The following is a 57,414-nucleotide window of genomic DNA, read 5'->3' as shown; positions in this document are numbered from 1 at the left end:
ACGCCGTCTTTGAGGCCGAGGGCAGCGAGATGGTGATCGTCAAGGACATCGAGTTCTACTCCATGTGCGAGCACCACATGCTCCCCTTCTACGGCCGGGCGCACGTGGCCTACATCCCGGACGGGAAGATCCTGGGTCTGAGCAAATTCGCGCGGATCGTGGACCTGTACTCACGGCGGCTGCAGGTCCAGGAGCGGATCACGACGCAGATCGCGGACGCTGTGGAGGAGCTGCTCTCTCCCCGGGGGGTGGCGGTTCTGATGGAGGGCGTGCACCTGTGCATGGCGATGCGGGGGGTACAGAAGCAGAACTCAAGCACGACGACGAGTGCCATGCGCGGGCTTTTCAAGGAGGACGCCCGTACCCGCGCCGAGTTCATGAGTGCCGTTCAGAACACGCTGCGCAGCCGCTGAGCCGGAGAGAAGCTCCAGGGAGGAGATCACAGAACAGTTGGCCTGCCCCTCGCCCGCGCTGCGGCTAGGGGGCGGGCAGGTCTGCTTCCTGGCATTCTGGGCATAGACCCTGCAAATCCACCCGCGTCTGGGCCACCAACCACCCCTGTGCCTGACCGCGGGGCCGCAGGTCCGGCAACTCCAGGGTGATGTCCGCGAGGCGGCCGCAGCGCAGGCAGACCAGATGCGCGTGAGGCTCGAGGTTGGTATCGTAGCGCACCTCCCCGTTTTGCCCGATCATCTCTCCGATCAGCCCGTGCTCGCTGAAGGTCTTGAGGTTCTGGTACAGCGTGGCGATGCTGATGGGATGACCGGAGGCGCGCAGGCGGTCCCAGATCTCCTCAGGGGTGAAGTGACCGCTGCTGCGCGCAAAAAACTCCAGCAGCCGCAACCTCGGCTGCGTGACCCGCAGCCCGGCGTGTTCCAGGAGGTGCTGAAGTTGCTGTGTGGCGCTTGACATTCCTGATCCTGCGCTTCCCCCTCACGGGCGGCTCGGCCGCGGCCGAGCCTTGCTTTCTCTCTTTCTATTGTTGGGGCTGAAGAGCCGGCAGACAAGCCTACAGAATCAAAAAAGTCCGGCCCGGGGGGAGCCGGACTGCGGACCGAAGGGGCTCAGTAGGGCTGGGCCTCGCGGCTGCGCGCTTCGGCCTGCTGCACAGCCTGCTCCTTTTTCTGGGCGTCACTCTGGCGGGCCTGTTCGATGCCTTCGCGCACGCGGCGGCCGTAGTCGGGATCGGCTTGGGTGAAGTACTCCAGCATCCGCTCGCGGATGGGCTCCGACACGTCTTTGAGGGCCAGGGAGAGATTCTTGATCAGCTCCTCGCGTTCCCAGTCCTCAAAGGCGCGGTACTGCTCGCCCGCCTGCTTGAAGTTGTTGGTGCGGTCGATGCTCTGGCGCACGAGGTGACCCTGGATAAAGGGCGTGTGGTCGGGGTGGCTGCGCGGGGCTTCTACCAGACCGTTCAGCAGCGAGGGCTCGTAGTTCACGTGCGGGTTCTGGCCGGGCGCGGTGTCCACCCGGTACGTCATCTGGCCGTCGCGCTGGTTGGTCGCCACGTGCTTTTTGGGCGCGTTGATGGGCAGTTGCAGGTAGTTGGGGCCCACGCGGTAGCGCTGGGTGTCCGAGTAGGCGAAGGTGCGGCCGACCAGCATCTTGTCGTCACTAAAGTCCAGCCCGTCCACCAGCACGCCCGTGCCGAAGGCAGCCTGCTCGACCTCTGCGAAGTAGTTCTCGGGGTTGCGGTTGAGGGTCATGCGGCCCACCGGCAGCCAGGGGAACTGCTCTTTCGGCCAGATCTTGGTGTCGTCGAGGGGGTCAAAGTCCAGTTCGGGGTGTTCGCCGTCGGGCATGAGCTGCACGAAGAGCTCCCACTGGGGATAGTCGCCGCGCTCAATCGCCTCGTACAGGTCTTGGGTGGCGTGGTTAAAGTTCTTGGCCTGGATTTTTTCCGCTTCCTCCTGGGTGAGGTTGCGAATGCCCTGGAGGGGCTCCCAGTGGTACTTGACGAGGACTGCCTCGCCCCGGTCATTCACCCACTTGTAGGTATTCACCCCCGAGCCCTGCATCTGGCGGTAGTTGGCCGGAATACCCCAGGGCGAATACAGCAGGGTGATCATGTGGGTGGCTTCCGGAGTGCCCGCGAAGAAGTCGAAGATGCGCTCCTGGCTCTGGATGTTGGTGACTGGATCGGGCTTTTGCGAGTGAATCAGGTCGGGAAACTTGATCGCGTCACGGATGAAAAACACCTTGAGGTTGTTGCCCACCAGGTCCCAGTTGCCGTCTTCGGTGTAGAACTTCACCGCGAAGCCGCGCGGGTCCCGCAGCGTCTCCGGCGAGTGCCCCCCGTGCCCCACCGTCGAGAAGCGCACAAAGACTGGGGTCCGCTTGCCGGGTTCCTGGAAGAGCTTGGCGCGGGTGTACCGGCTGATGGGCTCGTCACCCACCTTGCCATACGCCTCGAAGTACCCGTGCGCCCCGGCGCCGCGCGCGTGCACCACCCGCTCCGGAATGCGCTCGCGGTTGAAATGCGAGAGCTTTTCCAGGAAGTGGTAGTTCTCCATGGTCGCTGGGCCGCGGTTGCCCACCGTCCGCATGTTCTGGTTGTTGGTGACCGGGTGGCCCTGCCGTGTGGTCAGGGTCCGCGGGGTCTCCTCGGCGGTCATGCGGGCGTCCTGGGTGCCGCCCACACCCTGGGCCGCCGTGTTGTGTTCCGGGAGCTTGTCGTGATCGCTCATACCTTCTCCTTTGTGGCTGCCGGGAGCGCCTCATGCAAAAAAACAGCTGGCCCCGTCCGCGACACCGGGCGCCTGGGCGACCCGCCCGACGCGCAGTCGCTCCTAGAAATCATAATCATTATGACTTTGTTCGTCCAGATGAGAGCGCCGCCTCGCGGCTTGAGCGGGCCTTGAGCGTGGCGCACCGGAGTGGGTTCAGCGGTCGAGACGAAAAAGCCGCAGATCCGGCGCGGGCCGCCCCAGGAGGTGATCCGTCAGCAGGCGCGCCGCCTGAACGCTGTAGGTGATCCCGTTGCCCCCGTAGCCCAGGGCAAACAGCAGGCAGGGATTCCCCGGCTGCGGTCCAATAAAGGCCAGGCCGTCCGGCGTCTCGCCAAAGGTTCCGGCCCAGGCAAAGGCAACCTCTGTCTTGAGCCCCGGGAGCAGCTTTTCGAGCCGCCGTTCCAGCCGGCGCTGTTTGGCAGGAAGCCTGCGGTCACGCCGCGCCGGGCTGTGGTGGTCGTCGTCCTCTCCTCCAATGAGAATGCGGCCTTCGGCGGTTGTGCGGGCATACAGGTAGGGCCGGGCCGTCTCCCAGATCAGGCAGCTGGTCGGCCAGGGCTTCTGCGCTTCCGGCAGGGGTTCGGTCACCAGGGCGTAGGTGTTCTTGAGCCGCGCCAGGCGCTGGCCGGCAAAGCGCTCGGCCTCGTAGCCGGCGGCCACCACCACACGCCGCGCCTGCACGCGGGCTGCGCGGGCGGTGTGCGCCACGTACCCGTTCTGGGTGGCCTCCAGCTCAGTGACCTCGGTGCGGTCGTAGACCCGTGCGCCCCGCGCCTGCACCCGCTGCAGCAGGTGCTGGGTGAGGCGGTAGGGGTCAAGCTGCGCGCCGGCGGGGCTGAAGAGGGCGGCTGGTGCTCGCAGGCCGAAGCGCTCCTGTACCTCCGGCCCGCTCAGGAATTCGACCTGGAGTCCGGCGCGGGTGCGGGCGGCGTACTCGGCCTGCAGCAGACGGCTGTCACGCGAACGGGAGGCGTAGTACAGGCTGCCCGGCCGCTGAAACCCGCAGTTGTCCGGAAGCGTTCGGGTAAGCGCCTCCAGCCGGTCGATGGCGTCGCGGCACAGCAGGTAGGCCCGCTCGGCATCCCGCTGGCCGATCATCCGGGTCAGGTCCACCAGGTTCGTGTCGATCTCGTACTGGAGGAGAGCTGTGCTGGCACTCGTGCTGCCGAATCCGGCGTCCCGGCGGTCAAGCACCACCACGTCCAGTCCCGCCTCGGTCAGAGCGTCGGCCACCAGCGCACCCGTGATCCCCGCTCCAATCACCAGCACGTCGGCCCGCTCGTTTTGCCCTAAGGGCGGATAGGTGTAAAGGAGACCGTTCTTAAGGGGCCAAAACGCCGTGCCGCTACGCAACTCCATACGGCCCGACTCTAGAGGCGGGTGGCGGGGAGAACTGTACGGTTCAGGCAACTTTCGGGCGGCGGATCCCAGCAGCGTGCCACCCCGGCGGCAAGAACCGGGGCGGCTTGGGGAAAGAGCCTTCAGAACCAGCGGCTTCGGCGCTTGCCCAGCCGACGTTCGGCCTGCCCCAGCAGAAAATCAAGGGCGCGGTCCCGCTTGCGAAGCCGGGCATACTTGCCGCGCTTGGCCTGCTGGTTGCGGCGAAGCAGGCGGAGCACTTCCAGGGCGATGGGCGCGTAGACCAGCCACTTGTTGGCCTTGCTGCGGGTCTTTTTCATAACTTCCTCTACGGCCCTGCAGGCAGAAAGGTTGCAGGGCAGCTAGCTGGGTTCATCCTCACCGCTCCTCGGCTGAGGCACACTCCGGGCGGCGTGCAGGAGGGCCAGGGCATTCAGCTTGCTCTGCACGCCCAGCAGGTGCCCGTGTGCGGCGAGCAGGTGGGCGGCGTAGCGGGGCACTTCTCCCTGCTGCACGTGCCGCGCGGCGGTGCGGAGGTGGGCGGCGGCCACCTCCAGTTCCTGGGCGGCGTGAAGGGCGTCGGCGGCGACTTGCGAGCGAGCGTCCGGCATGCCTCAGTGTGACGGAGACCGGGACCGAGCTGGTCACGCAGCTGCGGTCCTGCGGCCCTACACTGGGGGCATGACCCAAATGGTGGAGAGGGGAACGCTCCGTGACCAGCTTGTCGCGTGGCGGCGGCACCTGCATATGAACCCGGAAGTCGGCTTCGAGGAGCACGAGACGGCGGCGTACATCGAGGGCGAGCTGCGCAAGATGCCGGGCCTCACGGTGACCCGCCCCACGGCGACCAGCGTGCTGGCGGTCCTGAAGGGTGGGAAGCCGGGCCGCACGGTGCTGCTGCGCGCCGATATCGACGCCCTCCCCATCGAGGAGGAGAACACCTTCGAGTTCCGCTCGCGGAAGCCGGGGGTGATGCACGCCTGTGGCCACGACGGGCACACGGCGATCCTGCTGGGCGTGGCCAGCCTTCTCGCCGAGAGCGCCCAGGAGGTGCCGGGCGAAATCCGCATGATCTTCCAGCACGCCGAGGAGATCGGGCCGGGCGGCGCGGAGGAACTCGTCATGGAGACGAACCTGATGGACGGCGTGGACGTGGTGACGGGGCTGCACCTCAATTCTCAGCTTCCGGTCGGGGTGGTGGCGGTGAAGCCGGGCGCGTTTATGGCCGCACCCGATAGCCTGCACCTCACCATCCGCGGTCGGGGCGGGCACGGCGCGCACCCCGAGCAGACGGTAGACCCCATCGCGGTGGGTGCGCAGGTCGTCACGAACCTTCAGCACGTGGTCAGCCGAAATGTGGCGGCGCTCGACGCGCTTGTCGTCTCCATCACGTCCTTTCACGCGGGGACCACCCACAACGTCATTCCCGATACGGCGGTGTTGCAGGGCACGGTGCGGTCCTTTGATCCCGAGCTGCGGCAGCGCGCACCGAGGCTGATCGAGCGGGTGATCCGGGGCGTGTGTGAGGCACACGGCGCGACGTACGAGCTGAAGTACGAGTTCGGTTACCGTCCCGTCATCAACACCGACTGGGTGGCCGCGCAGCTCAAGGAGATCGCGCTGGCGACGGTGGGAAGCGAACACTACCAGGACGCGCAGCCCACGATGGGCGGCGAGGACTTCAGTGCCTACCTGCAAAAGGCTCCCGGCGCGTACTTCAATGTGGGTGCGGGCAGCGACGCGGCCGACAGCCGCTGGCCGCACCACCATCCCCGCTTTACCATCGACGAGGACAGCCTCGTGACGGGGGTACAGATGCTGCAGGCTGCCGCGCTGCGCCTCGCCCAGCCGGAGTAGGCCGTGCTTCCCGAAGCCCTCGCCCGCCAGATCATCAGTGACCACGGCGAGCACCCGCGCGGCAGGGGAGAACTCGCGGGTGCTCGCCACGCCGCGCGCGACAACCCCGGCTGCGGTGATCAGGTGACCGTCTGGGTGCGTGTGGAGGAAGAACGGCTGGCCGAGCTGCGCTTTACCGGGCGTGGCTGCGTCATCAGCCAGGCGAGCGCCAGCCTGATGACGCAGGTGCTTGCCGGGCGGTCCCTCGCGGAGGTCCGTGACCTCGCGGCCCGGTACCGTGCGATGGTGATGGGCGAGGCTCCGCCCGATCCGGCGTTAGGCGACCTGGTGGCCTTTGCTGGTGTAAGCCGCCTGCACGCGCGGCGCCGCTGCGCGCTTCTCGCCTGGAACGCGCTGGAGGCGGCGCTGGCGGGAGGCTAGGTGCTCCGGAGCAGGCGGGCCAAGCCGTAGAGGTCAGCGACGTCCCCTGCGGGAAGAAAGGCATGCAGGTGAGGAAGAGCCGCCTGCACCGCCCGCTGCACCGGCTGATAGCCCGGGGTGGCGGCAAGCGGCGAGAGCCAGATCAGGCGGCCCGCGCGGGCTCGCAGGTCACGCAGGGCGCGGGCGAGCACGTCGGGGTCGCCGGTGTCGAGGCCGTCACTCAGGATGAGGACCACCGTATTTCGGTGGACGCGGTCCCGTTCCTCGCGGGCGAGGCGCAGCAGGTTCTCGCCGATGCGAGTGCCACCTCCCCACGCCTCGCCGAGGTCGGGCAGGGTGAGGGGCTGAGCGGGGGAAAGGCAACGCAGCTGCGGCGTGAGGCGAGTCAGGCCTGTGCTAAAGGCGTAGACCTCCACCCGGCGGGCGCGCAGCTGGAGGGCAAAGGCAAAGCGCAGCAGCTGCGCTGCCGAGCGGCCCATACTGCGGCTGCCGTCCAGCACGAGCAGAAAACGCGGGGCGTGGCGGGGCCGCCCCAGCCAGCGGGGCACGGCGGCGTCTCCGGCGGTGCGGGCGGCCTCGCGCAGGGTGCGGCGGGCATCGAGCTTCGGGCCCTGGGGCTGGCGTCTGAGCCGGCGTTCGCGGCCAAGCTCCGCAGCACGGGCGACGGCGCTGGCGGCCCGCAGCAGCTCGGGCAGGTCCGCCGCTCCAGCCTGAACCGGGGTGCCGGCACCGGCCTGGGGGCTCAGGCGCACGCGGAGCGGCGGGGAAGGGGCAGCGGGCCCCTCGCTCCCAGCAGGCTGCGGCTCCAGTGCCTTTCCGCTCGGCAGCTCCGGAGCCGGGCCGTCTTCCTCGCCCGGGTCCGCTGAAGGCGTCAGGAGCTGACCTGTCTCCCTTCCCGTTGCCCGTGGAGGCGGGCGCGGTGTTCCTGCGGCGGGTCGCGCGGGTGGCGGAGCAAGGGCCGGCGGCCGCCCTACTGGCGAGCGGAAAAAGGCGTCGAACGCCGCGTCGAACATCCGTGCCTGCTCCGGCGTGCTCGTGAGGACAGCCCGCAGCGCGTCACGCACCTCGGTCACGTGCAGCACGTTCACGGCCGCCACCGCCCGCAGGGCGTCGGCCACCTCGCCCGGCCCGATGAGGAAGCCGTGCTCGTCCCGCAGCCGCCCGGCGAAAGCGCTCACCTGCGCGCTGAGGCGAGCGGGGAGGGAACCGGTCATGGACCGGCGTTCCGCGCCGCAAGACGGTCGAGCGTGGGCCGGGCCAGCCGCTGGTCCTCATGCAGTTTGAGCACTGTTCCCAGCGTGAGCGTGAGGGCCTCGGCATCGAGGTGGTCACGGTGAAGGGTGAGGAGTGCGGCGGCCCAGTCGAGGGTCTCCGCGACACCCGGCGGTTTGCCCAGCGGCAGCGCGCGCAGGGCGTGCACAGCGTCCGTGACCTGCCGGGCGAGCGCCTCATCTATTCCCGGCAGGCGGGCGCGCAGGATAGCGAGTTCCTGTTCCTGGGAGGGGTACTCCACCCACTGGTACAGGCAGCGGCGGCGGAGCGCGTCACTCAGCTCGCGGGAGCGGTTACTCGTCAGGATGACGTGTGGACGGGAGACAGCCGTCAGTGTGCCCAGCTCGGGGACGGTCACCTGCCACTCGGCCAGCAGCTCCAGCAAAAACGCCTCAAAGGCCTCGTCTGCGCGGTCCACCTCATCGATCAGGAGAACGGGGGGCGCCGCCTGGCGAATCGCCTCCAGCAGCGGCCGCTGCATCAGGAATTCCGGGCCGTACAGGTCGGCGTCGCTCACGGGCCGCCCGCTCACCTCCGCCGCGCGCAGGTGCAGGAGCTGCCGGGCGTAGTTCCACTCGTAGAGGGCGGCCGGCGCGTCCAGCCCCTCGTAGCACTGAAGGCGGATCAGCCGAGTGCTCAGCACGGTGGCCAGCGTTTTGGCCGCCTCGGTTTTGCCCACGCCCGCCGGGCCTTCCAGAAGCAGGGGCTTCCCCAAGGCCACCACGAGCCGCAGGGCCGTAGCGAGGGCGTCCCCAGCCACGTAGCCCCGCTCGCGAAAGGCCGCCTGGAGGTCGGTGAGGGCCGGTGCTTCGGTCACGGCCTCACGCCAGCGTTCCGGCGCTGGCCCCCACCTGCGTGCTCAGGTTCTGGAAGGTCTGCCGGATCAGCTTTTGGGCCTGTGCGTCCAGCACCCGCCCGCCCACGGTTGCCACCGGCCCCCGCATGGTCGCGTCTCCCGTCCAGTTCAGCGTGGTCGTGCCGTCCCCGTTGTCGACGATGTCTGCCCCTGCCGTGAGGTCCACCACGCTCCCGAGGCCGCCCCCCTGCACCTTCACGTTCACGCGGTTCGCCGCCGGGTCAGGCTGCACCTCGATGTTGAACTTGAACTTGCCCCGCACCATCCCCACGCCCACCTGCACGGTCGCGTCCAGGCGGTTCTCACCGTGAACCACCACCTCCTGCACGTCCGGCAGGCAGCGGGCCACCCGCTCCGGGTCCTGCACAAAGGCCCACACCGCCGCCGGGGGAGCCTTGACCTGTTCCTGACCGCTGTAACTGAGTTTCATGGGGCACCTCCGAAAGAAGCCGGGTGGTCTGACTTCCCCCATTCTGCCCCAGCCCGTGAGCGGTGTGCCCGGCAGAAGTAGACTGCAACCATGCCCCACCCTTCTGGACCGCCTTCCTTGGCGGCGGTGGCGGGTGTGCTGCTCGCCGCCGGGCGCAGCACCCGCCTCGGCCACCCCAAGCAGCTGGCGGCTCTGTGGGGAGAACCTCTCGTGCGGCATGCGGCGCGGGCTTTGGCGGCGGGTGGACTCTCCCACCTGTTGGCGGTCGTCCCCCCGGGCGAGGTAGGGGAGAGGGTGCGGGCGGCCCTGGCCGACCTGCCCTTTGCCTTTGCCGTCAACCCCGAGCCGGAGCGGGGAATGGCGGGCTCCTTTCGCGCCGCCGTGGCTGCCCTGCCCGCTGGGGTGGCCGGGGCGCACTTCGCGCTTGCCGACATGCCCCGGCTGACCGGCGAGGCGCATGCTCGCCTGCTCGCCGCCTTCCGGGAGACGGGCGCTCCGCTGGTGCTGGCCGAATACGGTGAGCCGGGGGGAGACGCGGTGCTCGCGCCGCCGCACCTCTTTCGCGCGGACCTGCTGGCGGCCCTGCGGGAGCTTCCCGACGCTGACCACGGGCCGCGTCTGCTGCTGCGGCAGTGGGCGGGGCAGGCGGTCCGGGTGCGTCTTCCCGCCCCACTGCTGGCGGATGTGGATACCCCAGGCGATCTGGCGCGACTGGAGGAGGAAGGCCCGGCTGGGGAACGAGCTTAGCGGGGGTTGTGGGGCAGCAGGGCGCGCCGGGCCCTTCGCCCGCCCTACGGGTGCAGCGGCTCAGCGTGTCCCGTGTGGAGGCCTTCCGGCTCCACCTGCACGGTGGTATGCCTGATGCCGTAGCGCTCTGCGACCACCCGCACCTGTGGGAGCAGGGCAGCTGGAGCCCGGTCGCTCACGAGGTGCGCGCTGAGGTTGTGTTCGCCGCTCGTGACGCTCCAGACGTGCAGGTCGTGGACCTCCTGTACGCCGGGAAGGGCCTGGAGGTCGGCGCGCAGGGCATCGAGGTTCAGGCCCTCGGGCACCCCTTCAAGCAGCACGTTCACGCTGGCTCGCAGGAGGGTCCAGGTGCGGGGGAGGACCCACAGGCCGATCAGGGCGGCGAGAACGGGGTCCACCCAGGCGAGGCCGCTGAACCGGATGACCAGTGCCCCCACGATCACCGCGGCCGAACCCAGCAGGTCACCCAGAACTTCGAGGTAGGCGGAGCGGACATTCAGGCTGTGTTCGCTGCCCCCGGCGAGGACGCGCGCGCTGATGAGATTCACCAACAGGCCCAGCACGGCCACCAGCAGCATCGGCGTGGTCTGAACGGGGACGGGCTCGCGCAGACGCTCGTACGCCTCCAGCAGGAGGAAGAGGCCGAGGGCGAAGAGGACTGCGGCATTCAGGGCCGCCGCCAGAACCTCCGCCCGGCGGTACCCAAAGGTGCGCCAGCGATCAGCGGGCCGCGTGCCGAGGCGCAGGGCGAACAGGGAGAGGGCGAGCGCCGCCACGTCCGTGAGCATGTGCCCGGCGTCCGACAGCAGCGCGAGGCTGCCGAAGAGGAAGCCGGAGACGACCTCGACGATCAGGAACGTGCCGGTGAGGGCCAGCGCAAGGCCGAGCCGACGGGCGTTGGCGGCCTGGCCGTGGCCGTGAGCGTGTTCGGCCATAGCGGCTACGGCACCTGGTCTTGTTCCGGTGCTTGCGGCCGCAATTGCCGGGCCAGCTCCGGGAACAGCTCGCGCACGCGCTCCCGCGCCGCATGCCGCGCCGTCTCCTCGCGGGCGATCAGTCGAGCACGCTCGAAGCGCAGGAGGTCGGGATCACGGTGCAGGATCGCGAGCACCACCTCAGCGTCCTGCAACCGGCCCAGGGCTTCGAGCATGTCGGTGACGGCCGGGGGCACCTCTCCCAGCAGGGCCAGCGTGTAGCGGTGGCGTTTGAGGCGTTTGCGCCAGGCATGCCACTGTTCGGGGTCCGAGGAGGCCAGCGCGGCTTGACCCTCACGCACAAGCTTCGCCCTGTCCTTTTCGAGCAGCCGCCGCGCCCGGCCCTTCCAGCCGCTCGCAAGCGCAAAGGAGGTCGGGCGCTCCGGCCAGGTGGTTTGTGCGAGCAGGGCGGCCCGCCGCTCGGCCCAGGTCTGGTCGAAGTAGGCGAGGGTGGAGGTGGGCACGTCCAGCTCAAGCAGGGCGCTGCGCAGGTGCTCGCCCGCTACGTCGTGGTCACGCAGGGGAGCCGCGGCACGGCGCAGCTCGCGCCAGGCCCGTTCTGCCTTCTTGCCGGCGTTCGCGACGCGCAGTTCCGCCTGTGCCCGCCGGCTGAGCTTGCGGGCCTCGTGGACGGCCCTGGGGTCGCCCGCCCGCAGGTCGTCCCATAGGGGCTTGAGTTTCTCGGCGGCAGCACTCCGTTTGCTCTTGCTCATGCGGGTCTCCTCGTCAGGGTCACGGTCCGCGTGGGCAGCGGCTCACCAAAGGTCGGGTACCGGCGTGCCGCTCCCGGATGGCCCGGACCCTCCAGCACCGTGACGGCGGGGCGCCCGGAGACCGTCACGGGGAGCAGCGCGAGGCGGCCCGTCTCATAGGCGCCCAGATCGAGGTAGACGTGTCGTCCCAGCCGTACGGGTTCACGAACGGGTGTATGTCCGTGCACGCTGTAGGTGACACCTTCCGGCAGAGCAAAGGGCCCGTCATAGGGCCGCAGCCACAGCGCCGCCGACTCCGGGCTGGGGTACTGCGGGTGCCGCACAGGGGGACTCGCGTGGGCCACCAGGACGCTTGCTTCTGCCGGTGGCGAGGCGTGAATCTCCCCGTCTGCCGTCACGTAGACCACCCGTCGGAGTGCGTCAAGGTACGCGGCAAGCCCGGGCGGAAACCCCTCCAGCGTCAGGCCACCCGCCTCGCGGCGCACGCTTTCGCCGCCATTCTCCATCCACCAGCGCAGGCCTTCCAGGGCCCGGCGGTAGTCGGCGGGGTTTTGCGAGGCCAGGTACTGCCGGAAGTGTCGCAGGCCCTCTTGCGCCATGCGCTCGTGGTTGCCCATCAGCAGGGTCGCGCGGCCCTGGCGCTGCAGGTCGAGCAGCACTTCGGCACACTGGAGGCTCTGTGGCCCCCGGTCGATGGCGTCTCCCAGGCTAAGCAGGTGCGCGTCCGGGCCATAGGTGGCCGCGATATAGGCGGCGGCCTCGGCGAGCAGGTCCGCCCGTCCGTGCAGGTCTGGAAGGAGAACGACCTGACGCGCCACGTCAGCGCTCCTCGTGCTCGTCCACGAAGTCGAGGAGGGTCTGTTTGCTGCGCTCGCGCAGCAGCCGCGCGCCGGCGGGGTCCGGGGTGAAGGTGACGCCCTCCCCGGTCGGAATAATCCGGTAGGCCGCTCCCTCCCGCACACCGGGCAGCCACTCCACGGGGAGCTGGTAGGTGCGGCCCCGCGTGTCCTCTACGTCCGCGAGGCCCGCGTCCTCGTCCAGCACGTCCACCACCAGCAGATCACCGGCCCACGTCATGGGGGCAGTGTAGCCCGCCCGGCTCCGCCCCTGAGCAGAAGGCCAAGAAACAGCGAACGGGTGCGTCTTTCGGCGGATGGACCCTTCATCCCCACGCGCTACCCTGCCCCCATGCCGGACTCCGCCTCGCCTCGCCTGACCCGCCGCCGCATGCTGCGCGCCCTGCTGGGGGGCGGCTTGGCGGCCGGGGTTCTGGGCGGAACGGGCGTGGCTCAGGCGTACCGCTTCGGCGTGACGCGCGCGCAGACCACCCTGCCTGGCCTGCGCGCGCCCCTGCGTGCCGCTTTCCTGACGGACCTGCACTACGGCCTGTATGTCTTTGCGGGAAGCGTCCGCGCCTGGGTGGAGGCCGCGAACGCTGAGCGCCCCGACGTGGTGTTGCTGGGGGGCGACCTGCTGGACACGCGCAAGGACGCTGATCCCGCGCCCCTGCTCCGCGAACTCGCTCGGTTGCGTGCGCCGCTGGGCGTCTACGGCGTGTGGGGCAATCACGATTACGGCAGCTTTGGGCGGTATGACCGCTCGGGGCTGGGCCAAGCGGCAGCCGGCTGGGAGGCGCGGCGAGAAGAGCTGCGGGCGGCGTTTGCCCAGGTGGGGGTAACCCTCCTGCGCGATGAGGACCGCGCCCTGCGAGAAGACCTGTACCTGGGCGGCGTGGACGACTTCTGGTACGGTCAGCCCGATCCCCGCGCCGCCCTCGCGGGCGCCAGAACCGAGCAGGCTACGCTGCTTCTCAGCCACAATCCAGATCTGTTGCCGGAGCTGCCGAGCCGGGTAGGCCTCGTTCTGTGCGGCCATACCCACGGCGGGCAGATCCGAGTCCCCCTCCTTGGGGCGCCGGTCGTGCCCAGCCGTTACGGCGAGCGGTACGCGATGGGCTGGGTGACGGGCGCCCATGAGACACCCGCCTACGTCAGCCGCGGCCTGGGCACCAGTGGCTTTCCCCTGCGGATGCTGTGCCCGCCGGAAATAACGCTGCTCACGCTGCGGCCCGCCTAGGGCCTTTCCCGTCCAGACAGGGCCCCCGAGCGCAGGCCCCTTTCCCGGCATGCTGAACAGGCCCACCTGTTCTGGCTGGGGCCGGTCTTCTGCATGCTTATGCAAAGCGCTGCTCGTCCCCTTTTGCCCCCGCGTCACGCTGCTTGGCGCTGGGGGACAACAGGCGTTTAAACAACCGCCGCGCGCCCCTTGCATTTAAATGTACCTTTAATGCAGCGGCTTGCACACGGGGCAAGCCGGATTTCGCCCCAGGGGAGCGTCAACATGGACCAGTCAGAACGCCGGATGCCTCCGGCTGAATACCCTATCCCGTCCGGTTCGGACCTCGCCCGGGCGGGCACACACGGCCTGTACTCTGCGCGCGAGCATGACGCCTGTGGCGTGGGCTTTGTGGCGCACCTGCGCGGCCAGAAGTCGCACGCGATCATCGAGCAGGGCCTCAGGATTCTGGAAAACCTCGACCACCGCGGTGCCGTCGGGGCCGATCCCCTGATGGGGGACGGGGCGGGCATCCTGATCCAGATTCCCGACGAGTTCTACCGAGCCGAGATGAACCGGCAGGGCGTGACCCTCCCGCCCCCCGGGGACTACGGCGTAGGGATGATCTTTCTGCCCAAAGAGATCGCTTCTCGCCGCGCCTGTGAGCAGGAACTGGAGCGGGCCATTCAGGCAGAAGGCCAGGTGCTGCTGGGCTGGCGTGACGTGCCCGTCAGCCGCGAGATGCCGATGAGTCCTGCGGTGCGTGCCAAGGAGCCGGTTATTCGGCAGGTCTTTATCGGGGCCGGGCCCGATACGCTGGTGCCCGACGCCCTGGAGCGCAAGCTGTACGTGATTCGCCGCCGCGCCTCCAACGCGATTCGGGCGCTGAACCTCACCCACGGGGGCGAGTACTACGTGCCCTCCATGTCCTGCCGCACCGTGATCTACAAGGGCCTGCTGCTCGCCACGCAGGTGGGCGAATACTACCTCGACCTCCAGCAGCCGCAGGTGGTCTCGGCGCTGGCCCTGGTACACCAGCGCTTTTCCACAAACACCTTTCCCGAGTGGTCGCTCGCGCACCCCTACCGCCTGGTGGCCCACAACGGCGAGATCAACACCGTCAAGGGGAACTTCAACTGGATGCGTGCCCGCGAGGGCATCATGCAGTCGCCGGTGCTGGGCGAGGACCTCAAAAAGCTCTACCCCATCTCCTTTGAGGGCGAGTCCGACACCGCCACCTTTGACAATGCGCTGGAACTGCTCGTGATGGCCGGGTACCCGCTCGCGCACGCCGCCATGATGATGATCCCCGAAGCGTGGGAGCAGCATCCCCTGCTGGATGACCGCCGCCGCGCCTTTTACGAGTACCACGCGGCGTTGATGGAGCCCTGGGACGGCCCCGCTGCGATGGTCTTTACCGACGGGCGCGTGATCGGCGCGACCCTGGACCGCAACGGCCTGCGCCCCGCCCGTTACCTGCAGACGCGAGACGACCTGGTGATTCTGGCCTCCGAGTCGGGGGTGCTGCCGGTGCCCGAAAGCCGCATTGTCAAGAAGTGGCGGCTGCAACCGGGCAAGATGTTCCTGATCGACCTGGAACAGGGGCGCATCATCGAGGACGACGAACTCAAGCTCCAGTTTGCTTCTGCTCGCCCGTACCGGCAGTGGGTCGAGAACACCCGCGTGACCGTTACCAGCGACGAGGAGACCGGCCAGCCCGGCGAGTTCCGCGAGTCGCTGCTCGACCGGCAACAGGCGTTCGGCTATACCCAGGAGGACCTGAAGTTCCTGATGGGGCCGATGGCCCTTTCCGGCGAGGAGGGCGTCGGCTCGATGGGGAACGACGCGCCCCTTGCGGTGCTGTCTCACCGCACCAAGCCGCTGTACAACTATTTCCGGCAGCTCTTTGCGCAGGTCACCAACCCGCCCATCGACCCCATCCGCGAGTCGGTCGTGATGTCGCTGGTGTCCTTTGTGGGGCCGCGCCCCAACGTGCTTGACATCAACGCGGTCAACCCGCAGCTTCGCCTCGAGCTGAACCAGCCCATCCTCGACTTTGACGACATGGAGCGCATCCGGGCGATCCGGGAGCACACGCGCGGCAAGTTCAGCTCCTTTGAGCTTGACCTCACCTACCCCGCCTTCTGGGGTGCCCAAGGCATCGAGGCGCGGCTGGCCACCCTCTGCGCCTGGGCGGTCGACGCGATCGGCAGCGGGCACAACATTCTGATTCTCACCGACCGCCGCCTTGACCGCGACCGTGTGGCGATTCCTGCCCTGCTCGCCCTGTCGGCCGTGCACCATCACCTGGTGCGCACCGGCCTGCGCATGAAGGTCGGCCTCGTGGTAGAAACCGGCGATGCCCGCGAGGTGCATCACTTCGCGTGTCTTGCCGGCTACGGCGCGGAAGCGATTCACCCGTACCTCGCGCTGGAAACCCTGGTGCACCTGCACACGCCGGTGCCGGGTCTGGAGCTCACGGGCCTCACTCCGCAACAGGCGGTGCGCAACTACATCAAGGCGGTGGGCAAAGGGCTCTCGAAGATCATGTCCAAGATGGGCGTGTCCACGTACATGTCCTACTGCGGCGCGCAGCTTTTTGAGGCGGTCGGTCTGCAGGCCGATTTCGTCAACCGGTACTTCACCGGCACGTCGACCCAGGTGGGCGGCATCGGCCTGTTCGAGGTGGCAGAAGAAGCCCTGCGCAACCACCGCGCGGCCTTTGGTGACGACCCGCTGCTGCGCACCAACCTCGACGTGGGCGGCGAGTATGCCTGGCGCGTGCGCGGCGAAGAACACATGTGGACGCCCGATGCGGTCGCCAAGCTGCAACATGCCGTGCGCAGCGGCCAATACGCGACCTATGAGGAGTACGCCCGCATCATCAACGACCAGTCGCAGCGTCACATGACCCTGCGGGGTCTGTTTGAGTTCAGGACCGAGGGGGTGACCCCCGTGCCGCTCGAAGAGGTGGAGCCCGCCAGCGAGATCGTGAAGCGCTTTGCGACGGGGGCGATGAGCCTGGGCTCGATCTCCACCGAGGCGCACGCCACCCTGGCCGTCGCGATGAACCGCATCGGTGGCAAGAGCAACACCGGCGAGGGCGGCGAGGACCCCGCCCGCTACGAGCGGGAGCTGCGCGGCGAGGCCATCGGGGAGGGCGAGTCGCTGGCGAGCATCCTGGGACCAAGCCGGGTGGAGGTGGACTACCCCTTGCAGCCTGGAGACAGCCTGCGCAGCCGCATCAAGCAGGTCGCCTCGGGCCGCTTCGGGGTCACCACGAGCTACCTGATCTCGGCGGACCAGATTCAGATCAAGATGGCGCAGGGGGCCAAGCCCGGCGAGGGCGGTCAGCTTCCCGGCGGCAAGGTGAGCGAGTACATCGGTTACCTGCGCCACTCGGTGCCCGGTGTGGGGCTGATCAGCCCGCCCCCCCACCACGACATCTACTCCATTGAGGACCTCGCTCAGCTCATCCACGACCTGAAAAATGTGAACCCGCGCGCGGACATCTCGGTGAAGCTGGTGTCGGAGGTGGGAGTGGGCACCGTCGCGGCGGGGGTCGCCAAGGCAAAGGCCGACCACATCGTGATTGCTGGGCATGACGGCGGCACCGGTGCCTCCCCCTGGAGCAGCATCAAGCATGCGGGCACGGCGTGGGAACTGGGGCTCTCGGAAACGCAGCAGACCCTGGTGCTCAACCGCCTGCGTGACCGGGTGCGCGTGCAGGTGGACGGACAGATCAAAACCGGCCGTGACGTGGTGATCGGCGCCTTGTTGGGTGCCGATGAGTTTGGCTTTGCCACCGCCCCGCTTGTCGCAGAAGGCTGCATCATGATGCGCAAGTGTCACCTGAACACCTGTCCGGTGGGGGTGGCGACCCAGGATCCGGTGCTGCGCGCGAAGTTCAGCGGGAAGCCCGAGCACGTCATCAACTTCTTTTTCTTCGTGGCCGAGGAGGTTCGCCAGATCATGGCGAGGCTCGGCTTCCGCCGCTTTGACGATCTGGTGGGCCGCAGCGACCTGCTGGACACCCGCAAAGGCATCGAGCACTGGAAGGCGCGGGGCCTGGACTTTAGCCGCGTCTTCTACCGTCCGGAGGTGCCCGAAACCGTGGGCATCCGTCATCTCAGCGGGCAGGAGCACGGCCTGGAGCGCGCCCTGGACCGGCGGCTGATCGAGCGGTGCCGTCCTGCCATCGAGGGGGGCGAGCGAATCCACTTCCTGCAGGAGGTGCGCAACGTGAACCGCACGGTGGGCGCGATGCTCTCCGGCGAGCTGATGCGCCGCCGCCCGCAGGGTCTGCCCGACAACACCATCTTTATTCAGATGGAGGGCACCGGCGGCCAGAGCTTCGGGGCGTTTCTCGCGCCCGGCATCACCCTGTACCTGATCGGCGACGCCAACGACTACACCGGCAAGGGCCTTTCCGGCGGCCGGGTGGTCGTGCGCCCCAGCATCGAGTTCCGTGGCCGCGCCGAGGAGAACATCATTGTTGGGAATACCGTGCTGTACGGCGCGACGAGCGGTGAGGCCTTTTTCCGCGGTGTTGCGGGGGAACGCTTCGCGGTGCGCCTCTCCGGAGCCTCGGCGGTTGTCGAGGGCACCGGCGACCACGGCTGCGAGTACATGACCGGTGGTACGGTCGTCGTGCTGGGCAAGACCGGCCGCAACTTCGCCGCGGGGATGTCGGGCGGCGTGGCCTATGTGTACGACGTGGATGGCCGCTTCGAGCAGCGCTGCAACCTCAGCATGGTGGGCCTCTCCCGCGTGCAGCCCGAAGACGAGCAGATGCTCAGCGCTGATCCCGCCACCCTGCACGCGGGGCAGCCCGACGAGGCCCTGCTGCGCCGCCTGATCGAAGACCACCACCGCTGGACCGGTTCGGTGCGCGCCGGAGAACTCCTCGACGACTGGGACAATGCCCTGAAGCGGTTTATCAAGGTCTTTCCCCACGAGTACCAGCGTGCGCTGGCGGCTCGCGCCGGACAGCGGCCCGGCACGGCGCAGGCCGCCGCCGCGATGCTTGAACACCGCCCCGCCGAGGGTCAGGGCGCCCTCACGCCCTGAGGTCGGCTGGGCACAAAGAGCGCGGGGGCCGCAGCACAAGGCTTCAGCCGAGGTCCCCGCACCCGAGCCTCCTCCACCTTCTCACGCCTCCCTCTGGAGTCCCCATGAGCAAAGTCACCGGTTTCCTCGAGCAGCCGCGCGTCAAAGAGACCTACGCGCCCGTGGAGGCGCGCCTGAAGCACTACCACGAGTTCCTGCTGCCCCTGGCGCCGGACCTGGCGCGCCGGCAGGCGACACGCTGTATGGACTGCGGCATTCCCTTTTGCAACAACGGCTGTCCGGTGGGCAACATCATCCCCGACTTCAACAACTTCGTGTACCAGGACGACTGGCGCGCCGCCGTCGAGAACCTGCATTCCACCAACAATTTCCCGGAGTTTACGGGCCGCATCTGCCCGGCGCCGTGCGAAGCTGCCTGCACCCTGGGGATCAACAGTGACCCAGTGGGCATCAAATCCATTGAACTTGCCATCGCCGAGCGCGGCTGGCAGGAGGGCTGGATCACGCCGCAGCCTCCCAGGGTCAAGACCGGAAAAAAGGTGGCGGTGGTGGGCTCCGGCCCCGCCGGTTTGGCGGCGGCGCAGCAGCTTGCCCGCGCCGGGCATGACGTGACGGTCTTTGAGAAAAACGACCGGGTCGGTGGCCTGCTGCGCTACGGCATCCCTGACTTCAAGCTCGAAAAGCACCACATCGACCGCCGCGTGGCCCAGATGGAGGCCGAGGGCGTCACCTTCCGCACCCGCACCCTGGTAGGACAGTTGCCCGAGGGCACCCGGGTGAATAACCTCAGCCGGCAGACGGTCACGCCTGAGGAGCTGCGCGCGGAGTTCGACGCGGTCCTTTTGGCGGGCGGCGCTGAGCAGCCCCGCGACCTGCCGGTGCCCGGGCGCGAGCTGGACGGTATTCACTTTGCGATGGAGTTTTTGCCGCAGCAAAACCGGGTCAACGCGGGAGACCGCCTCAAAAAGCAGATTCGGGCGGACGGCAAGCACGTCATCGTGATTGGGGGCGGCGACACCGGGAGTGACTGCGTGGGCACCAGCAATCGTCACGGTGCCAAGAGCGTCACCCAGTTTGAGGTGATGCCCGCGCCCCCCGAGCAGGAGAACAAGCCCCTGGTGTGGCCCTACTGGCCCCTCAAGTTTCGCACGAGCACAAGCCACGAGGAGGGCTGCGCACGCGAATTCGCCATTGCCACCAAGGAGTTTCTGGGCGAACACGGTCGCGTGACCGGCGTGAAAACTGTCCGGGTCGAGCTTGTGGACGGGAGACTACAGGAAGTCGCGGGCACCGAACAGGTGTACCCCGCCGACCTTGTGCTTCTGGCGATGGGGTTTGTGAGCCCGGTCAGCACCGTCATGGACGCCTTTGGGGTTCACAAGGACGCGCGGGGCAACGCGCAGGCGAGCACGGACGCGCGGGGGGGCTACGCCACCAATGTGCCCGGCGTGTTTGCTGCCGGGGATATGCGCCGCGGCCAAAGCCTGGTTGTGTGGGCCATCCGCGAGGGTCGGCAGGCCGCGCGGGCGATGGACGAGTTTCTGATGGGAGAGACAACGTTACCGCGCTGAGGCGGAGGGGGGAGGCGTGCCCCCTCCGCCTCGGCGTCAGGGCAGCGGGAAGCGCCCCGCGAACGTGTGGACTTCGGCCTTCACGTCCTCGCCCCTCAGCGCGCGGTCGATCAGGTCCGCGATGGTGGACATGTCCTCTTCTTTCATGCCGCGGGTGGTGACGGCGGGCGTGCCGATCCGGATGCCCCCGCCGTGCAGGATTTTTTCGGTGTCGTAGGGCAGGGTGGATTTGCTGATCGTGATGTGGTTGGCGTCGAGCCGCCGGGTGGCCTTGGTGCCGTTGAGCCCCTGTGGGCGCAGGTCCAGTACGAAGAGGTGGTTGTCGGTGCCGCCCGAGACGACGCGGTACCCCCTCGCCTGAAAGGCCTGGGCGAGCGCCTGCGCGTTCCGGATGATCTGGGTCGCGTACGCCCTAAATTCAGGCTGAAGGGCTTCCCCAAAGGCGACGGCCTTGGCGGCGATCACGTGTTCAAGCGGCCCACCCTGGTAGCCGGGGAAGACGGCCCGGTCGATTTTTGCCCCGATCTCGAGATCGTTGCTGAGGATGACGCCGCCGCGCGGACCCCTGAGGGTTTTGTGGGTGGTGGAGGCGACCACATGCGCATGCGGCAGCGCATTGGGGTGTAGTCCCGCCGCGATCAGCCCCGCGATGTGTGCGATGTCCGCAAACAGAAGCGCCCCGACCTCGTCCGCCACCTGCCGGAACGCTGCAAAGTCGATGACGCGGCTGTAGGCGCTGGCTCCGGCGATGATCATCTTCGGCCTGTGCTCGTGGGCGAGGCGGCGCACCTCCTCCATGTCGATGCGTTCCGTCTCGGGGTTCACCTTGTACCCGACGATGGTGTAGCGCAGGCCCGAGAAGTTCACCGGGTTGCCGTGCGTGAGGTGCCCGCCGTGTGAGAGGTCCATCCCCAGCACCGTATCGCCCGGTTCGATCAGGGCGTTATACACGGCGAGGTTCGCACTGGAGCCGGAGTGCGGCTGCACGTTGGCCCACGCGGCCCCGAAAAGCTGTTTGACCCGGTCGATGGCGAGCTGCTCGATCTGGTCCACGACCTCGCAGCCCCCGTACCAGCGCTTGCCGGGGTAGCCTTCGGCGTACTTGTTCGTCAGGACGCTTCCCTGCGCCTCGCGCACGGCGGCGCTACAGAAGTTCTCGGAGGCGATGAGCTCCAGCCCCACGCGCTGGCGCTCGGCCTCCTGCGCGATCAGGTCAAAGACAGCCGTATCACGGACGGCAGCGGGTTGGTCAGCGGTGGTCATGAGGGTACGGTAACACCGGCTCGGGAGGGATGCGGGGGGGCTGTCTCAGCAGTGGGGACGGAGGAAAACTCGGCCTTCAGCCGCAGGCTGTGTGATCGCCCCCGGCTTGACCCCCCTGCTCCTGGCCGCTACCCTGGAGCCATGACGCCCCGGACCGGTACACGTTCGCCGTTTAGCAGCGACCGGGGCACGCCCGCCTGATTCTAGGTCGAGCGCGAGACCCCGCCATCTCCAGTGGCGGGGCTTTTTTGGGACAGGAGACGCGATGAGAGAAGAAGCCCTGCAAGCCATCGAGGCGGCCGATACGCTGGAGGCCCTCCAGGCGGTCAAGACGCGCTACGTCGGCAAGAATGGCCTGGTCACCCGAGAACTCGGGAGCCTGGGCAAGCTGTCTCCCGAAGAGCGCAGGAGCCGCGGTGCGGAGCTCAACGCGCTGCGGCAGGTGATCGACGCCGCGCTGGCCGAGCGTGAGGCGGCCCTGAAACGCGCGGCGCTGGACGCGAAACTTGCCTCTGAGGCCCTCGACGTGACCCTGCCCGGCCTCAAGCTCCCGGCGGGCGGCCTGCATCCGGTCAACCGCGTGTATGAGGAGCTGATCGGCATTTTTGAGCGCATGGGCTACGCGGTCGTCGAGGGGCCGGAGGTCGAAGACGAGCAGCACAACTTCGAGGCGCTGAACGTGCCGTGGTATCACCCCGCCCGTGACCTGCAGGACACCTTTTGGCTGGAAGACGGCCGCCTGCTGCGCACCCACACCTCCCCGATGCAGGTGCGCTACATGGTGGAGCACGAGCCCCCCCTCAAGGTGGTCGTGCGCGGCAAGGTCTACCGCTATGAGGCGACCGACGCCACCCACGAGGCCATGTTTCACCAGCTTGAAGGCCTGGTGGTGGGCGAAGGCATATCCATGGCCGACCTCAAGGGCACGATTGCCGAGATGGCCCGCGGCCTGTACGGCCCTACGGCGCGCGTCCGCTTTCAGCCCTCCTACTATCCCTTCGTGGAGCCCGGCGCGGATTTCGCCGTGTGGTGGGATAACCCGCGCGGCGAGAGCAAGTGGCTGGAACTCGGGGGCTGCGGGATGGTTCATCCCCATGTCTTTCGCGCGGTGGACGACCTGCGGGAGCAGCAGGGCAAGCCCCGCGTGTACGAGGGCAAGACCGGCTTCGCCTTTGGCCTGGGGCCCGAGCGCATCGCCATGCTGAAGTACGGGATTCCTGATATCCGGTATTTCTACGCCAACGACCCGCGGGTACTGGGGCAGTTCCGGGGGGAGCTGGCGTGATACGGATTTCGGTTGAACAGAGCGGCCGCCCCCGTGAAGCCCGACCGGCGGGAGAAGGAAAAAGGACGAATTCCAGAGTGGCGTTTGACACCCGCCCCCTTCCGAGGTTCCTATGAAACTGCCCTACTCCTGGCTCAAAGAACTCGTTCCTGGCCTGCCGCCTGCCCCCGACCTCGAACCGGTCCTCGCCAGCATGGGCCTCCCGCTGGAAGGTATCGAAGAAGTTCCCGCTCCGCCCGCGGGCGTTCTCCTCGCGGCGGTCACCGCCGCTGATCCGGTGGAAGGAACGCAGCTCACCCGGCTCACGCTCGACGTGGGACCGCACGGCACCAAGACGGTGGCTTCCGGTGCGCCCAACGCGGCTGGCCTGCCTGCGGGAACGGTGGTTGCGCTCGTCACGCCCGGCACGACGCTGGACGGCGTGGAATACGGCGTGCGGCAGATACAGGGCGTGGAGTCCTGGGGGATGGCGGCGAGCGCAAAGGAGCTGGGCATCGGTGAAACAAGCACGGGCCTGCTGCTGTTTCCGGTGGGCACCGCCGAGCCGGGGACGCCCATGCGCGAGCTGTGGGCAGCCGACCACGTGCTTGACGTGGAGGTGACGCCCAACCGCGCCGACGTGCTGAGCGCCCTAGGCCTCGCGCGTGATCTGGCGGCCTTTTTGCAGCTGGAACTGCGCGAGCCGGAGGCGGGACCGGCAGCCCGCGGTGCAGGTGAGATTCGTGTCACGCTTCCCCCGCGTGGCGTGACGTTGGAGCGCGACCCCTCGCGCAAGATTCGCTTCGGCTGTGACCACTTCGTCGCCCGTACCGTAAGCGGTCTGCACAACGGTCCCTCGCCCCTGTGGATGCAGCGGCGCCTGACCCTGAGTGGGATGCGCCCCATCGACCTCATCGTAGACACCAGCAACTACGTGATGCTGGAACTGGGGCAGCCCACGGCGCTGTACGACCGCCGGGATGTGGTGGATGATCAGATCGTCGTCTCCTTTGGCCTGCGTCAGGGCGAGGTCGTGCGGGATCTGCTGGGCCATGAACACACGGTCGGCCCCGAAGACCTCCTGATTCGCGACGGGCGCGAGGTGACCATCCCCAGCGTGGCCGAAGCCCTGGCGACAGCGGGCGCGCCAAAACCGGGGCAGGGCGTCTTGGGGATTGCGGGAATCGTGGGGGGCGATCACGGACACGTGCGGGCCGACACACGGGACGTGGTGATCGAGTCGGCGCACTTTGACCCCGTCCTCCTGCGCCGGACGAGCACCCGGCTGGGCCTGAAGACGGACGCCGCCTACCGCTACGAGCGCGGCGTGGACCCGCTGTTGCCCCCCCGCGCGGCGGACCGGCTGGTGGGCCTGCTCGCCCAGGCCGGCGGGCAGCCGCATCCCGGGGCGACCGTCGCCGGTCAGCCGGAAGTGCCGGGCCCCATCGAGGCGACCGGTGAGCAGATCCGCGCGCTGCTGGGCATGGCCGTGGCCACCGGGGAAATGGTGGATATCCTCGCCCGCCTGGGGTGCCGAGTGGAGCAGGACGGGGACCGTCTCACGGTCACCCCGCCCTCCTGGCGAGTCGACCTAAAGATCTGGCAGGACCTGGCGGAGGAGGTTGCCCGGCTCTACGGCTACGCGCACCTTCCGGAGACGCTGCCCACCCTGCGCGTTCACCCGAGCAACCTGGGTGCGGAGCGCGAAAGCGTGGGCCGTGCCGAGCTGCGCCGGACCCTGGCGGGCCTGGGCGTTCAAGAGGTCGTCACCTATACCTTTACGAACGACGAGGAGGCAGAAAAAGCCCGCAGTGAGCGCCCCGGCGTGCGCCTGCGCAACCCCCTGAGCGCTGACCGAACCGGGCTGCGCACGGCCCTCTACCCCAGCCTTCTGAAAGCCGCACAGGCCTATCCAAAGGGCGAGCGCGTGCTGCTGTTTGAACTCGGGCGGATTTTCCCCACGGGCGGCGAGGCCGAGCGCCTGGGGCTCCTGATGCGCGGTCCCCTCGCGCCGCCCACGCACCTGCCGGGCGTGGCGGGATCCTTTGAGGTGTTTAGGGGGCTGGTGGAAGCCTTTGCCGCCGCTCTGGGCGCCAGCTTCGAGGTGCGGCAACTGCGTGGGGACGCGGTGCCGCCCGCCCTGCATCCCGGGATCGCCGGGGAAGTCGTGTGGAACGGGCAGCCCGTGGGCTGGCTGGGGGCCCTTCACCCCGAAGTCGCGCAGGCGTTTGGCCTGAAAGGAGAGACTTTCCTGCTGGAGGCGGCGTTGCCCCTTCCAGGCCGTGAGTGGGCCTTTCGTGACCCCAGCCGTGCCCCGGCGGCGTGGCGTGACCTGGCCGTGATCGCTCCGCGCGAGGTGAGCTACGGCGAGATCGCCACGCTGTTGCGGCGCGAGGCGGGCGAGCTGCTCGAAAGCATGGAGCCCTTCGACGTGTATGTCGGTGCGCCCATCCCCGAGGGGCAGCGCAGCGTGGCGGTGCGCCTGGTGTTTCGCGGCACGCGAACCCTGACGGATGCCGAGGTTGACCCCATCATGGACCGCCTGATGACGGCGGTGCGCAGGCAGGGGTGGAGCATCCGCGAGAAGTGAGCTGGCCTCAGGGGTTCGGCCGGTCCTGCGCGAGGGTCGGTGCGGTGGCAAGGGCCTGTACCCCGAGGTCCAACAGGGTGTCGTGGCCGCGGGTGAGCTGCCGCACGTCCTCCTCGGTCTGCTCGCGCACTTGGTCGGGCGTGATCTGGGTGGGGTAGGGCTGGCCGTCGGGTTTGACGTAGCTGATGATGGTGAGTTGAACCGCGGGAGGTGCCTCGCCCGCCTGTCCCGGCGGAGTCTTGATGGGAAAGACGTAGGTGGCGGTGTTTCCCACGCCCGCCGTGACCTCTCCGACCACCGGGCCGCGCTCGGCGTACTGCACCTCGTAGGCGAAAAACTCGCTGCACGAGGCGCTGCTGCGGTCGACCAGCACCGCCAGCGGCCCGGTCCACAGCTGCGGGTGACGAACGCCGCCGCTGCTGCGCCCGTTCTCAAAGCGAGTCCCGCGCTGAATCAGCGTGGGCAGGTTGCCGTCCGCACTGCGGGCGACCCGGGTAAAGGTCGGAACGAAGGCGCTCACTGCCCCGTCACATTCCAGCAGGCTGCCCCCCGGGTTGCCGCGCAGGTCCACCACCATGCCCTGCGCGCCCCGCGCCTGCGCCTCGCCCACCAGGTCATGCACGCGCTGCGCCACCCCGCCCCCCGACAGGAACGTGGGAATGCGCAGCACCGCGATGTTGTTTTGTGCGCCGGTAAAGCTCAGGCGCGGCAGGTCACGGGTGCTGCTGTCGCGCGCCGTGAGGCGTACCGTCAGGCGCTGCCCGGCGCGGTCCACCTCCAGCGTAATGCTGCGCCCGGCTTGCCGCGCCTCCCGCAGGGCGGCGTACGTGTAGGGTTGGCCGTTCAGGGTAAGCAGCACGTCTCCCCGGCGCAGGCCCGCTTCCTCGGCGGCGCTTTGCGGCAGGACTTCGAGCACGACCCGGTTTTCTCCGTCGAGACGTGCGAGCTTGACCCCAAACTGCTGACGGTTGCCGCCCGTCGCGCTCGCCATGAAATCGCGGTAGTCCTCGGGGGTCATGAAAAAGGTATGCTCGTCTCCCAGCGCCGTGAGTTCGGCCTCCAGCACCGGGTACGCCTTTTCAGCCGGGCAGGTGCTGAGCATGGCGGCGCACACCGCGTTCAGCCGCGCCTGGTACTCACGGGTGAGGGCCTGGCGGTCCACGGTGGAAAGCCCGCCGTAGTCCTCGTGGAGCAGGCGGTTGACCTCGTCAAAGGTCGCCTGGGCGGGGGAAACGGCAGCGGAAGGCTGAGCGAGGGTCGCCGGGCCCAGCCCGGACGTGAGCAGCAGCGTGGTGGCGAGGAGGGCGGAGACACGCCGAGCGGACGGGCGCGGTTGGGCGTTCATGGGTGTTTCCATTCTGCTCTGGACAGATGGGAACTTGGTGGGGTGAGAATGCTGCGGCGGTTGCAATTCCGGTTTCCCGGCGCCTCCTGGCTGGCCTCAGAGAATGCGCTGGCCCAGCAGGCTGGCGGCCATTCCCACCATCACCTCGGCCGTCTGGTTGCGGGTGTCGAGCACCGGATTCACCTCCACGATGTCCAGGCTGGTCACTCGGCCCGACTCGCTGAGCAGCTCCATCAGGAGGTGACCTTCGCGGTACGTCAGGCCGCCGGGCACGGGAGTGCCCACGCCGGGCGCGACCGTGGGATCTAGGGCGTCGGCGTCAAAGGACACGTGCAGCCGCCGCACGTCGCCAAGGCGGTCGAGCGTCTCCTCGGTGATGCGGGTGATGCCGAGCTGGTCCACCTCCTTCATGGTGTACACCTGTACCCCCGCTTCGCGCAGCAGCTCGCGCTCCCGCGGGTCCACGCTGCGAATTCCAATCATGACGATGTCTTCAGGGCGCATGTGCCAGCCGCCGCCCAGCCCGGCAAGCTGCGGGTCTCCCAGCCCGGTGAGGTGCGCGACGGGCATCCCGTGGATATTCCCGCTGGGGCTGGTTTCGGGTGTGTTGTAGTCGGTATGGGCGTCCACCCAGATCAGGCCGGTGCGTTCTCCGGTGGGATGGCCGCGCAGCGCGTTGCCCGTCACGGTTCCCATGCTGACCGAGTGGTCTCCTCCCAGCGTCACCGGAAAGACGTCTTCCGGAAGGTGCCGGAGCCGCTCGACCACCGCACGGCACGCTTCCAGAATCGGTTCGAGAAACACCAGCCCCGCGCTGGCGTGCTTGTCAAGCGTCTCGGGCAGCGCTACGTCCACGTCGCCCAGGTCGGATACGGTGTGCCCCAGGGCACGCAGCGTCGCGGCAAGGTGCGCGTTTCGCAGGGCCGAGGCCCCCATGTCCACGCCGCGCCGCCCCGCTCCTAGGTCCATCGGAATCCCCAGAATATTCACGTTCACGAGGACCAGGGTAGGGCCAGAACGTTCCTATGCCTTGAGGCTGCAAGAATATGTCTTGGGATTGAGCCCGGCGGCGGCCCAGCGTGCCAAGCGGCTGAATACTCATGAAGGTTCCCTCACCCGCCTCTGCGAAACCCGGCCAGTTTTCTTAAGGCTGCTCTGCCAGATGGCACATCCAGGCCGGTGGCGGGGCGAGCATACTTTGTCTCGGCTTTCGGGGCAGCCCGAGCTGGAGGGAGACGCCCACCTCCCATAAACGGGCGCGCGAGCGGGCCGGACTGCAGCGGTAGAGACCGTAGGAACGCAGTGGCCGCAGGTGGGTTCGAGGCCCGTCACCCGCACCCCCAAGAGAGGAAGCCCGGTTCTGGGGCTTCCTCTTCGCTTTGGTCTAGGATCGGGGGATGGCTGCGCCTTTCATCACCAACGCTGCTCGCTTGCGTGCGTTTCACCGCGCGGCGGGCCTGCCCTCACCCGAGCGCCCGACGGTGCCGGACCTCGCCCTGCTGACGCTGCGCCGCACCCTGCTGCGTGAGGAGATGGCGGAAGTCGAGGACGAGCTCGCCACCCTGGAAGCTCGCCTACACCGAGCCGAAGCGGTCTCTCCCGCCGACCTCGCGCCCCTCGCCCATGAGCTCGCCGACCTCCTGTACGTGACCTATGGTGCTTTGGACGCGCTCGGGATCGACGCCGACGCTGTATTTGCCGAGATCCACCGCGCCAATCTGAGCAAGACGAGCGGCCCCAAACGCGCCGACGGCAAGCTGCTCAAGCCCGAGGGCTGGCAGCCTGCCGACGTGCGGGGCGTGCTTGAGGCGCGGCGAGGGTAAAGCCCCTCAGAAGGGCGTTTCTTCGTCCTGCACCGCAGCTGCGCTGGAGCGGCCACCCGGGGCACGGGCCGCAGCGGGGCGGGCGGGAGCTGCCTGCGTGGACGCACGGTTGCCGCCGGGCACGGCGTAGCGTTCCTGCCGCTTGCCGCCACGGAAAATGGCGAGGGTCACGTACTCGAACTCGCCGTCAGCCTTTTCGCGGACATGCTCGGGATCGGTGTTCTTGGCGCCGCGGGAGTACTTGACGGCGGCGGGAAGCTTCATCTTGCGGCTGTCGACCGCCTCCAGTTCGCGGCGGCGGTAGGCGTGGCCGCGGTGCAGAATCATCTCTTCACCGTCGGGGCTGGTCCATTTTCTAGCGCCGATCAGCGACCAGTCGAAGTCGGGTTCATTCTCCAACGGAAACTGGTAGCCGCCGGGCGGAACCTCGCCGCTCGTCCAGCCCAGACGTCCGTACTGGCGCTGCACGTCGAGCAGCTTGTCCACGCTTTCCACGTCCACCGTCACCTTTGCGCCCAGATCGGTGATGAATTCGATATGCAGCATCCTGCCTCCTTACGTAAATAACATAACACAAAGAGGAGGCTCAGGGGGAGACGGAAGTTAACCTGGCACGCCGCGACACCGTCCCCAGGAAGAGGGCCAGGAGCTCCCCCTTCTCGCCGCGCCGCACCTCCACCCGGTAGGTCGCCAGGGTGCGGCCCACTCGCTCTGGGGTGGCGACCGCAACCAGTTCGTCCCCGACGTGGGCCGCGCGAAAGAAACTCAGGTGGGTTTCGATCGCGACCGCCTGCGCTTCCAGGTTGCTGATCAGGGCAAAGGCCTCGTCCGCGAGGCTAAACAGCAGGCCGCCATGGGCCGTGCCGTGCATGTTGAGGCCGCCCGCGGTGACGGTCAGGGTCACGCGGGTGCGCTCGGGGGTGGCTTCCAGCACCTGCATGCCCAGCGTTTCGGCATAGCTCATGGTGGCAGGGTATCGCCCCAGCGGGGCCGGGTTTGGGCGCGTGGGTATCATCCCCCCATGACTGTTCCGCCCACCCCCGTCGACCTGGCGTACACGACCGACCTGCTGCTGCGCCTGCTCAACACGCCCAGTCCGACCGGGTTTACGGGGGCTGCCGTGCGCCTGCTGGAGGAGGAACTCAGGGCGCTCGGCGTGCCCTTTACTCGCAGCAAGAAGGGCGCGCTGACCTGGGAGGTCGTGGGGCAACCCGAGGCGCCGCACACCACCTTCAGCGGCCACGTGGACACGCTGGGCGCGATGGTCAAGGAGATCAAAGAGAATGGGCGCCTGCGCCTCGCCATGCTGGGTAGCTACGACTGGGCCACCATCGAGGGTGAGTACGTACAGGTCCATACGCGGCGGGGCAACCCCGTCACCGGGACCGTTGTGAATACGCGCCAAAGCACCCACGTCCACGGACCGGCCCTGCGTGAGCTGCGGCGCGAGCAGAGCGTGATGGAAGTTCGCCTGGATGCCCCCACGGCGAGTGCTGGCGAGACGCGGGCTCTGGGCATCGAGGTCGGGGACTTCGTGAGCCTCGATCCCCGCGCCGTTCTGACGGAAGCGGGGTACCTTAAGAGCCGCCACCTCGATAACAAGGCCGCTGTCGCCCTCTTTATAGGCGTGACGCGGGCCTTGTTGGAAGGGCCGCCCGTCCACACGGTCGCCTTTCACGTCACCACCTATGAGGAGGTCGGGCACGGAGCAGCAACCGGAATTCCGCCCCACACCGACGAACTCATCGCCGTGGACATGGCCGCGGTGGGCGAGGGCCAGACGAGCAGCGAGCATCACGTCACCCTTTGTGTGACGGACAGCGGTGGGCCGTACGACCACGCGCTGGGTCAACGTCTGCGGGAAGCCGCCCGTCGCGCGGGCCTGGACCTTAAGATTGACCTCTATCCCTACTACGCCAGTGATGGCACGGCGGCCTGGCGAGCGGGTGGCGACTATCCCGTCGCGCTGATCGGCCCCGGTGTGGACGCCAGCCACGCCTACGAGCGCACCCACCTTGATGCCCTGCGGGCGACGGCAGAGCTGATGCTGGCGCATGTGCGCCGGGGGTGACGCGAGCGTCATCTTTCCTCTCTCGCCAGGCGGCAAAAGCTGGCCGGAGAGGATTTGCCGCAGACACCTTGCAGCAGTGTCGCATGTGCAGACACACCAAGCGGGCGACCGGCTTTCGTGGTGGAAGAGGCGTGCCACGAGAAGCCCCGGCCTTAGGGGCTGGGGCAGTTCACAGCGTCACCCCGTACAGTTCTCCGTACTTCCCGCGCAGATACTTCAGGTAGGGTTCCACCGTGAGGGCCTGCCCGGTTGCGCGCTCGACCAGTTCGTTGGGAGTGTAGCGGCGGCCGTGGGCGTAGACGTTCTCGCGCAGCCAGCCGTGCAGGCGGTGGAAATCGGCGCGGGCAATGTCTTCTGCCAGCCCCGGATTCGCCCGCTCGGCGGCCGCGTAGAACTGCGCGCTCAGCACGTTGCCGAGGGTATAGCCCTGAAAAGCCCCGCCGATGCTCCCAAAGTACCAGTGCACGTCCTGCAAGACGCCGTCTACGTCGCTGGGTGCACGCAGGCCCAGGTTCTGCTCGTAGGCGGCGTGCCAGGCGTCAGCCAGGTCACGCACGGCCAGACGGCCGGCGAGCAGGTCACGTTCCAGCTCGAAGCGGGTGATGACGTGCAGGTTATAGGTGAGTTCGTCGGCATCCGTGCGGATCAGGGAGCGGGCCACCGTGTTCACGGCGCGGTGCATCTCCTCCTCGGTCACGTCCGCGAGCTGCTCCGGGAAGGCGTCGCGCAGGGGCCCGAAGTACGCCGCCCAAAAGGCACGGCTTCGGCCAACCAAGTTTTCCCATAGCCTGGACTGGCTTTCATGAACGCCTGCGCTCACGCCGCCTCCCAGCGGTGTGGCCAGCAGCTCCTCTGAGATGCCCTGCTCGTACATCGCGTGGCCGGATTCGTGCAGGGTGGAGTACAGGGCTTCCGAGAGGTCGTCTTCCTTCACCCGAGTGGTGATGCGGACATCCTGCGCGCCCAGCCGGATCATAAAGGGGTGATGGGTGAGGTCCTGTCGCCCGCGCGTGAAGTCGTAGCCATAGTCGCGAATCACCGACTCGCCGAACTTCAGTTGCTCCTGTCCCGGGTAATGGCGGTGCAGAAAGTCTGTGCGGGGCGGTGTGGCCCCGGTCACGGCCTCGACCATCGGCACCAGCGCCGCGCGGAGCTGGGCGAACACCTCCCCGACCTGCGCCGCCGTCATGCCCTCGTCCGACTGGTCGATGAAGTAATCGAGGGGATCACTGAATTCCGGAAAGTAGCTGGCGGCCTGCAGGCTGAGGTCAAGGGTCTTTTCGAGGTACGGCACCATCCGCGCGAAGTCGTTGGCAGGGCGCGCTTCTGCCCATGCGGCGTAGCTCTCACCGGTGTGCCGGCTGAACTCGGCGACAAATTCGCTGGGAAAGCGGGTGGCTTCCTCAAAGTCCTTGCGGGCAACCGCTACCATGCGCGCCTGCACGGGCGTCAGGTCGTCCCGGTCCGAGAGCTCCTCCAGCAGCCGCCCGTAGGTGGAATCGGTCGCCCGCTCGTGCCGCAGCCGGGAAAGCAGGGCCCGCTGCCGTGCCCTTCCTGCCGCTGCGCCCGCCGGGAGGTAGGTGCTCTGGTCCCATCCCAGCAGAGAGCCGATCCCGCCCAGGTCGGCGAGTTCCTGCCAGCGTTGCTGTACCTCTGCCCAGGCCGTTTCCGTCCGTGTTGTGGTCATAGGGGTAGGGTAACTCTTCCGCTGCGACTAGACCTCGGCATTTGGGGAGAGACAACCTGCGGGCCCCTCTCCACAGGTTTGCTTGCCTTCTCAGGTTTCCTGTGTTAGATGAGGAAACGGAGGAAAAGATGAAAAAGATGATTCTTCTGGCCGCCACCTTCTCCCTGATGCTCTCGGCCTGTGCGCCCAAGTACAGCACCGCCACCCTCAAGCCCGTCTCGGAGATGAGCTGCGCTGAGATGCAAGAGGACTTTAGCAAGGCCCTGGCGGTACGAGCGGAAGCCGAGAAGAAGAAGGGGTTCAGCAAGGAGAATGTTGCCTGGGCGATCTTTTTCTTCCCTGGCGCTGTGGTGAACGAACTCGATAACCGTGAGGTCATCGACAAGGCCGATGCCCGTATTGCCGAACTGCGCAAGGCGGCTCCCGCCAAGGGTTGCGAGCTGAAGATGTAAACCCGGTCCTCGTTGGCGGCGGGAAGGTGATGGCCTTCCTGCCGTATCTGTGCGTGTCCCGCGAGCGCTTGGAGCGGGTGACGGTGGGGGACGCCAAGGGGCCTGCACCCTGCGCGCCGGGCGTCGTCTGCTCGCACCCTGGCTCGGCGCACGGGTTACCCTACCCGCATGAACCTGTCAGAGGCCCGTACCGCTCTGCAAAAGGCCCGCCGCGTGGCTGTGCTGACCGGCGCGGGCGTGAGCGCCGAGAGCGGCATTCCCACCTTCCGCGACGCGCAGACCGGTCACTGGGCACGCTTTCGCCCGGAAGACCTCGCCAGTCCGGAAGCGTACCGCCGTGACCCAGAAACGGTGTGGCAGTGGTACGCGGGCCGGTATGCCGACGTGACCCGTGCCCAGCCGAATGAGGCGCACCGCCTGCTCGCTCGGCTCGAACGCGCAAAGGGGGAAGGCTTCTTTCTCGCAACCCAAAATGTGGACGGGCTGCACCAACGCGCCGGAAGTCAGCGCCTGGTCGAGCTGCATGGCAACCTCACCCACGCCCGGTGTGAGACGTGCGGCACCGTCGCGCCCCTGCCGGCTCCGGACGACTTTACGCCCCCGCCGATCTGCCCCGTCTGCGCGGCCCGAATGCGCCCTCACATCGTCTGGTTCGGGGAATACCTGCCCGAACGGGCCCTGGAGGCCGCCACCCGCGCCTTTCAGGAGGCGGATGTGGCCCTGATCGTCGGTACCAGCGCCGTGGTGTACCCGGCGGCGGGCCTCGCGTTCGAGACCCTGCGGAAAGGCGGCGTGGTGATCGAGGTCAACCCCGAGGAGACGGACCTCACGCCGTATATGAGTTTCGGCGTGCGCGATGTGGCATCGAGGGGGCTGGCGGCGCTGCACATTTGAGGTGCAGGGCAATTTCGCAGAGCAGGCTCAGCCTGAAGAATGCCAAACCGCACCTCAGGTAGCCGCCGGAGGGTGTCCGAACGATTTTTCCCTCAATTCGTCGGGTAAAGATTCAGCTAGCGGCGACTAGAATACTGTAGATAGCTATAGCTAAATGTGTAAAAGTTAGTAACATCATAGCGTATATTGGCAATCTGAATCTTTTTACTGATATCTCCTGTGCCAGGAACGCTATCAAAAAGTATAGGGGAATTCTCTCTAAATCAGTATTGCGTAAGAGTGAGATCACCAGGCTCACACCCATAAGGCATACAGACAACACGGAAACCACGGTTAGAAGCTTGTTTTTTTCGGAGTAGTATGGCATACAGAGCTTATGCATATGAGTTGTTTTGAACTAGCCGCAGTTCTGCGTGTACGTTGTCTTGAGTCTGTTGGCTTCCCTACGAGCAGATGCTGCCTTATATAGATAATAGCCACTGATTCCAGCCGCTACAACTGCCCCAGCCCCGCCGCCTGCCACTGTACCGCCAATTACAGTAATGACAGCATTCTCCAAACGCTCTGCTTCCGTTTCCCTTGCCTCATCAAGCTGTTCCTTAATCTCGGCACAGGTGGCCTGAGCACCTAAAGAATCATCGCTGACTACTTCTTCCCTGATAAACTTGCCAGCAGTATCAAAATAAGCAACAGATACAGTACCCTCTGCTGAATTAAATATTCTAGATTCCACTATGCCATTAACAAGCCTAGTGGATGACTGCTTAATGGTTCCTGCTTTCTCTCCATCAATCCTAATGCTGACTACTACCGTAGGATCATCCTTAGATGGGACGACGAGAGAAGAATATTCACCTAGATCAGCTACCTGGCCTTGCTCCCAATCAAGTTTACTATACTCAACGCCCGACTGGGATCGGAATTTCGTGTAGAGCTGTTTCCCGATGGCAAGCTGCTGGGGGGTGGCGGCTTGAATTGGAGGCAGTGTGTCTGCACTTGTGCTTACTGAAGATTCGACTTGAGGAGGAGTGTGCCCAATGCCACAAGAGGATAGGGCAAGAAGACCTGTCAGGGAAAACAGCAATACTTTCTTCACGGCGGGGATGATATGAGGCCACAACAGGGACTAATGTAGAGGCTTTTACAATTTCCCTTAGTATTAAAAGGTCAGACATTTGGTATCTAGGAGAGGGAAAAAGAGGGAAAAAGGGAATGAAGCAGTTCAAGGTATGTGGGGAAGATAGTTTTTCCCCAACGCAGGATGGCGCATAGCGGGTCATGTCCCTACCTCACCCGGCTCATTCTTCTGTGGGAGGGGCGGCTGCTCTGCCCACCCGAGCCTTTCAAGCAAGTGCGAAGCTGAGCAGCCAAGAGAGGCGTGAGAATCATGTGCTGAAAAGGCCACAATCCAGCGGGACACCCGTCACACCTTTCTCCCCGCCGCTCTGATAAGCTGACCTGTTTAAACGGGACCCCAGTGCGTCCCGCCCATCACGAACCAGCCCGGGGGAGAACGTGACCGCAGCCGAACAGCTTGAACAACAGACCGAGGTCTTTCCCGCACCCATCAAAACCGTAGAGCCGGGCAGTCCCGCTGAACGGGCAGGTGTGCAGCCCGGTGACCTGCTGATCCGCGTCAATGGCCAACCTGTGACGGACGTGCTCGCCTACCGCCACCGCCTCTCACAGGGGCGGGCAACGCTGGAGATCAGTCGCCCGGTGGCGCGGCCCACGGTCCTGAGCGGGGTGCTCGGGGTGGCGCAGGATCACCACCGCCTCGCCTACGACCCAGCGGCCCCCACCTTCACCTTTGAGGTGGAGTGGGAAGACCCCGGGCTGGACTTCGAGGAAGTGCTTTTTGACGGCATCAAGAAGTGCGCCAACAAATGCGACTTCTGCTACGTCCACCAGATGCCGCGCGGCTTTCGCAAGAGCCTGTACATCATGGACGACGACTACCGGCTGTCGTTCCTGTACGGCTCCTTTGTGACCCTTACCAATCTGACTGAAGGTGACATCAACCGGATTCTGGACGAGAACCTTTCGCCCCTGTACGTGTCGGTCCACACGGCCAACCAGGAACTGCGCCAGGATCTGATGAAGTGGTGGAAACTCAAGGTCAAGGACCCGCAGGCGGTGCAGATTCGCACCATGATCGAGCGGCTCGAGCCCATTGACCTCTACACCCAGATCGTGCTTGTTCCTGGGCGCAACGACCGCGAACACCTCGATGAGACGATCGAGTATCTGGCCAGCCGTCCCAATGTGATCTCGGCGGCTGTGGTCCCCATCGGGTTGACCGGACACCGCCGGAACCTGCCTGACGTGCGAACGTTTACGCGGGAGGAGGCGCAAGATACGCTGGCACGCCTGAACCGCTGGCGCCGGAAATTCCTGAGAGAGCGCGGGACTCGGTTCGTGTTCCCCTCCGACGAGTTCTACCTGCTTGCCGGCGAACCGCTGCCCAGCGAGGAGGAATACGAGGGCTTTCCCATGCTGGAAAACGGTGTGGGCATGATCCGCGACTTCCTCAGCGAGGAACCCTCCGAGCTGCCCGCCGCGCTTCCTGCGCCGCGCCGCGTGATCCTGGGGACCGGTCTGCTCTTTGCCGAATCGCTGGACCGAGCGGTAGAACCCCTGCGGCAGATCGGAGGGCTGGAGGTGGAGGTGCGGGCCATCGAGAACAGGACGTTTGGCCGCGTGACCACCGTGGCAGGGCTGCTGACCGGGCGCTGCTTTCGGCAGGCCATCCAGCCCGGCGAGGCTGACCTGCTCATCGTTCCGCCCACCACGCTGCGCTACGGCACCGAGCTGATGCTGGACGACACCAGCCTGAGTGACCTGCGCGCAGAATTCCGCATGGACGTGCGGGCGGGCGGTGCGACCCTGGGTGAACTCGCCCGCGTCATTCTGGAGGGCGTTCAGAGTAGCGGCCACCAGTGGGGCATGAGTGCGCACGCGGTCAAGGAGGGGCGCGGGCAGGCCTGAAGTGCCCCAGCCGCCCCTTCTCGCCGGACCGCCTGTCCCCGAAGGCACACTCTGCGACCGCCTCCGGCTGCACGAGTGATGGCTGAAAAGAGGCGCCCGGATGGAGACGGCAAGGGGGCTAATTCACCAGCTTCGTCTTGTTCGTCATGAAGTCCATCAGCACGTACTGGCCGATGTTGTACGGCGTGGTGAAGTACGCCTTGCCCTTGGTCATCTCGGTCACCCGCCGCACGAAGCCGACGAGTTCGGGGTCACGGGCGAGCATGAAGGTGTTGACCTGGATGCCGCTTCTTCGGCAGTTGGCGACCTCACGCAGGGTCGCGCCGAGCACGTAGGGATCGAGGCCGTACGCGTTCTTGTAGATGCGGCCATCGGGCAGCGTGAGGGCGGACGGCTTGCCGTCGGTGATCATCACGATCTGCTTCATGTCCTTGTTCTCGCGCTTGAGGAGCTGCTGCGCGAGGCGGAGGCCGCCCGCGGTGTTGGTGTGGTAGGGGCCAATCTGGGCCTGCGCGAGCTTGGAGACCGGCACCTCCTCGGCAGAGTCGTGGAACAGCACGAATTTGACGCTATCGCCGGGATACTGGGTGCGGATGAGGTGCGCGAGGGCGAGGGCCACCTGCTTGGCGGGTGTAAACCGGTCCTCGCCGTACAGAATCATGGAGTGTGAGCAGTCGAGCAGCACGACCGTCGCCGCCGAGGAGTTGTATTCCGCCTGCCGAATCACCAGGTCGGATTCCTCCAGGTGCTCGAAGCCTTTACTCAACACGTTGCCCAGGGTGGCGGTCGTGTCGAGGTTCAGCGTGTCACCGAACTCGTAGTTCTTTAGCTCGCCGGTCATCTCGACGCCCGAGGCATACTCGCGGGTGTCGTGCGCGCCCGCGCTGCTTCTCCCCAACCCGCCCATCAGGTCGCGTAGGCTCTTGTAGCCCAGAAAGTCGATGCTTTTGTCGGTGAGCTGGAACCGCGCCTCGCCGCCTTGGCCCTGGCCACCCGGCCCCTCCTGGTCGTCGAATTCCTTGCGGATAAAGCCGTCTTGCTGCAGCCGGTCCATCAGGCGCTCGATCTGCTGGCCCAGGGCCGTTTGCCGCACGTCCTCCGCCTGCAGCGCTTCGAGCAACTGCTCTTCGGGAATCATGCCCCGCTCGGCCAGGGCTTCCAGGATGGCGTCAAACAGGTCGTCCATGGAGGGCCGGGCATTCGGGTCGGGGTCGTAGGGGTCATTCATCCCCTTGCCCAGCAGGGCTTCTTGGATCATCTGCATCAGCTCGCTCGAATCGAGCTCGTCGAGTTCGCCCTCGAACTTGCTGTACCGCGTGACACGCGCCATGGCTGACCTCCGTCCTCACAGGATGGCGCGGCTCACCCGGCCTGTTTGTAACGCTTCGCCCTCAGGGGCAACTTCGCCCTACCGCGCAGCGGGCTCCCAGCGGCAGGGCACTTTGTAAGAATTTCGTTAAGGTTTCCTTATTAGGGTGGGCTCGTTCCGGGGCGATGAGCCGTGCGGTGTAGCCGGGCACCTGCCGCACGAGGAGCCAGTGGTGCGACCGACGAAACCGTGAATCCCCAAAGGGTCACGTCCGTCGGTCGTTTTTGTGTTGTGGCAAAGGCCTGCCGCCCTCCGCGCTGGAGGTGGGTGCAGGTTGGCCACCCTCTTTCCCGAAGGAGCCCACATGCAAGCCCGTGCCCCCCTCCTGCTGCTTGCCCTCTCCGGTGCGGCCATGGCTCAGAGCGCCTCTCCACTTGTGCTGCATGCCGCACAGGCGCTTCTCCAGACCGTCACGGTCGGCGGCAAGGTCACCGAAAAGCGCGTAGCGGATCCGGCCAGTGTTCGCCCCGGCGACATTTTGGCTCAGACGGTCACTGCGCGCAACGTTTCGGCCCGTGCGCTGGGCAACGTCGCCGTCAAGCTGCCCGTGCCCCCCAACATGGTCTACCTCGCGCCCGATGGCCCCACCCCCGAAGGCGTCCGCACCGAGTACTCCATCGACGGAGGCAAGACCTTTGCCCCCGCTCCCCTGAAGAAGAAAGTCACTGTGACCGAAAACGGCAAGGCCGTGACCCGCGAGGTCGAGGTGCGGCCGAGCGAGTACCAGGCGGTTCGCTGGACCATTCCGCTGCTTCCCGCCGGGGCCGAGAAGACCCTCGGTTTCCGCGTGCAGGTGAAGTGAATTCCGTGCTGCCCGGAGCGGAACGCTCGGGGTCACCGAAGGAGAACGTATGAAGGCAAACACCAAGATTCTGGCCCTGATCGCTGCTCTGGCTGCGGGTGTCGCCGCTGCCGAAGGCACCCCCGCGGACACCGTGATTACGAACACCGCCACGGCCACCTTCACGGACCCCACGACCAATCAGCCGGTGGCCGATCCGGTGAGGTCGAACACCGTGAGCACGAAGGTGCTGCCCAAGCCGGACTTTGACATCGTGTACCGCACGGGCGCCGACGGCACGACCGCCACCACCACGCCCCTGCCGGCGGGCTACGAGCAGCAGACGGTCCCCGAGCAGGCGAATGGTCAGGCTGGTGAGATCGCCACCGCGTACTTCGTGCAGAACAACGGCAACGTGGACGGTTACCTGGTGAGGCTCGCCTTCAACGTCAACGGCAGCCCCCAGACTCCCGCGAGCGTTCTGTACTACATCGATACCGACGGGGACGGCATCCTGAGCGAGACCGAACGCCGGGCCGGGGCCGTCACGCAGGTGAGTGTTCCGGTAGACCGGCTCGACACGCAGGCCGACGAGGGCGTTGTGAGCATCATCCAGGTGATCACCGTGCCGAAGACAGCCAAGGCGGGTGAGCAGTATGCGGCCAGCCCGCAGGGCATCGCCGACGTGTACGACAAAGCGACCGGGCAGATCATCCAGCAGACTGAAGCGGCAAGCGACCTCCAGTACAGCCGTGCGGTGATCTACACGCCCAGCATCACCAACAACGTGATCGACGGGGACAACAACACCGGCAATGGCCAGCAGACGCCCGGCACCACCGTCACGCCCCCCGGCACGGGAACGAGCGTGCCCGGCTACGAGGATCCCACGCGGCCCACGACCAACATCGTCGCGGTCAGTCCGGACAACCAGATCGCCTACCCCAAGGCGGACGGGGACAGCACCGCCGATACGGTCACCTTTGTGAACAGCCTGACCAACGGCGGCACGCTTGCCGATACGGTGCGGCTGTTTCCCACGGGAACGGCGGGTAAAGGTGGCAGTCCCAGCGCCACTCCCAACCCGGACGGCTCCTTCACGCTCCCGGATGGCGTGACTGTGCGCTTTACCGACAAGGACGGCAACCCGCTGCCCCTCAGCTCGGACAACTACCCGGTTCTGACCGTGCCCAGCGGGCAGACCCTGAACTACCGCACGGTGGTCACCTATCCCGACTTCGACAGCAATGTCAACGCCAATCCCAGCCCGATTGTTCTCAACATCGGCGCCGATTCGAGCAACGACGGCGACGCCCTTGCCGACGATACCTCCACCGATACGGTCTACCCGCCGCAGCTCCAGTTTGGTGACGCGACGGCCGAGTTGGGAACCAGCCCCACGCCAGCCCCCATTCAGTCGGTCGTTCCCGGTGCGGCAACCGGGACCGGGACGGGGGTGAACACCGACAGCAGCGCCGTGTTCCCGATGGACCTTGCCAACCTGGGGGCCTACACCGACACCTACACCCTAAGCGGCACGGTCGTCGTGCCCGTGATCAAGTCGGACGGCACGGTCGGTACCCAGACGGTGAACGTGCGCTACTTCAGCGACAATGGCGGTCAGCCCGGCACCGAGCTGAGCTTCACCACCAACTCCGACAGCACCCGCACCTACACGACCGGCGCGGTGTCGCCCGAGAGTGAACTCAGGGTCTACGCCGTGGTGGATATTCCGGCAAATGCCCAGGCGACCACCCGGAACGGCGTGACCGAGCTGCTGACGGTGAACCAGCGGGTGACGGCGGTCTACAGCGGCATCACCCGCGAGGACAACAACAACCAGATCGCGGTCGAGCAGCCGGGCAACAAGGGGGTGGCCCTCACCAAGTCCGAGCCGGCCGCCGCGCGCCCCGGTGACCTCCTGAGCTACACCATCACCGCGAAGAACAACTTCAACGCGGGCCTCAAGAGCTTCTACGTCACCGAGTCCAGCAGCAACCCCAACACCAACGTCTTTACCTGGACGGCCTTCCACTCGGTCACGGCGACCAAGACCTTTACGGCGGGCACAGTGCTGTACCGCTTCAACGGTGGAACCTGGCAGACGAGCGGTATACCCGCCAGCGGCGGCCAGGAGGTCACGCTCAACAACGGGACAAAGGTCATGGTCTACCCCGGCGTGACCAGCGTGGATATCGGTGTGGACACCAACGGCAACGGCTCGGTGGACAGTAACGATCTGTTCCCCGCCCAGGGTGAACTGAACATCAGCTTTAACGTCGTCATCAAGTAATTCTCGGCGGCGCGGCCTTTTTCCGTGAGGCCGCGCCGCTGGTGCCAACACAGACTCTTTTTTCTGCCCGTTCGTGTTCCCCCGCCTTCCCGCCCTCCGAGGAGAACCCCGTTGAAGTCCCTCCTGCCCCTCCTGTCCCACCTGTTGGTCACCGCTGGGCTGCTCGTCTGCGGCGCGGCCCTGGCCCAGACCCCGGCCGGGACCGAGCTCACCAACCAGGCGACGGCTACCTTCGAGCCCCCGACCCCCGGTGACCCCACCACGGCCGTCTCCAACGTGGTCCGGACCGTGGTGCAGGCCGTGTGTGCCGTGAGCGTGACTCCTAACGGCAGCGTGGCCGCGCCCGGACAGCGTGCGGCGCTGCTGCCCGGTGAGCGGGCGGTTTTCCGCTACACGGCGGTAAACGCGGGGAACCAGACCTTTGGGATCTCCGTTGCAGCCCGCACGGAAGCGGGAAGCACCTTGACGCCCGCCACGCAGGTGTACGCCGACCGCAACGGCAACGGGACGCCCGATCCGGGAGAGGCGAGCGCCGCGGTGACGCTGCCTGCGGGTGGCCGGGCGGACCTGTTGCTGGTGGTAGAAACCCGCAGCGGCGACCAGGGAAGCGCCTGGGTGAACCTGGTGGCGGGCTGCCCCGGCGGGGACAACGACGACAACAACGTGAGCCGCGTGGACGTGGGGCCCCCTCCGCGCCTGACGGTGCAAAAGGCCTTTCAGCCTGCCCTGCTGCGCCCCGGGGACGAGACGACCGTGACCGTCACCACCCGCAACGCGGGGGGAGGCGAGAGCCGCGAGGTCATGCTGACTGACCCGCTCGAGGGGCAGCTCGCGCAGGGCCTGGTGTTCGTGCCGGGAAGCGCGCAGAGCAGCGCCGGTGTGGTCGAGTACACCGGAGACGGCGTGGCGTGGCAGGAAACGGAACCCGCAGGGGTGCGCGGCGTGCGGGTGCGGGTAAATAGCCTTGCGCCGGGGGAGGAACTCACCCTGCGGTTTCGCATGCGCGCCACCGAGCAGGCCGAGAACCAAACGGTGCTCAATGTGGCGACCGCGACCACCGGTGGGCAGAACACGCAGGGGCGGGCAAGCGCCGAGGTGCGCTATCAGCCTGGGGTTGCCCTTGGTCCGGTGGGCCTGCCCGAGGCTCCCGAGCACACGGCGGCCGACACCCAGACCCGTTCCTTCGCGGTGGTGGGCCAAGCGGTATGCTTTGACCACACCCTTAAAAACACCGGGGACGTGCGCGACACCTTTACCCTTCGTGTGACGTACCCGCAGGGCCAGGCCCAGGCCCGGCTGTACGGCGGGAACGGCGCTGCCCTCCCCCAGCCGCTTCCCCTTGACCCCGGCCAAACGGCGCTGGTCCGGGTCTGTTACGAGGCGGCGCAGCCCGGAGCCCTGGAGGCCCTACTCACGGTCAGTGGGGCACGCGGCACGAGCAACACCACCCGTGACCTCGTGCAGGGAATCGAGGCGGGCCTGCCCGAACTCGTGAAGACCGTATCGCCCGCACCGACCCGGAGTGTGGCCCAGGGCGAGACGCTGACCTACACCCTCAAGGTGCGGAACCCCTATACCCGGCCCCTGACGGCTGTCAGCGTTCGTGATTCCCTTCCGCCCCACGTGGACTTTGTGGCGGCATCAGAGGGCGGTGCGGTGAGCGGTGTTCCCGGAGCGGAGGAGGTGACCTGGCCCGCCTTTACCCTCGCACCGGGCGAAACGCGCGCCTTTACCGTTACCGCGCGGGTCAGCCTCCGTGCCACCGATGGTGAGACCCTGAAGAACGTCTTCCAGATGGCCTCGGCGGAGCTCCCCACGCCGCTTCTTAGCAACGAGGTCGCCAGCCCGGTATGGAGTGCCGCTCTGGTGGTCCGCAAGACCGTGAGCCTCGCCCAGGCGGTGCCCGGAGACCGCCTTACCTATACGCTGCGGATTCAAAACCTCTCCGCCACCACCGCCATCGAGAGCGCCGTGGTGACCGATACCCCGGCGAGCGGCCTGAGTTACCTCCCCGGCACCAGCACGCTGGCTGGGAAGCTCCTCGCTGATCCGTCTATCGCAGATGGCGTGCTGCGGTGGCAGCTCGGGGCGATTCCTGCGGGTGGAACCCTCGAACTCACCTACCAGGCCCGGATTACCCCCGAGGCCAGCGGCGAACTCGTGAACCGTGTGGAGGTCGTTGGGGTTGGGGCGGGTGGAGCGGTGCGGGCGATCACCAGCAACGTGGCGACCGCCGTGACCCGCCTGAACCTGGGTGCGTTCGCGCCGCTGGGGGACATCCTGGGAACGGTGTTTGTGGACCGGAACCACAACGGTCTTTTCGACGCAGAGGTCGACACACCGGTCGAACGTGCTCGGCTCCTGCTCGCGGGCGGGCGCCTCGCGCTCACCGACGCGGCGGGCCGCTACCACTTCGCCAACGTGCCCTTTGGGACGTACGCGCTGCGCCTGGACCCCCACTCGACGCCCTACCTTCCCTTGGACGTGCCGCGAGACGGCGGGCTTCCCGGCACGCCGACCGTGCAGGTGCGCGGCCTGACTGGGGTGGACTTCCCGCTGGCCCCGCTTGAAGGGGACGTGACGGCGCAGCGCCGGACGGTGCTCGTCACGCGGGGGGTCAGGATCGAAAAGACGGTGCAGGCCAGCGGTCAAGACTACCGGGTCACCCTTCGCATCAGCACCCCGGTGGCCGTTCCCGAGTGCGAGCTGCAAGACCCCCTGCCGCTGGGTGCGCGCCTGCAAGAAGGCCGCAACAGCCTTAAGGGTACGCTCCCGGCGGGTGAAACCATCCTGACCTACCGCTTTGCCTACGCCGGGGAACCGGGCACCGCCGTGACCGACCCTGTCCTCCGTGGGAGAAACTGACGTGAACGCCGACCTGACCAGGACCCTCGCCGCGCTGACCGCCCTGCTGCTGGCCGCTTCCGTGAGCGCCCAAAGTGCCGCGGTGCCCCTCCCAGCTCCGCCCATTGCCACCGCTGAGGAGCGCCTCAGCACCGTCACCCTTCCCTTTCAGGCCCCAGCTCAGGCGCGGGAAGTGGTGCTTGCTCAGGCCTTGCCTGCGGGCAGCACCTATGTTCCGGGCAGCTCCAGACTGGACGGCCAGCCGCTTGCTGACCCGCGGCGCGGCCCCAGCGGCGTCCTGTACTGGACTCTGCCCGCTCGGGCAAGCGGCGTGTTGAGCTACGACCTCAGCCACACGGCCCCCCTGGGGGCGCTGCCCCAGCCCGCGCTCCTGGTCCGCCTCGTAGGAGAACGGACCGAGGTCCTGAGCGGCCGCATCGATCCTGCAGACCTCCGGGCCGCGAGCCAGCCTGCTCCCCCGGAGGGGCGCGAGAACCCCGGGGTCATTCGGCTGCCGCTCGCGGGCAGTGTGCTTCGTACCCGCGACCGCATCAGCGTGGTGGTCGAGCTGCCCCAGGGCGAGCGTCCGCCCCTGACTGTGAACGGTGTTCCAGTGGGGGAAGACCGCTTGGGGAGCGAGGTCCAGGACAGCGAGCGCGGCGTGCAGCGCCTCACCTATGTCGGCGTTCCTCTCCGGCCTGGTCCAAACGTGCTGCGGATGGGTGCAGAGGAGATCACCGTCACCCTGGCCGGGGGGACAACCCGGGTGGAGCTCACGCCGGAGAGCCTGGTGGCGGACGGCAGCACCCCGCTGCGCCTGCGGATACGAACGCTGGACGCGTTTGGCACGCCCTCGGGACAGCCCACCCTGACGGTGCGGCCCAGCCTCGAGCCGCGCATACCCGACGCCAACCCCGGCGAGGCGGGCTACCAGGTACGCCTCACGGACGGCGAGGGCCTCCTTGAACTCCAGCCGCAGGCCGCGCCCACCACCCTGCGCCTGGACGTGCTGTTGGGGGAGGAGGTGGTGACGTACCGCTACGAGGTGACGCCCGACCGCTCCAGCGTTGGCGTGGGGGTCCTGAGTGCCACGCTGGGCCTGGACGGCGACCTCAACCTCGCCGAGGACCTCACTTGGGAGGCCCGCGCCTCGCTGGAGACCCCGGTGGGAGCTGGCAAGCTCTATGCCGCCGCCGACAAGGACGGTCTGCCGCAGACTGACCAGCCCAACCTCCGCTCGCCCGTGTACGGTGACGCCAGCCTCACCGAGACGCCCCTGCAGGGTCTTGATCCGGTGGCGGCGGTGTATGACCACCCGTCCTTCCGCGCCGAGTACCGCCGGACGCAGGTGCCCCTCGACGTGCTGCCGGTGGGGGAACAGCTCACCGCTCTCACCGTGACCACCAAGACCACCCCCACCCTTTCCGGTTTTGTCGCGGCGGTACCGACCGACCGCGTGGTGGAAGAGCCGCTCATCCCGGACGGTACCCGCATCCTGCGCCTGCCCCACACGGGTCTCAGCGAGGGCAGCGAGACCTTGGAGATGGTGACGCTGGAGCGGGGAAGCGGCAAGGAAGTGGGCCGCGTTCTGCTGCGCCGGGGCGCTGACTACACCCTGGATGCCAACACCGGCATCGTCACCCTGCTGCGCCCGCTGGAGCGTGTGGACGCGAGCCTGAACGAGGTGCGGGTGCTGGCGAGCTACCGCCTCGCCCGCCCGGACGCCGGACGCCGCCTCGCCTACGGGGTGCAGGTGCGGCAAGACGGGCCGCGGTATTCCGCTGGGGCCGCCGCCGTCAGCCTGGACGGACGAGTCACCTTCGGGGTACGTACCACCTTCGAGGACGGCTCCACCCGTGCCGACACCCGTCTGGCGTACTCCGGTGGTGTGCAGGCGAGTGCCGACCTCGCCACCCGCCTGGGAAACGGCGCCGTCACTTTCAAGGCCCGCTACCAGGCGGCGAGCTACGCGGGTCTCGCCCCCTTTGGTGTGGGACTGAATGTGAGCGGGAGCTACGCGGCGCGGCTGGGGGGGAACCTGGGCGCGGTGGTGGAAGGCGAGTACCACGGCACGCCCACGGCTCGGGGCGGCAGCGTCACGGCACGCGCTGAATCCCGCCTCGACCCCTTCAGTGTGGGTGCAGGCCTCAAGTACGCTTTTGGAGACAAGGCAGGCCTGGGCGCGGTTGTGAGCGGAGGCTACCACCGCACGCCCCTCGACCTGGATGTGGTGCATACCCAGCCGCTCAGCGGAACCCTCGACACGACAACGGCGATCACGGCCCGTTACCGCCTCACTGACCGGGTGACGCTGGGCTTCAGGGACGACGTCACCTGGGGCAAGGGACACGTCGCCGCGCTGACGCTCGATACCGCGCTGGGTAACGTCAACTATGCGGTGGGTTACGAACTTCCGACCGCCGACGGGGAGGGCAACCGCGCCCGCTTCGGCGTTGCCACGACCCTGCCGCTCAATTCCCGGACCACCCTTGGCCTGCGCGGCAGTGCCCTGTACGACGTGGCGAAGGGCGAGGCCGAACTCGCGGGCGGGGCTGACCTGAGCTACAAGACGGACACCTTCAGCGCTGCGGCGGGCATTGATCTGACGTACCGGGAAGGCCAGTTGGGAACGGTCGTGCGCGGCGGGCTCACCGGCAGCGTCACCCCCAGCCTCACCCTGACCACCGACGGCCTGGCCGAGTTCGGCGCGGGGAAAAACGGGCAGCGTCTCACCTTGGGCTACGCCTACCGCACCCGCACCCTCAACAGCCTGGGCTACGTCCGCCTTCTGCGGGGCACCCTCGCGGCGGGTCATCCCGAGCTGAGTGGTGGCTTGAGCGCCGAATACCGTCAGCCAAGCTGGGCCGTGCGGGGCGCGGTGGACACCCGCACCCTGCTGAACGACCCTGGGAGCTTCACCGTGCAGGCGTCTCTGGGCGGCACGGCCTACCTCACGGACCGCTTTGGCGTGGGCGGCTGGGGCCGAATGCTGACACAGCCCTCCACCGCGACGGATGTGCTGGGCTACGGCCTGGAAGCCAGTGTCCGCGCTCTGCCCGGCACCTGGCTCACCGCCGGGTACAACTTCAAGGGCTTCGAGGGGCTGCCCTCGGCGGGCCAATACACCAAGAGGGGCCTGTACCTGCGGCTGGATTTGACCCTCGATGAAACGCTGGGAGGACAGAAGTGAAGGGCTGGTTGTTGAGGCTACTGCCCCTGATGGGGTTGCTGGGAGCAGGGGTGGCGAACACCCAGAGTCTTCCCCTGGCCCAGCGGGTGACCGCGACGGGGACGATCAACTATGTCACGACCGGGGCGTCATTTCGCGCCAACAGCACCAACAGCAGTACGAACGGGGCCTCTTGTACGCTGACGTCGAGCACAGCGGCGACGACGGTAGGCTTCAGTGTAGCTAATGGAGCGGTTTCCCCGGCCCCCACCGCAGCACAGCTGGTGCCGAGTGGAGCGACCGTGACCAAGGCTTACCTCTACTGGACGGCCTCTGCTGGAGAAATCGGTTTCAACAATGGTTTGCCGCTCATCGACAACGCGGTCAAGTTTTATGTGAGAGGCACGACTGCTCCAGCGACCAACAACGTGACTGCAAGCCGTACCTGGTCGGGAAGCGTTGGCCCTAGCGGAGGCAGCTCCGCCGTCACCAAAACCCAGTTTGGGATGGGTGCCTTCGCAGACGTCACCAGTATCGTCCGCAGCAATCCCAACGCGCAATTTCAAATGGACGACCTCACTATTTTTAATGCGTCTGGGTCCCAAACCTGCAATACGTCCACGATGTATGGTAATTGGGCGCTCTATATTATTTATAGTCTGCCGAGCGAGAGCAACAAGACATTAGCCCTATTTGACGGGCTTCAGTATATTGGAGGAACTGGGGGCTATGCTTCGGCGGCGGCAGCGAGCGTGACTCTCTCTGGCCTGCGAGTTCCTAATGCTACAGCGGGCACTGATAAGATTGTAAAGACGACACTACTTGTTTCCGACGGTGACGCAAGTACAGGAGCATCCAACGACTCCCTCTCTCTCAGCACTGACCTTGATGCAGCATTTGCAGTGAGTAATTCGCTCAACCCGGCCAACGACATCTTCAACGGGAGTCTCACGGTGGGGCCGACCGACGGCGGTACAGCAACTGGATACACAGCGACCACCAGTCCTGGTGTGGTGGGTGGACTGGATTTTGACACCTTCGACCTATCCAGCCGAGTTTCCAGCGGAACCACCTCACTGACTGCGACGGTGGACTCAGCGTCCGGCGAACTGCTCATGCTCTACAGCGCGGTCCTAATGGCCACCAGTACGACGGCTGACCTTGGTGTTATTAAGTCGGCTCCGGCCACTCAGCAGGGCTCAGGTACCCTGACCTATTCTATTACTGCAAGCAATGCGGGTCCCCAAGAGGCTTACAACGTCGTAGTCAGCGACCCATTGCCCGCAGGGGTGACTTTTGTGAGTGCAAGCGGGGGCGGCAGCTATGATGCGACCAACCACCGCGTAACCTGGACAACTGGCAAGTTTTTGGCGAATACATCCCAGACCTATACCATTACAGTAACTGTGCCTAATACGGCGGCCACCTATCAGAACACCGTCAGTATAAGCAGTGGTAGCTTTGACCCTAATGCGGCCAACAACAGTGCAGCGGTAAGCACTACTGTCACGCCTACCCCCGACCTCACCCTCACCAAGTCCGGCCCTGCCTTTGCTCGCCCCAGCACAGTGGCCAATTCGGACCCCGCTGCCGGTCCCGTTGTTGGTGCGACGGACAGCTTCATCAGCTACACGCTGACCGTGAACACGGCGAATGCCAATGCCACGGGAACCACCACCGTGACCGATACCCTCCCAAACGGTCTGAGCTGGACGGCCGCGGGTAACTACACCGCGGGGCCGGGCACCTGGAGTTGCGGGATTTCTGGACAGGTCATCACCTGCACAACGACCAGTACCCTCACCGCGGGCACGCCCCAGACCATCACCCTGAACCGGGTGCGGGTGGCTCCCGGCACAGCAGCGGGCGCGACCTTTACCAACACGGCGACCGTCCGTAACCCGAACGAGGCAGCGAGCAACATCAACGCGGGCAATACCGGAACAGTCACGACGCGCTTGGTGCTCACGCAGGTGACCAAACAGGTGCGAACCCTGCCCGCGGGTACCTTCAGTAACAGTGCGGAGGTGCGGCCCGGTGACCTGCTGGAATACTGCATCGACACCCGTAACCTGGGTGGCGCGGACCTGGCGAACTATGTCCTCAGCGATACGTTGAACAGCAATGGATACTCGCTGACCAACGTCACCACTGACCCTGCCTATGGCGGTAAGGCCATCAAGTGGGAGCGCAGGCCGGCCAGCGGTTCTCCAACGACGGGGAACTACACCGCTGCTGCCGGAGACGACGCCGGAACTCTGACCGACAGCGGCCTGACCGTCAACCTCGGTACCCTCGTTGCCGGGGAAACAGTGCGGACCTGTTTTCAGGTGCAAGTGAGGTAGCTTTTGCCCTCCGAGCTGCGTCCGCCCCGCGTCCGCGTCTGGACCGGGGCGGCTTTTGCGTTGGCGACCGCCGTACAATCCCCTGCGTGTCTCCTCACGCCCGCGGCATTCTGCTTCTCGTTCTGGTGACGGCCCTATGGGGAAGTACCTTTGCCGTCGTCAAGGAATTGGGGGAGCTGCTGACCCCCAGTGTGTTGATCGCCTGGCGGTTCCTGATCGCCAGCGTGGCGCTGCTGCCCGTGCTGCTGCTCACCCGTGGGGGGGCACCTGCCCCGGCCCTGTCCCGCCCATCCCGACTCCTCTGGCGTGACGGGTTCATTCTGGGAGCCTGGCTGATCGCCGGGTACGGCACGCAAACCATCGCCCTCCAGACGACCTCGGCCAACCGTGCGGCCTTTTTCACGGCCCTGAGCGTGGTGCTTGTTCCTGTGTGGCTCACGCTCGCGCAGCGGCGGCGAATGCCCCCGGCCCTGTGGCTGGCATTGCCGCTCGCGGTGGCGGGCCTGGCCCTGCTCTCCTGGGAGGGAGGAGCCCTGGTGATCGGGGATGCCTGGGCGCTGGCCTGCGCGGTGACCTACGCGGGCTTCATCATCGCGCTGGAGGGCACGGCCGCTCGGCACGAGGCGCTGCGCTTTACCTTTGCGCAGCTGCTGGCCGTGACGCTCTTTGCCTGGGGATGGGCACTTCTGGCCGCTCCGGCTGGGCTCTGGCCGCCCGCTGCGGCCTGGGGTCCGCTGCTGTACCTGGGTGTGGCGGCCACAGCCGTGACCACGCTGCTTCAGACGGTCGGCCAGCGCAGCGTCAGCGCCGCCGAGGCCAGCCTGATCTACGCGCTGGAGCCGGTGACGGCCACGCTCTTTAGCTTTCTGTTGATCGGTGAGCGGGTGGGGTTGCGCGGCGCCCTGGGCGGGCTGCTGGTGGTGGCGGCAACGGTCCTCAGCCAGCGCGCAGGAGGTGAGCCGCACCTGGAAGCGCCCGCACCGCAGGCGGAGCGCTGAAACTCAGCGCCGGGGCTCCACGCGGTCGGGGATCAGCAGAAGTTGCAGGGCCGGGTGGGCACGCCAGACCCTCATCAGGCTGCTCTTTAAAACGGAGCGGTGAACGGCCACGTACAGGACGGGGGGCAAGCTGGTGGACGGGTACACGCTGCTGCGGCCTTTGGGCCCGACCTGTAACCCCAGGGGGAAGCCCAGCGTAAGGGTCGCGATCAGCAGCCCACCCAGCGTGAAGCCTCCCAGTGCCCCCGCCGCCGCCTGCCACAGCCGGTCGGTCGTGCTGGGCACCAGCCGCTGGAGGATCAGGGCCAGGACAGCTCCCAGCAGCAGGGCGAGAACGGCGGCGCTGAGGGCTCCGCGGGCCAGCAGGTTGGCGAGGAAACAGACCGCCGCGCCCCCGAGGCCCCAGAGCAGTCCCGCCAGTCCCCGGCGCGCTCCCAGGGCCGTCACGGTCGCCCATACGGTGACGAGCAGCGCATCAAACCAGGTAATCACGCGGCGCAGTCTACCCGGGAAGCTCTGACAAGCGTCATGCTACTCGCCTCCCCGATGGTGGGACGGACTGCCGTTTTCTGTGGAGCTCCCGCTACACTGAACCTATGATTCGCGTCCTGCTCGTCGATGACCACGCGCTGTTCCGCCAGGGGCTGCGCAGCCTGCTGGAGTCCGAGGGCATGCGCGTGATCGGCGAGGCTGCCAACGGGCGTGAGGCGATCCGCTACGCGGCCGAGACGCATCCCGACGTGATTCTGATGGATATCCAGATGCCGGAGCTCGACGGCGTCAAAGCGACCCAAAACATCCTGGAAATCGACCCACAGGCCAAGGTCATCATGATCACCATGTACCGCCAGGACCGGTACGTCTTCGAGGCGGTCAAGGCGGGCGCGCGTGGTTACGTCCTCAAGGATGCCGACTCGGCCACCCTGATCGACGCGATTCGCCGGGTCGCGGCGGGTGAGGCGCTGCTGGACGCCGACCTCGCGCAAAACGTTCTCGACGACTTCCGTGACAAGCGCGAGGAGCTGCCCAGCGAGAAGCACGCCGACCTCAACGAGCGCGAGACCATGATCCTCAAGCTGCTCGCTCAGGGCTTTTCCAACCAGGACATTGCCCTGCGGCTCGACATCAGCGAAAAGACCGTTCGGAACCGCCTCTCCGAAATCTTTACCAAGCTGCAACTCAATAACCGCACCCAGGCCGCTCTGTACGCCATCCGCGAGGGCATCGCTAACCTGGAGTAAAAAAAGCGTGTGGCCCCTGGCCTCTTGCCTGTGGCAAGAGCGGGCACCAGCGCCCTCAAGAATGTCCATGCCCAAAGTTCGCCCACGCAACCCCGCTCCTGTCGCCTCTCCCGTGACCTTTCAGGCGGGGTGTGGCCGGGAGTGGAGGGTGGCTTCTGCTGAACTGGACCTCGCCTACACCGAGCAGGCGTTTTCAGAGTGCCCGCAGTGTCCCCACCGCGTCGAGCCGGAAGGGGGACCGGCCTTCTGCACCCTGCGGCCTAGGGGAGCGGCCCATCCCTTTGCGGCTCTAGCGGGGCTGGACCTGCCCGAATGACCTTCGACCTACAGGCGGAGCTGCGCGCCCGGGGCTATGGGGGAGAGGTGGGCATCCTCATCACCGACCTTGCCGGCCGGGAACTGTACGCGCTGCAGGCGGACCGGATCTTTCCGGCGGCCAGCACCATCAAGGTGCCGCTGCTCATTCTGGCGCTGGAGGAGGCGCAGGCGGGACGGCTGGAGCTGGGTGAGCGCGTGACGCTGCGTGCCGAGGACCGAGTACCCGGGGCCGGCGTGCTGCACGAGCTTGGAGCGGGCTTGGCCCTCACCTGGGAGGACCTGCTCACGCTGATGATTGTCGTGAGCGACAACACGGCCACCAATCTCGTGATGGGGCGGCTGGGCATAGAGCGCGTCAACACCTGGCTGGAGGAGAGAAAGCTTGTGGGGACCCGGCTGGTCGGCCTGCTGCAACTGCCTCCCGAACAGCAGAACGCGGCGCAGCGCCGGGGCGAACGCAACCACACCACCCCTCGGGATCAGGCCGCGCTGCTGGGGGCACTCACGCGCGGAGAGCTGCTGGACCCGGCACATACCGAGCGGGCCCTGGCCATCCTCACACGGCAACAGTTTCGCGACCTGCTGGGACGGCACGTTCCGCGGGACGCGGATGGCGCACTGCTGTACCGCGTGGCCAGTAAAAGCGGTGAGCTGCGCGGCCTACACCACGATGTGGGTGTGCTGTTCACGCCGCGGCCCCTTGTCGCCGCTGTGTTGTCGGAGGGCGGCCTTGACCCCCGCGAGCATCCTGATAACCGGGATACCAGCGTACTGGCTGCGGTGCTGTGGCCCCTGCTGGCGACGCTAGGGCAGGTTCTGCCGAGCAGAGGCGGGGACATTTAACCGCTCGGTCAGGGGCATACTGACGCTGCGGAAGTCCGTTGGTTTTCGCCGCACAGCACGGCGGAGGTCCGGGCCGGTGGTATGCTGGACCGCATCCGGCTGCCTGAAAAAGGCTCAGGGGAGGCGAGCAGCCACTTCGGCAGGCATTGGAGCAGCAGGCACTTCAAGCGCGAGGAGAAGGAACTGTGGAGAGAAACGACGCTGTCATGCCCTGGGTCGCCATCGTATGCGCGGCCATTATGTGGATTATCCTGCTGTTCCTGTTCAACAAGGAAACGGCGCCGGAGCCCGTGGTGGTGGACCCGGCGGTGGTGGCGAGCATCAACCGCGAGTGGCCTACGGTCGGCAAGGCGGTGTTCGCCGCGAACTGTGCGGGTTGCCACGGCGCTCAGGGCCAGGGAGGTGCGGGTCCGGCGCTGGCAGGAAACGAAAAGATCGTCAAGGACCCGGTGTACGTCCACAGCACCATCGTCAAGGGCAAGGGGGCGATGCCGGCCTTTACGCAGCTCTCGGAGCAGGAAGTGTACGCCGTCGCCAACTACGTGCTGCACTCCTGGGGGAACAACATCGAAGAGCCGCTGACGCCCGCTACGGTGGCCGAGAGCCAGACCAAGGTGGACCCGGAGGTGCTCAAGAACCGGTCACGCTTTGTCCCCGAGGACATCAAGCTGCCTGAAATCTTCCTGGCCACCTTTGTGATGGTGCTGCTCACCTATGGCTTGATCGGCCTCTACAGCGTGTGGGCCGAAGGGCAAGAACTGCACCCGGGCATTCACAAGACGCGCTCGACGCCGGTGGCTATGCTGGCGATGGTGGTGACCCTGCTGCTGGGCCTGCTGTTTAGCGTGCTGTTCGTGCGGCAGATGGTGGCCGATTACGCGGCCTGGGCCAACCAGGAGATGCCCAACGTGGCGATGGAAGGCTTCTACGCGGCGATGATCCTCTTTACCATCGCTGTCGCTATTGGTCTCTACAAGAAGTTCTTCATGGACGGAGAGGTGCTCGTCGAGGACGCCAGCGGCGAGTTCCCCTGGTAATCCCCGGAAGAACGGCACAAGGGAGAAGCTGAAGATGACCCGCTACAAGAGAAAAGATCCCGAGATCACCCGGCGCAAGTTCATCAACGTGGCGATGGGCACGACCGTAGCCGTAGGCGGCGTGAGCCTGCTGAGCACACTGGGTACCGCCAACCCCGTGTTTCGCCTGACCCGTGACAAGATGCCGCCCCTTAAGGGAGATATCTTGGTACACGCTGAAGGCCCCAATGAGGGTCAGCCGGTTAAGCTCAGCGAACTGAGCGAGAAGTTGGTGCGTGCCTGGCCGCAGGGCAAGGACGAGCAGGGGGCGCCGCTGGTCCGCGACGGCGATCCCAACAACATTCTGGCGCTCTACCGCTTTCCTAAAGGACAACTGAAGGCACCAACCAACCTGGAGGCCACCATCGATGGAGAGGTTGTGGCGTACAGTGATATCTGTACCCATGCGGGTTGCTCGGTGAGCGATGAGGAGCGGGGAATCGGCATGCGCTGTCCCTGCCACTCCGGTCAGTACGATCCCACACGGGGAGCGGTGGTGGTGGGTGGACCGCCTCCACGCCCACTCGCTCAGCTTCCCATCGCGGCGCAGGGCGACAACATCGTCGCAACGGGCTTTTTTCTGAGCATGCCTTACCCCTACATCCATGAGGCGGAATGGGAAGAGTTCAAGAAGACCGTGGAGGAACAGCTCGCATGAACCAGTGGCTTGATGAGCGGCTGCACATCTCGCGCCTGAACGACAAGTTCCTGCGCAAAGCCTTCCCCGTTCACCACAGTTTCTTCCTGGGTGAAATCACACTGTTTAGCCTGATTATCCTCATTCTCACCGGTATTCTGCTCGCTCTCTCGTACGAGCCCAGCAACAGCATGGTGGTCAATTCATTTGACCCCGGCACCGCCGACAACCCTAACCTTATCCCGGCAGCCTACCACTCGGCACTCAAGATCAATGCGATGCCCTTTGGTGACATGCTGCGCCGCATCCACCACTGGACGGCCAATATTATGGTTGCTGCGGCCGTCATTCACATGATGCGCATCTACTTCACGGGTGCCTTTAAGAAGCCGCGTGAGATCAACTGGTGGATCGGTATGCTGCTGCTGATCTTTGCGGCGCTCACGGCGGTGACCGGCTACGCCCTGCCCTACGACAACTACGCCTACAACACCCTCAAGGTGATCTACGGCATTGCTGCTTCGATTCCCTGGGTGGGCGACTGGGTGGCCCAGGCGGCTTTTGCAGGCCGTTTTCCGGGAGCGGGCATCATCCCGCGGGTGTACGGGTACCACATTATGCTGCTGCCCATGATCCTCGTGGCGCTCACTGCGGCCCACATGCTGATCATGATCAAGCAGAAGCACACGCAGCCGCAGTACGCCAAGCGCATCGCCTATAAGAAGATTGTAGGCGTGCCACTGATGACCCAGCAGACGCCCATCATGCTGCTGCTGGCGGTGTTGTTTGCGGCGATTATCGTGCTCTTTAGCGCCTTTATTCCGGTACACCCGGTGGAGTTCTTCGGGCCGCCCAGCACCACGCCCATCAACAACATCAAGCCCGACTGGTACCTGCTGTGGGTCTTCGGGGCGTTGGCGATTATTCCCAGCTTTGAGCTTGAGATTCTGGGCGGCGTGATCGGTTCGGAGTTTGTGGGCGCGATTGTGTTGCCCACCCTTGTCCTCCTGCTGATGTTTGCGGTGCCGATGTTGGACCGGAGCCGCGACAACATGTACTACGCCGAAAACCCCACCAACCACCCTGTTCGCCTCGCGGCTGGCGTGGCCTTTATGACCCTTCTGGTGGTGTGGTCGGTGGCAGGCTACAAGCCGGAGCTGATCAGCTCGGGCATCCTCACCACTGGAAACGCCAATACGGTGTTGTGGATCGCCACCTTCCTGGTGCCCGCCCTGGCCTACTTCCTCACGCTGGCGATTGTGCGCGGCATCCGCGCCCTGCGCGAAGCTGACGCCCGCGACCGTGCGGCCTTTTCCCACGCCGACGACTGAGACTTCGCGGCCTTGCCCCTGCCCCGGTGCCTCGCCGGGGCGGTTTTCTATGCTGGCAGCATGAACGAGACTTTTGCGCGTTCTCTCGCTCAGCAGGCCCGGAACCTCGGTCTTGACGCTCTGACCGTCGAAGAGGCCGATGCCGAGAGCCTGAGGATCTTTGCTCGGGCGGTGTTGGTCGAATTGGCGGCGCTGGGGCTGGTGCCCGGTGAGGAGAGCCTGGGCTGCTGGGCGAGGCCGCGTGCCAAGGGGCACTGACCAGACCTAGGGCAGCCGTGAACGCAGTGCCTGGAACGTGCCTGTCAGGCTGTACGTTCCGGCGGCCGCAGGAACCACCACCGATTCGAGTGGTCCCAGCTTGAGTGTCTCGCCCCCGGCTGTGAGGTGAAGTTCACCCGCAGTGACGGTGAGGGCGTGGAAGCTTTCGCCCAGCGTGTCTGCTTGAAGGGCTGTGCCTTCACCAACCAGCCGTTCCAGCACGAAGTAGGGGCAGCGTGTGAGTTCCTGCACTTCCCCCGGCTGGCCCGGGGTGCTGGGCTGGGGCGCAACCCGGGTCGTGGTCGTGACTTCGGCGCTCTCGGGGAGGTGGAGTGCGCGCCCAGCGCTGGCGGGACGGTCCCAATCATAGACCCGGTAGGTGAGGTCGCTGGTTTGCTGCACCTCGTACAGCAGCAGGCCAGGTCCGAGGGCGTGCAGCGTTCCGGCCGGCATCAAGACCGTGTCTCCTGCCTGTACGGTGTGCCGCTCGGCGTAGTCCATAATCCGGCCCGCGAGGATCGCCGTGCGCAGGGCCTTGGCGTCCGTTCCCGGCCGAACTCCTGCGATGAGTTCGGCGCCCGGAACGGCTTCCAGGATGTGCCACGCTTCTGTCTTGCCGAGCTGCCCCTCGCCTGCGAGCCGCTGGGCCTGGGCGTCGTCAGGGTGAACCTGGACACTCAACCACTCGGCACAGTCCAGCAGCTTGATCAACAGGGGAAAACGCGTGCCCTGCGCCCGCCTGCCCAGAAGTTCGCGGGGATGGGCAGCGCTGAGTTCCCCCAGCGTGTACCCGGCGTGTGGGCCGAACTGAACCTGGTTCTCCTCGTACACGACCCAGGCTTCACCGATGGGCGTGGGCGATTCGGGCAGCAGCCGCGTTCCGCCCCACACCCGCTGGGAGAACCGGGGCTGAAGCACGAGAGGGCGAGTCGGTGCCGTAGAGGATGGCAAGGACATGGCCCCATCATGCCGGGTAGGAAGGGCAGGATGGGGCGGTGTGGCGGCCGTGGCCTAGCGAGAAGGGGGACTCTAGGCCTGAACGCGGCTGGGGCGGGAAGGCGTGCGAGTGACCGCGCCCTGCTTTGCCCCGGCGGCGTAACCGACTTGAGCACCAAACTGCCAAGCAAGCTTGATCATGAACTGAATGGCTTCCTCATCCCCCTGTTGAATGAGGGTGTGTAGGTGTTCCGGCAGGCCTTCTGGAAGGGGCATCGCCCCCAACTGCTCGCCATACTCCGCGCGGACCTGCTCAAACCACTCGGCGTAGGGATTGGTCATGGTGTCATCTTAACACTAGCGCGCTCAAGGAATGTAAGCCCTGCAAACCTGCGGTGTGCTGGGACGATGGCCTCCACTTTGCTGGTCGCGCACAGTTTTCTTTCTCCAATGGTGTTACGCTTCACGCATGACGGTGACCTCTCTTCCCGAATCCCGTGGCGAAGTGCCTGCCAAGGAAATCAGCATCAGTGAGTTCGGTGCGC

The 57,414-nt window shown here is 66.5% G+C and carries 51 protein-coding genes and 1 riboswitch (2 of these 52 running past the window's edge); of the genes, 28 read left to right on the top strand and 23 right to left on the bottom strand.

Annotation, left to right across the window (positions count from 1 at the left end):
* Positions 1-413, top strand: partial view of a GTP cyclohydrolase I FolE gene (gene folE / locus EI73_RS07805; protein WP_255344507.1) — the 3' portion only. It extends 145 nt beyond the left edge of the window; the window shows 413 of its 558 coding nt (coding positions 146-558); its start codon lies beyond the left edge, outside the window; its stop codon occupies positions 411-413.
* A 64-nt stretch (positions 414-477) separates the two neighbouring features.
* On the opposite strand, the gene EI73_RS07800 is transcribed toward folE, so the two are convergent.
* The 5 genes from EI73_RS07800 to EI73_RS07780 all read right to left on the bottom strand — a co-directional run bounded on the left by EI73_RS07800 (position 478) and on the right by EI73_RS07780 (position 4,699).
* Positions 478-912: a Fur family transcriptional regulator gene (locus EI73_RS07800; protein WP_034385744.1), complete on the bottom strand. Its 435-nt coding sequence runs from the start codon at positions 910-912 to the stop codon at positions 478-480.
* 152 nt (positions 913-1,064) lie between these two features.
* Positions 1,065-2,687: a catalase gene (locus EI73_RS07795; RefSeq protein ID WP_034385743.1), complete on the bottom strand. Its 1,623-nt coding sequence runs from the start codon at positions 2,685-2,687 to the stop codon at positions 1,065-1,067.
* Positions 2,688-2,882: 195 nt separating this feature from the next.
* A complete protein-coding gene (locus EI73_RS07790) occupies positions 2,883-4,088 on the bottom strand; it encodes an FAD-binding oxidoreductase (protein WP_034385742.1) in 1,206 nt (401 codons plus the stop codon).
* Between the two features lie 122 nt (positions 4,089-4,210).
* A complete protein-coding gene (locus EI73_RS07785; protein WP_034385740.1) occupies positions 4,211-4,408 on the bottom strand; it encodes a hypothetical protein in 198 nt (65 codons plus the stop codon).
* Positions 4,409-4,450: 42 nt separating this feature from the next.
* A complete protein-coding gene (locus tag EI73_RS07780; protein ID WP_034385737.1) occupies positions 4,451-4,699 on the bottom strand; it encodes a hypothetical protein in 249 nt (82 codons plus the stop codon).
* Positions 4,700-4,769: 70 nt separating this feature from the next.
* Between EI73_RS07780 and EI73_RS07775 the strand changes: the two genes are divergently transcribed.
* Complete coding sequence (locus EI73_RS07775) at positions 4,770-5,945, top strand: M20 family metallopeptidase (RefSeq protein WP_034385735.1); 1,176 nt, start codon at positions 4,770-4,772, stop codon at positions 5,943-5,945.
* Between the two features lie 3 nt (positions 5,946-5,948).
* The gene (gene sufU / locus EI73_RS07770) at positions 5,949-6,365 is read left to right on the top strand and encodes a Fe-S cluster assembly sulfur transfer protein SufU (protein ID WP_034385733.1); all 417 of its coding nucleotides are present in this window, start codon (positions 5,949-5,951) and stop codon (positions 6,363-6,365) included.
* On the opposite strand, the gene EI73_RS07765 is transcribed toward sufU, so the two are convergent.
* From EI73_RS07765 to EI73_RS07755, 3 genes are read right to left on the bottom strand one after another with little or no spacing between them, the layout of a single operon-like run.
* The gene (locus EI73_RS07765) at positions 6,362-7,579 is read right to left on the bottom strand and encodes a VWA domain-containing protein (protein WP_034385732.1); all 1,218 of its coding nucleotides are present in this window, start codon (positions 7,577-7,579) and stop codon (positions 6,362-6,364) included. The two genes, sufU and EI73_RS07765, sit on opposite strands and share 4 nt — an antisense overlap.
* Positions 7,576-8,454 (bottom strand): MoxR family ATPase, encoded by an 879-nt coding sequence (locus EI73_RS07760; RefSeq protein ID WP_034385730.1) that lies wholly within the window; start codon positions 8,452-8,454, stop codon positions 7,576-7,578. The genes EI73_RS07765 and EI73_RS07760 overlap by 4 nt, the downstream gene beginning before the upstream one ends.
* Positions 8,455-8,458: 4 nt before the next feature.
* A complete protein-coding gene (locus EI73_RS07755; protein ID WP_034385729.1) occupies positions 8,459-8,923 on the bottom strand; it encodes a carbon monoxide dehydrogenase subunit G in 465 nt (154 codons plus the stop codon).
* Between the two features lie 90 nt (positions 8,924-9,013).
* Here EI73_RS07755 and EI73_RS07750 point away from each other — a divergent pair, with 90 nt between their 5' ends.
* Positions 9,014-9,670 carry a nucleotidyltransferase family protein gene (locus tag EI73_RS07750; RefSeq protein ID WP_051935448.1) on the top strand — a complete coding sequence of 219 codons (657 nt, stop codon included), beginning with the start codon at positions 9,014-9,016 and terminating at the stop codon, positions 9,668-9,670.
* A gap of 44 nt (positions 9,671-9,714) precedes the next feature.
* On the opposite strand, the gene EI73_RS07745 is transcribed toward EI73_RS07750, so the two are convergent.
* From EI73_RS07745 to EI73_RS07730, 4 genes are read right to left on the bottom strand one after another with little or no spacing between them, the layout of a single operon-like run.
* Positions 9,715-10,605, bottom strand: a complete 891-nt coding sequence (locus EI73_RS07745) for a cation diffusion facilitator family transporter (protein ID WP_034385728.1) — start codon at positions 10,603-10,605, stop codon at positions 9,715-9,717.
* 5 nt (positions 10,606-10,610) lie between these two features.
* Positions 10,611-11,357, bottom strand: a complete 747-nt coding sequence (locus EI73_RS07740) for a CHAD domain-containing protein (protein WP_034385727.1) — start codon at positions 11,355-11,357, stop codon at positions 10,611-10,613.
* Positions 11,354-12,175, bottom strand: a complete 822-nt coding sequence (locus EI73_RS07735) for a metallophosphoesterase (RefSeq protein WP_034385726.1) — start codon at positions 12,173-12,175, stop codon at positions 11,354-11,356. Before EI73_RS07735 ends, EI73_RS07740 begins: the two co-directional genes overlap by 4 nt.
* 1 nt (position 12,176) lies before the next feature.
* Positions 12,177-12,434, bottom strand: coding sequence for a hypothetical protein (locus tag EI73_RS07730; protein ID WP_034385724.1), 258 nt, complete (start codon positions 12,432-12,434; stop codon positions 12,177-12,179).
* Positions 12,435-12,545: 111 nt separating this feature from the next.
* On the opposite strand from EI73_RS07730, the gene EI73_RS07725 reads away from it, so the two are divergent.
* From EI73_RS07725 to EI73_RS07715, 3 genes are all read left to right on the top strand, one after another.
* Positions 12,546-13,433: a metallophosphoesterase gene (locus tag EI73_RS07725; RefSeq protein ID WP_034385722.1), complete on the top strand. Its 888-nt coding sequence runs from the start codon at positions 12,546-12,548 to the stop codon at positions 13,431-13,433.
* Between the two features lie 285 nt (positions 13,434-13,718).
* Positions 13,719-18,482: a glutamate synthase-related protein gene (locus EI73_RS07720; protein ID WP_051935447.1), complete on the top strand. Its 4,764-nt coding sequence runs from the start codon at positions 13,719-13,721 to the stop codon at positions 18,480-18,482.
* A gap of 104 nt (positions 18,483-18,586) precedes the next feature.
* Positions 18,587-20,053 (top strand): glutamate synthase subunit beta, encoded by a 1,467-nt coding sequence (locus EI73_RS07715; RefSeq protein WP_034385720.1) that lies wholly within the window; start codon positions 18,587-18,589, stop codon positions 20,051-20,053.
* A gap of 36 nt (positions 20,054-20,089) precedes the next feature.
* Here EI73_RS07715 and glyA read toward each other — a convergent pair whose 3' ends face one another.
* Positions 20,090-21,316, bottom strand: coding sequence for a serine hydroxymethyltransferase (glyA, locus tag EI73_RS07710; protein WP_034385719.1), 1,227 nt, complete (start codon positions 21,314-21,316; stop codon positions 20,090-20,092).
* A 265-nt stretch (positions 21,317-21,581) separates the two neighbouring features.
* Here glyA and pheS point away from each other — a divergent pair, with 265 nt between their 5' ends.
* Both pheS and EI73_RS07700 read left to right on the top strand, forming a co-directional pair.
* Positions 21,582-22,601, top strand: coding sequence for a phenylalanine--tRNA ligase subunit alpha (pheS, locus tag EI73_RS07705; protein ID WP_034385718.1), 1,020 nt, complete (start codon positions 21,582-21,584; stop codon positions 22,599-22,601).
* A 112-nt stretch (positions 22,602-22,713) separates the two neighbouring features.
* A complete protein-coding gene (locus tag EI73_RS07700) occupies positions 22,714-25,170 on the top strand; it encodes a phenylalanine--tRNA ligase subunit beta (protein WP_034385715.1) in 2,457 nt (818 codons plus the stop codon).
* A gap of 7 nt (positions 25,171-25,177) precedes the next feature.
* Here the strand turns inward: EI73_RS07700 and EI73_RS07695 are convergent, their stop codons facing one another.
* Both EI73_RS07695 and rocF read right to left on the bottom strand, forming a co-directional pair.
* Positions 25,178-26,515 (bottom strand): S41 family peptidase, encoded by a 1,338-nt coding sequence (locus EI73_RS07695; protein WP_034385713.1) that lies wholly within the window; start codon positions 26,513-26,515, stop codon positions 25,178-25,180.
* Positions 26,516-26,611: 96 nt separating this feature from the next.
* Complete coding sequence (rocF, locus tag EI73_RS07690; RefSeq protein ID WP_034385711.1) at positions 26,612-27,511, bottom strand: arginase; 900 nt, start codon at positions 27,509-27,511, stop codon at positions 26,612-26,614.
* Between the two features lie 401 nt (positions 27,512-27,912).
* On the opposite strand from rocF, the gene EI73_RS07685 reads away from it, so the two are divergent.
* Positions 27,913-28,338 (top strand): hypothetical protein, encoded by a 426-nt coding sequence (locus EI73_RS07685; protein WP_034385708.1) that lies wholly within the window; start codon positions 27,913-27,915, stop codon positions 28,336-28,338.
* 6 nt (positions 28,339-28,344) lie between these two features.
* Here EI73_RS07685 and EI73_RS07680 read toward each other — a convergent pair whose 3' ends face one another.
* Positions 28,345-28,884 carry a single-stranded DNA-binding protein gene (locus EI73_RS07680; protein ID WP_034385706.1) on the bottom strand — a complete coding sequence of 180 codons (540 nt, stop codon included), beginning with the start codon at positions 28,882-28,884 and terminating at the stop codon, positions 28,345-28,347.
* Between the two features lie 40 nt (positions 28,885-28,924).
* Complete coding sequence (paaI, locus tag EI73_RS07675; RefSeq protein WP_034385703.1) at positions 28,925-29,302, bottom strand: hydroxyphenylacetyl-CoA thioesterase PaaI; 378 nt, start codon at positions 29,300-29,302, stop codon at positions 28,925-28,927.
* Positions 29,303-29,359: 57 nt separating this feature from the next.
* On the opposite strand from paaI, the gene EI73_RS07670 reads away from it, so the two are divergent.
* A complete protein-coding gene (locus EI73_RS07670; protein ID WP_034385700.1) occupies positions 29,360-30,409 on the top strand; it encodes a M42 family metallopeptidase in 1,050 nt (349 codons plus the stop codon).
* A 169-nt stretch (positions 30,410-30,578) separates the two neighbouring features.
* Here EI73_RS07670 and EI73_RS07665 read toward each other — a convergent pair whose 3' ends face one another.
* Positions 30,579-32,096 (bottom strand): carboxypeptidase M32, encoded by a 1,518-nt coding sequence (locus EI73_RS07665; RefSeq protein WP_034385697.1) that lies wholly within the window; start codon positions 32,094-32,096, stop codon positions 30,579-30,581.
* 128 nt (positions 32,097-32,224) lie between these two features.
* On the opposite strand from EI73_RS07665, the gene EI73_RS07660 reads away from it, so the two are divergent.
* Both EI73_RS07660 and EI73_RS07655 read left to right on the top strand, forming a co-directional pair.
* Positions 32,225-32,548, top strand: coding sequence for a hypothetical protein (locus EI73_RS07660; RefSeq protein WP_034385695.1), 324 nt, complete (start codon positions 32,225-32,227; stop codon positions 32,546-32,548).
* A 168-nt stretch (positions 32,549-32,716) separates the two neighbouring features.
* Positions 32,717-33,442, top strand: coding sequence for an NAD-dependent deacylase (locus EI73_RS07655; RefSeq protein ID WP_034385693.1), 726 nt, complete (start codon positions 32,717-32,719; stop codon positions 33,440-33,442).
* A gap of 397 nt (positions 33,443-33,839) precedes the next feature.
* On the opposite strand, the gene EI73_RS16255 is transcribed toward EI73_RS07655, so the two are convergent.
* The gene (locus tag EI73_RS16255; protein WP_156103482.1) at positions 33,840-34,538 is read right to left on the bottom strand and encodes a hypothetical protein; all 699 of its coding nucleotides are present in this window, start codon (positions 34,536-34,538) and stop codon (positions 33,840-33,842) included.
* A 419-nt stretch (positions 34,539-34,957) separates the two neighbouring features.
* Between EI73_RS16255 and EI73_RS07650 the strand changes: the two genes are divergently transcribed.
* Positions 34,958-36,430 (top strand): radical SAM protein, encoded by a 1,473-nt coding sequence (locus EI73_RS07650; protein ID WP_034385691.1) that lies wholly within the window; start codon positions 34,958-34,960, stop codon positions 36,428-36,430.
* Positions 36,431-36,548: 118 nt separating this feature from the next.
* Here EI73_RS07650 and EI73_RS07645 read toward each other — a convergent pair whose 3' ends face one another.
* Positions 36,549-37,760 (bottom strand): VWA domain-containing protein, encoded by a 1,212-nt coding sequence (locus EI73_RS07645; protein ID WP_034385688.1) that lies wholly within the window; start codon positions 37,758-37,760, stop codon positions 36,549-36,551.
* Between the two features lie 149 nt (positions 37,761-37,909).
* Positions 37,910-37,992: riboswitch (cyclic di-GMP riboswitch) on the top strand.
* A gap of 111 nt (positions 37,993-38,103) precedes the next feature.
* Between EI73_RS07645 and EI73_RS07640 the strand changes: the two genes are divergently transcribed.
* From EI73_RS07640 to EI73_RS07615, 6 genes are all read left to right on the top strand, one after another.
* The gene (locus EI73_RS07640) at positions 38,104-38,601 is read left to right on the top strand and encodes a DUF11 domain-containing protein (protein ID WP_034387903.1); all 498 of its coding nucleotides are present in this window, start codon (positions 38,104-38,106) and stop codon (positions 38,599-38,601) included.
* A 49-nt stretch (positions 38,602-38,650) separates the two neighbouring features.
* Entirely contained in the window at positions 38,651-40,873 is a 2,223-nt protein-coding gene (locus EI73_RS07635) for a hypothetical protein (RefSeq protein WP_034385686.1), read from the top strand.
* Between the two features lie 111 nt (positions 40,874-40,984).
* The gene (locus tag EI73_RS07630; RefSeq protein ID WP_034385684.1) at positions 40,985-43,738 is read left to right on the top strand and encodes a DUF11 domain-containing protein; all 2,754 of its coding nucleotides are present in this window, start codon (positions 40,985-40,987) and stop codon (positions 43,736-43,738) included.
* On the top strand, positions 43,725-46,907 hold the full coding sequence (locus EI73_RS07625) for a hypothetical protein (protein WP_156103481.1): 3,183 nt from the start codon (positions 43,725-43,727) through the stop codon (positions 46,905-46,907). Before EI73_RS07630 ends, EI73_RS07625 begins: the two co-directional genes overlap by 14 nt.
* Positions 46,908-47,788: 881 nt before the next feature.
* On the top strand, positions 47,789-49,231 hold the full coding sequence (locus EI73_RS16530) for a DUF11 domain-containing protein (RefSeq protein WP_197050753.1): 1,443 nt from the start codon (positions 47,789-47,791) through the stop codon (positions 49,229-49,231).
* 86 nt (positions 49,232-49,317) lie between these two features.
* Entirely contained in the window at positions 49,318-50,229 is a 912-nt protein-coding gene (locus EI73_RS07615; RefSeq protein WP_034385678.1) for a DMT family transporter, read from the top strand.
* Between the two features lie 3 nt (positions 50,230-50,232).
* Here EI73_RS07615 and EI73_RS07610 read toward each other — a convergent pair whose 3' ends face one another.
* Positions 50,233-50,721: a hypothetical protein gene (locus EI73_RS07610; RefSeq protein ID WP_034385675.1), complete on the bottom strand. Its 489-nt coding sequence runs from the start codon at positions 50,719-50,721 to the stop codon at positions 50,233-50,235.
* Between the two features lie 104 nt (positions 50,722-50,825).
* On the opposite strand from EI73_RS07610, the gene EI73_RS07605 reads away from it, so the two are divergent.
* The 7 genes from EI73_RS07605 to EI73_RS07580 all read left to right on the top strand — a co-directional run bounded on the left by EI73_RS07605 (position 50,826) and on the right by EI73_RS07580 (position 55,933).
* Positions 50,826-51,470 (top strand): response regulator transcription factor, encoded by a 645-nt coding sequence (locus EI73_RS07605; RefSeq protein ID WP_034385673.1) that lies wholly within the window; start codon positions 50,826-50,828, stop codon positions 51,468-51,470.
* Between the two features lie 148 nt (positions 51,471-51,618).
* Positions 51,619-51,786, top strand: coding sequence for a hypothetical protein (locus EI73_RS15920; protein ID WP_231557306.1), 168 nt, complete (start codon positions 51,619-51,621; stop codon positions 51,784-51,786).
* Positions 51,783-52,631: a serine hydrolase gene (locus EI73_RS07600; protein ID WP_034385671.1), complete on the top strand. Its 849-nt coding sequence runs from the start codon at positions 51,783-51,785 to the stop codon at positions 52,629-52,631. Before EI73_RS15920 ends, EI73_RS07600 begins: the two co-directional genes overlap by 4 nt.
* A 206-nt stretch (positions 52,632-52,837) precedes the next feature.
* The gene (locus EI73_RS07595) at positions 52,838-53,668 is read left to right on the top strand and encodes a cytochrome c (RefSeq protein WP_081908983.1); all 831 of its coding nucleotides are present in this window, start codon (positions 52,838-52,840) and stop codon (positions 53,666-53,668) included.
* Positions 53,669-53,702: 34 nt separating this feature from the next.
* A complete protein-coding gene (locus EI73_RS07590) occupies positions 53,703-54,365 on the top strand; it encodes a ubiquinol-cytochrome c reductase iron-sulfur subunit (protein ID WP_034385667.1) in 663 nt (220 codons plus the stop codon).
* Positions 54,362-55,675 (top strand): cytochrome bc complex cytochrome b subunit, encoded by a 1,314-nt coding sequence (locus EI73_RS07585; protein ID WP_034385665.1) that lies wholly within the window; start codon positions 54,362-54,364, stop codon positions 55,673-55,675. Before EI73_RS07590 ends, EI73_RS07585 begins: the two co-directional genes overlap by 4 nt.
* Positions 55,676-55,735: 60 nt before the next feature.
* A complete protein-coding gene (locus tag EI73_RS07580; RefSeq protein WP_034385664.1) occupies positions 55,736-55,933 on the top strand; it encodes a hypothetical protein in 198 nt (65 codons plus the stop codon).
* Positions 55,934-55,939: 6 nt separating this feature from the next.
* Here EI73_RS07580 and EI73_RS07575 read toward each other — a convergent pair whose 3' ends face one another.
* Both EI73_RS07575 and EI73_RS07570 read right to left on the bottom strand, forming a co-directional pair.
* Complete coding sequence (locus EI73_RS07575; protein ID WP_034385662.1) at positions 55,940-56,890, bottom strand: type I phosphomannose isomerase catalytic subunit; 951 nt, start codon at positions 56,888-56,890, stop codon at positions 55,940-55,942.
* 72 nt (positions 56,891-56,962) lie between these two features.
* Positions 56,963-57,211: a hypothetical protein gene (locus tag EI73_RS07570; RefSeq protein WP_034385660.1), complete on the bottom strand. Its 249-nt coding sequence runs from the start codon at positions 57,209-57,211 to the stop codon at positions 56,963-56,965.
* A gap of 127 nt (positions 57,212-57,338) precedes the next feature.
* Between EI73_RS07570 and EI73_RS07565 the strand changes: the two genes are divergently transcribed.
* Positions 57,339-57,414: the beginning of an iron-sulfur cluster assembly accessory protein gene (locus EI73_RS07565; RefSeq protein WP_034385658.1), read on the top strand. 347 nt of this gene lie beyond the right edge of the window; the window shows 76 of its 423 coding nt (coding positions 1-76); it begins with the start codon at positions 57,339-57,341; its stop codon lies off the right edge, out of view.

The organism is Deinococcus sp. YIM 77859 (genome assembly GCF_000745175.1).
Classification (GTDB): domain Bacteria; phylum Deinococcota; class Deinococci; order Deinococcales; family Deinococcaceae; genus Deinococcus.
This window is presented reverse-complemented; position numbering and strand designations above follow the sequence as displayed.

Coding starts and splice junctions, on each gene's coding strand:
- EI73_RS07645 (WP_034385688.1), bottom strand. CDS start 37,760: ATGGCGCGTGTCACGCGGTACAGCAAGTTCGAGGGCGAACTCGACGAG.
- EI73_RS07795 (WP_034385743.1), bottom strand. CDS start 2,687: ATGAGCGATCACGACAAGCTCCCGGAACACAACACGGCGGCCCAGGGT.
- EI73_RS07720 (WP_051935447.1), top strand. CDS start 13,719: ATGCCTCCGGCTGAATACCCTATCCCGTCCGGTTCGGACCTCGCCCGG.
- EI73_RS07765 (WP_034385732.1), bottom strand. CDS start 7,579: ATGACCGGTTCCCTCCCCGCTCGCCTCAGCGCGCAGGTGAGCGCTTTC.
- EI73_RS07755 (WP_034385729.1), bottom strand. CDS start 8,923: ATGAAACTCAGTTACAGCGGTCAGGAACAGGTCAAGGCTCCCCCGGCG.
- glyA (WP_034385719.1), bottom strand. CDS start 21,316: ATGACCACCGCTGACCAACCCGCTGCCGTCCGTGATACGGCTGTCTTT.
- EI73_RS07635 (WP_034385686.1), top strand. CDS start 38,651: ATGAAGGCAAACACCAAGATTCTGGCCCTGATCGCTGCTCTGGCTGCG.
- EI73_RS07740 (WP_034385727.1), bottom strand. CDS start 11,357: ATGAGCAAGAGCAAACGGAGTGCTGCCGCCGAGAAACTCAAGCCCCTA.
- EI73_RS07715 (WP_034385720.1), top strand. CDS start 18,587: ATGAGCAAAGTCACCGGTTTCCTCGAGCAGCCGCGCGTCAAAGAGACC.
- EI73_RS07570 (WP_034385660.1), bottom strand. CDS start 57,211: ATGACCAATCCCTACGCCGAGTGGTTTGAGCAGGTCCGCGCGGAGTAT.
- EI73_RS07660 (WP_034385695.1), top strand. CDS start 32,225: ATGAAAAAGATGATTCTTCTGGCCGCCACCTTCTCCCTGATGCTCTCG.
- EI73_RS07575 (WP_034385662.1), bottom strand. CDS start 56,890: ATGTCCTTGCCATCCTCTACGGCACCGACTCGCCCTCTCGTGCTTCAG.
- EI73_RS07695 (WP_034385713.1), bottom strand. CDS start 26,515: ATGAACGCCCAACCGCGCCCGTCCGCTCGGCGTGTCTCCGCCCTCCTC.
- EI73_RS07750 (WP_051935448.1), top strand. CDS start 9,014: ATGCCCCACCCTTCTGGACCGCCTTCCTTGGCGGCGGTGGCGGGTGTG.
- EI73_RS07780 (WP_034385737.1), bottom strand. CDS start 4,699: ATGCCGGACGCTCGCTCGCAAGTCGCCGCCGACGCCCTTCACGCCGCC.
- EI73_RS07605 (WP_034385673.1), top strand. CDS start 50,826: ATGATTCGCGTCCTGCTCGTCGATGACCACGCGCTGTTCCGCCAGGGG.
- EI73_RS07700 (WP_034385715.1), top strand. CDS start 22,714: ATGAAACTGCCCTACTCCTGGCTCAAAGAACTCGTTCCTGGCCTGCCG.
- EI73_RS07725 (WP_034385722.1), top strand. CDS start 12,546: ATGCCGGACTCCGCCTCGCCTCGCCTGACCCGCCGCCGCATGCTGCGC.
- EI73_RS07580 (WP_034385664.1), top strand. CDS start 55,736: ATGAACGAGACTTTTGCGCGTTCTCTCGCTCAGCAGGCCCGGAACCTC.
- EI73_RS07585 (WP_034385665.1), top strand. CDS start 54,362: ATGAACCAGTGGCTTGATGAGCGGCTGCACATCTCGCGCCTGAACGAC.
- EI73_RS07785 (WP_034385740.1), bottom strand. CDS start 4,408: ATGAAAAAGACCCGCAGCAAGGCCAACAAGTGGCTGGTCTACGCGCCC.
- EI73_RS07665 (WP_034385697.1), bottom strand. CDS start 32,096: ATGACCACAACACGGACGGAAACGGCCTGGGCAGAGGTACAGCAACGC.
- EI73_RS07655 (WP_034385693.1), top strand. CDS start 32,717: ATGAACCTGTCAGAGGCCCGTACCGCTCTGCAAAAGGCCCGCCGCGTG.
- EI73_RS07730 (WP_034385724.1), bottom strand. CDS start 12,434: ATGACGTGGGCCGGTGATCTGCTGGTGGTGGACGTGCTGGACGAGGAC.
- pheS (WP_034385718.1), top strand. CDS start 21,582: ATGAGAGAAGAAGCCCTGCAAGCCATCGAGGCGGCCGATACGCTGGAG.
- EI73_RS07590 (WP_034385667.1), top strand. CDS start 53,703: ATGACCCGCTACAAGAGAAAAGATCCCGAGATCACCCGGCGCAAGTTC.
- EI73_RS07745 (WP_034385728.1), bottom strand. CDS start 10,605: ATGGCCGAACACGCTCACGGCCACGGCCAGGCCGCCAACGCCCGTCGG.
- EI73_RS07685 (WP_034385708.1), top strand. CDS start 27,913: ATGGCTGCGCCTTTCATCACCAACGCTGCTCGCTTGCGTGCGTTTCAC.
- EI73_RS07670 (WP_034385700.1), top strand. CDS start 29,360: ATGACTGTTCCGCCCACCCCCGTCGACCTGGCGTACACGACCGACCTG.
- EI73_RS07680 (WP_034385706.1), bottom strand. CDS start 28,884: ATGCTGCATATCGAATTCATCACCGATCTGGGCGCAAAGGTGACGGTG.
- EI73_RS07640 (WP_034387903.1), top strand. CDS start 38,104: ATGCAAGCCCGTGCCCCCCTCCTGCTGCTTGCCCTCTCCGGTGCGGCC.
- EI73_RS07775 (WP_034385735.1), top strand. CDS start 4,770: ATGACCCAAATGGTGGAGAGGGGAACGCTCCGTGACCAGCTTGTCGCG.
- EI73_RS07600 (WP_034385671.1), top strand. CDS start 51,783: ATGACCTTCGACCTACAGGCGGAGCTGCGCGCCCGGGGCTATGGGGGA.
- EI73_RS07800 (WP_034385744.1), bottom strand. CDS start 912: ATGTCAAGCGCCACACAGCAACTTCAGCACCTCCTGGAACACGCCGGG.
- EI73_RS07790 (WP_034385742.1), bottom strand. CDS start 4,088: ATGGAGTTGCGTAGCGGCACGGCGTTTTGGCCCCTTAAGAACGGTCTC.
- paaI (WP_034385703.1), bottom strand. CDS start 29,302: ATGAGCTATGCCGAAACGCTGGGCATGCAGGTGCTGGAAGCCACCCCC.
- EI73_RS07595 (WP_081908983.1), top strand. CDS start 52,838: ATGCCCTGGGTCGCCATCGTATGCGCGGCCATTATGTGGATTATCCTG.